We start from the raw sequence: 41,524 nt of genomic DNA, 5'->3' as shown, positions 1-41,524 counted from the left end.
ATACAAGTTATTTAATACACACACTTTTGGGGGTGGGTCAATTTAAACAAGAATAGGTGGGTCAGTTTAAATAGGATTTACTGGGTCAATATAATAGGAATAGGTGGGTCAGTTTGGCAAGAATTTCCAGGTATAATACTACTAAACCTTTTGGATTGTACTTAGTAGATAGTCCAAAAGTAGTGCAACCTCAAACGCCCATTGAATTTAACGTTGATGTTCCTAGTGAGCTGAAGGGATATTTGAAAGTATTTCTTGAAGGAATAAGCGTATACAATTTTTAATTCCCCTTAACCTTAAAGCTACCGCAAAAGATGCCCCCAAATCAATGCGGTAGCTTTTAAAATCAAATTAGCATATGAAAGATAATAAAGCATACACCACCCTATTAAAAACGGAACTCGTAGACCTTTTGGATAAGCGCGATTCAGAAATTGCAGGCTTACAAGAAAGGCAAGTTGCTGTACAACCTAATCAAGAGGAAAACGAAAACCGTATCGAAGATTTAAAAAACCAGTTACAAGCTTGTCAAGATAGCGAACCAAAAATCAAAACCGCAGAAGAACTTATAAAAGCGGTGTTATCATTGCCAGAAGATCAAGTGCAATTACTTCCTTCTTTGATACGAACTACCGATAAAGGAATTGAAGCCTATGCCGTATTTAATTATGGTGCATTACCGAACCTAATTTCAATTTAAAGCAATAAAAGATGATGAAAACAAAAATCCAATTGCTCGAAAAGCAAGTAGCAAAAAAAAACGAAGTGGTTAAGATCAATCAAGAGTTTGATTATGGGTATAAACATCTGAAAGGAGTTGCTGTGTTAAGCAGTATTGGAGAGGGGCATGTATTTCGATCTTTTAACATTTCAAATATGGAATTGTTCCCCAAAAATTTTGAGGTAGATTTTTTACAGTCCAATGCTTCTGTTACTCCTAATGAACGCTTTTTTAAGGTGGATGATATCGCAGATGGTAAAAAAATGGAGATCGATTTTATAGATAGCGGAAAAGCACCAATCTATCCCTATAAATTAAAGATTTACTTACTCCTTACTGATACTACCGATGAATCCTAAACTATACCTATTACCCATAGCAAAGGCAGAACTTGCCCCCAACAAAACAAAAACCTTTAGGTATCTACTGGATAAAGAAACCCAATATACAACGGGCTTACTTTGCACTAATGGCACACAACTAACGGTTAGTTTTCTGGATGGTAAGGAACTTGAAATCCACAGCCTTGAAACTTTAGTTACCGATAATGCCGTAGCACCTAACAAACGGGTGTTAACATGGCGACAAGACCTAAAAAATAGTCGCGTACTTATCGGCAGTATTACCAATATCAAACCTAAAACACAAAACGTAAGCCTGTATTTATTAACCTATAAAAATTCAATCAAATGAAAAGTAATGATGCCTTATTATCACACATGGTCAATAGAAATGAAAAGTACTTTCATAAACTTGCTAAGTTAATTACCGATGAGAGAATTGAGACACCAACAGAGATCAATGTCGGACCGAACGAAGTCGTTTATTTACACTTTTTTCATTCTAACGTGCCAGATTTTAGTATTGAGATTAAAACCGCAACAGATAGCATAACACTAGATCGTAAAAACACGTTTAATCAAGATAGTAATACGATTTTACGTGCGTTGTCTAATATCACTTTTACAGGTAGTTCCAGTACATTACCCCCAGACTTTTATATACAAATTCTAAGAATCCAATATTAAATATGAAAAAGGTTAAGAACTACATAGCACCAGACCTCGCCAAAAAGAAAATAGCGCGTTACAAATATTGGAATATCAAAGACGAAAGCGGTATAAGTATTACTTCTTCTGAAGATATAACCGATGGGCGAAGCTTCGGGGAAGTGCTGGATAGCATTATAGCCGATAACGTAGATGCAGAAGTACAGGTGAAGTTTGGAACTAACGAACAATCTTCAAGACAAAACGCACCTATTTTTATTCGTGTGAATGAGACTATCGAATGGGTAGAACCCGAAGAAGATGAAACCATCAAAATTAATGGTATTCCTCATAAAATGGATAAAAACGGTAACGTCAACATTAATCTAAATAATCCACAAGCTGAAACTCCTATCATAGAATCCCCTAACGATATAATGCGTCAGGAAATGGAAATACAATTGGAAGGGTTACGCAAAGAAAGTGAATTAAAAGAGCAACGCTATCAAGCAGATTTGCATAATAAACTGGCAGAACAGACTTTGAAGTTTAAAGAAATGATGTTAGCAGACCGCGAAGCCAGAATAGCAGAACGCGAACAGGATTTAGCGACCAAAGAAGCCATATTGGGAGAAAAAGAAGCAGAAATGGGCGAAGGACTGAAAGGATATGTAAAATTAATTCCCTCGACATTAGGCGGTGTGGTAACAGAATGGTTAAAGGGTAATCCTTTTGGAACTAAAGCCACAGGATTAGGAACTACGGAAAATAAGCCAAAACGCACCCCAAAACCTCAAAACCCTGTACAGTTTTCTATTGACAATGATACACCACCAGAACCAGAACTACAAGAGCCTACTGACTACGATATAAGCGATGATGATTTATTTGATATAGAGGTACATGATGCAGAGCAAGTAAGCGAGGTGCTACCAGAACCACAACAGCCAGAAATTGAGATACTACCCGAAGAAATTGAAAAAGAAGAACAAGAAATAATAGAAACACCAAATACAACAGATAATGAAGAACTTTAATATATCCCTTACCGTACAAGCAGAAAACGAAGAACAATTGCAAGAAAAACTACAAGCTTTTCAGGATTTGCAAGACCACTTAGAGCATGATGATTTTATTGCATCTACGACCATTATTGTAGAGCATCCCGACATTATAGACTTTATCAAAGAAGTGATACCAGAAGAAGGGGAAGAACTAACCATGACCGATTATATCAAAATTGCTAAAAAAGCCTTTGAACGTTTCGCGTAATTGTAGAGTAACGGCCACAAAATATAAACCCTAAAAAAAACATACTATGAACCCATTAGTTATAGCACAAGCGGTAAAAGGCGCAGGCTCTTTTTTCTCTAATCGAAAAGTACAAATCGCCTTACTTATTATCGTGCTGTATTTCATCTTTAAAAAAAAAATTAAGCAATTAATTCATAATTATAGACAAAGAAAGTTTAATAAAAATGAGGGGCGTGATGTTAACCAGATTGCACAACAATATCGCTCTGCTGCAAACCCTTCGGGTATCTCATGGATGATTAATGCTGATGGAACAGATGAGGAAGAAATCGAAAAATTAGGGTTTCAAACCAAAGGACAATTACAGCCTATCGCAGATGCCTACCGATTAAAGTTTGATGAATCATTAAGCGATAGACTGCGAAAAGAACTAAGTCCAAAAGAATTTCAGAACTGGCGAAATATTGTTGATTAAGGGGGCATTAGCTCCCTTTTAATTTTTAAAAGAATGACTGTTACCTATACACCCAATAGAACCGCTAAAATCATATTGTCAATTATGCTTGTCATTATCATTGTGATTGCCTACAAAAAACGAAAATCCTTAACCTCATTAGCTATGCGTAGTATCAACTTTCTTAAAGAGAAAACATGGGATATTATAACAGACCGAAGAATAGACACACTACACCCATTAGTTAGAGCAAAAACCAAAGAATTTATTATCCGCGCCCAAAATGATTTAGGCATCAAATTACGGGTAACATCTGCCCTTAGAACATGGGAAGAACAAACCCGATTATACAACAAAGGGAGATCCGCTTCTGGTAACAGAGTAACCAATGCCAAAGCAGGAGAAAGTTACCATAACTATGGGCTTGCATTTGATGTGGTAGAGATTAAAAACGGTAAGGCAATATGGAATAACCCGAATTGGGAAAAGATAGGACAATTAGGCAAGTCTTTAGGTTTTGAATGGGGCGGTGATTGGGTAGGTTTAGTCGATAAACCCCACTTTCAAATGAGATTTGGGAAACATCATACAGAACTGGCGCAGTTATACAGATCAGGGCAAAGAAACGGGGTATTTATAAAACTAGCTTAAAATCAAAGAAAACCTTACCAATAACTATTCAATTTCATTATTCATTAATGGTGTTTCAATATTCAAATCAACAACTTAAATTTTATGGTTTTCCGTAAATTATCGATAATTTTCAACCTATTCTTGTGTATTTTATCGAATTACGGTTTTGCCGTATTCGGATTAGCTCCCAAGCTATGTATCTTTATCGCAAAATAATTGTTGAACCCTAGATTTTAACACTTTTAAATACTAAAGAGTACCCCATAGAGTAACTAATTATTTCATTTATGATTGCTATTTTAGGATATTAAGCATATATTTTAAAATTAATCCTTAAATCAATTATAATGAAAAAGTTAGTTTTATTATCTACAGTATTGAGTTTGTTAATATTTTCAGCTTCTTGTGAGCAACAAGAAATAACAGACTATGATGAAAATATTGAAGTCCTACAAGTTGACCTTTCCGATGTTCAAAGACCAGGCACCAGAGAAACCCAATCCGTTGACTTATCAACCGTTGAAAGACCGGGTACGCGCAACGGCGGATAAGATATTAAAAAATGAATCCAAGTTTACAGCAACTAGAATATTAGGTAGTATAGCCATAGTTTTGTCTGGAGTGATACTTTATGTCGATAAGATTATGGCTTTATTTAATTATGAATTTGTAATACCTGAAAAATTTCTTCTTGCAGGAGTAAATTTTCAGACTTTTGTTTGGCTAATGTGCCAAACAATATCTCCTTTGGTTTTAGTTTCAGGCGCACTATTGCGTGCGTATTCTGTCGCGTACTTAGTTCCTATTTATTGTTATGTTCTTCAACTATTATTTTTACTTAAAGATTATAAGTTAATTGATGATGATTATTTGTATTGGTATACTTTTGGTATGACGATGTTAGTTGCTTTTGTTATTCAAGTTATAAAGTACCTTCAAGTCTATAATATTAAAAGGCAAATTAAAATAGCTAAGAAAAAAATTCTTGAAAGCAATGAGTAATAATGAGACAATGGTACTCTTGATTGCTGCTAAACAAGGGTATGACGAAGGCAAATTAAACGGAGATCAATATCTATCACTTTTAGATGATATTGAAAACGGAGTTATAGTTGCAGAGACTAAAAAAATTGAACAACAAGTAGAGTTCATAATCAAGCAATATGCAAATTTATAAACGCTAATCTGTTTTCTTCTTTTCTTTTTTGATAACACGTTTTTTCTCAACAGATACGAGGTCTTTAACTCTTTGAGTATCTATATACTCTTTGATCTCATTATTTTGTCGCATTATAATTTCTAAATATGATATAATTTCATCAAGTTTATTGCCAACTACCTTGCCTATCATGTCTTGAAAAACAATATCCAAAGAGTTTTTTTCTACTACCTCCCTTTCAACCTTCATATCGCCAGTTCCATTATCCAACCAAGACTTCGATATTTTATATTCCTTAGATAGTAAATCTTTTAAAGTATTGACTGTAGTTTCTCTGGGTTTGCTAGATGTTCTATTTAAAATCTTGTCAACTCCCACTTGCGACAGAGGTGTTTTTTCTCCTATTTCATAGCCTGTGAGCCCTAAAGACTTAATAGCTGTTATAATACGATCAAGTAATTGATCTTGCACAGAATCCATAATTTTTAGATAATTTGTTTATTATATTAAATAATAAGTTATATATTTGTTTTGCATTAGTGTTGTTGTGCGTCTAAAAATATGCAAACAATTCTAAATACAGCACTAAAAAGCGTTGAAAAAATATTTAAGGGTTATAGATTAACATAAATCAATGCTTTTTAGTAAAAAAAATCAAGGTATTGAATTTTATGTTTAACTGAAAAACCGCAATTATGTTTAGTACCATTATTGAAGTTAAAACAATGTCAAAAGATTACGATTCAGAATTTGAAAAAACAGTTTTTGATGATTTGCCTGTTAAACATAAAGACTTTGATGATTTTGTAAACCTATATGGTGGTTACGCGCAATTATTAAGAAATTGGATTTTTGATGCTTTTAAAAATGGTCAAACACCATATGAAGTTGCTAGAGAAATACAAAAGTCACCGCAGGCACAAGAACAAATAGAATTAATTATAGACCTATATAAAAAATAAACATGATGGAATCTATTATTAAATCCGTAGAAAAGAAAACCAAATCAGAGGTTTTTGAGCAAAAAGTATTAGAAAATCTATTTATCGATTCTAATGTTTTTGATGTATCCGTTGCATCAAACAGAGGGTATACTCTTATACTTCGCAACTGGATTAAAGAAGCCTATCTAAATGGAAGTACAGTAGAAGAAGTGGCAAGGACGATTAAGAACTCTAGCTTGCCTTTAAAGGAACTTTCAGAAGGTAAACCATTACATCTAAATAATCTAATAACACAATTACCCCGAACTAACGTGTCAACATTGTTGTTTTAATAGTGTGGAAGGATAACGGGAGTAGTGAAGTACTACAAGTTAAGTTGAGTTTATAAGTAGTCCCATTACTTTATAACTACTCTCGTTCCTTTTTAAAAAGAATAGTGAATATCCTATGATGCCAGACAGATTAGATGAATTACCACCAGATTTTCTTTATGGAGTATTGAAAATGTTAAATATTGATTATGGGGAATTTATGTGTCGCTTATTTAATGATAAACCCCATGAAATAATAATGTATACCAGAATATATATGCTGTACCATGACAACAAGCGATATGTTGATTCAGATAAGAATTAAAAATAGAGTTTTATTAATCCTAATGCTACTAGAGCAAAACCCACGATATCAAAAAATGAGTAAGAAGCAAAAAAGGGTTATTGAAAAAATGATTGATGAATTTGTAGACATGAATACTCCAGGAGAGCGGACAATGAAAATAGGCAAAAAACTCATATATCAATTATCCCCAAAAGAAGCAGTACAGCTTAACAATTACGACTTAAAACCAAAAGCAAATGTCATGCTACAGATTGAAACAAAAATCAAATATTACCTAGATAAGCTTAAAAAAATGCTGATACCAAAAATTTTTTTTTGATTCGTGAGTTCCTCCTTGTCCTACCCCTTCCATTGAACTAAGAACACCTACTTATGGCTATAGGCAACTAATTATAAATCAATTGTAATATGTATAATGTTATTAAACAACTTGAACGTATAGAGCGAGTAGATCAGTTAATTAGACTAGAAGCTACAGGAACACCATTAGAATTAGCTTCAAGACTTAGAATTTCCAGAACCCAATTGCACCGCATCATAAACATTATGAAGATGCTAAATGCTCCCATTGTATATGATGATAAAATACGAAGCTATAGATATAAAACAATAGTAGGTTGTCAATTTGGATTTTACACTAAAAAGCTAGAAACAAGAAAAATAAACACTCTTATCAAGGAAAATAGAGTGTAAAACATATCTGTCAAAAAGATGAAATATTAATGATTTTGTGTTACTAATCTATGATTCATTTCATCTTATCGAAAAGTTTAAAAATAAGGGAAAAACACCCCCCTGTCATCTTTGAAAAGTACAGTTTATAACGTTAAGTTTGTATGCTAATTTTATGAAACCGACCAACTTGAATAAATTAATATTTCTCCTAATATTTGGAGCCATGCAATCTATGGTTGCACAAGTAGGATTGCCAAATATAATGCCCAAAACTCCACAGGCAAGTACCTTTCAGCAATATGGTTCACAAAACATTATGAGTAATTCTCGTCCAAATCCTATGTATGGCATGTCTCAACAACAGCGCAATAAAGCTATTATGGCAGAGGTTGAAATGAGACAAAAGCAAGAAGCTGAATATAGAAAGCGTGTACAAGGATTACTTAATGAAGCTGTAAGCCATTTTTCAACTCCTTATAGTCTTCCTTCATACCATAATGAAAAAGGTGCGAGTAATTATCGTAAAGCCTTTAAAAGGCTGGAAGAAATGGAAAACAAACCTTTTTCAGTAAGGGAAGCAGTTTTCACGGTAGAAAATGCGTTTTACGAACAAGAAAGGGATTACGGAGAATTTGAAAAAGTGATTCAAGAAACGGGAAATTTTATCAAACAAAAAATGCAAGAGTTTGGTTATAATCCTAAAAGCAACGTTGCCAAAAACCTCATTTTATTTCAATTTTTTTCCGACACTTTAAGAACAAAAAACGGATTAAAGCATCTTCCTTTGAAATATGATTTTCAGGATATATACGGTAAAAAAGATTGGTCTAAAATGTTTGTTACTAAACTTTTAGAATCTAGTACAGGACAATGTCATTCTTTACCCTTACTATATTTGATGTTAGTAGAGGAAATTGAAGCTGTTGCGCATCTATCCAGATCGCCAAACCATACGTACATAAAGTTTCCTGACGATAACGGAATGAAATGGCACAATGTAGAACTTACAAGTCATATTCTAACAACAAACGCGCTTATCTTACAAAATGGGTATATAAAGGCAGAGGCTATACAAAACAAACTGTATATGCATCCTTTATCTAAACGAGAACTATTGGCGCACATGTATACCGACTTAGTAATGGGGTATGAAAAAAAGTTTGGTAGTGATAAATTTACAGAGGAAGTAACACAAAAAGCTTTACAATTACACCCTACCAGTATAACAGCACTTCTTAATAAGTCAAACTATTATACTGAAATGGTACAACATGTTTTTGAGCAATTAGGCATCAACAAAGAAAACGCAAGGCAAAAACTACCAAACCATCCAGAAGCATTAGAATTATACCGTACAATGGTAAAGCAATATAAAGCTATAGATGCTTTGGGGTATAAAAAAATGCCTGATGAAATGTATCAAGAATGGTTAAGAAATATGCAACAGCAAAGAAATAACCAAGAACAAAAAGAAATGAAAAAGCAACTCAATAAACTAACAAAACCAATTAGTAAATTATGAAAAAGACTTTAATTGTATTTCTATTGATCTGTATTACTTCTACAGCGCAAGATAGGGAAACACTGTATTTAGGAGCATTAACTTCACTTACAGAAATGCTACAAGATTCTACCAAAATTAGTTTTAAAAAGGCAGTAATGATTGTTGAGAATGCCTATTTACATGGCACTCTTGATACTCTGGCATTCAATGATGAAATAGAGCGTCTTAAAAAATTTACACAAGCTATTTATAAAAATAGATCATTACTATACAAAGAGCGTGATAGTCTTGAAGTAAAAAAACAGGCTGTTTTATTCTCTGTTATGAAAGATACCATACCATATTTTAATGCTACAGGAGAATATAAACACATTCCTTTTACTTATGATTTTGAGGATATTTGGGGTCATAAGAATTGGGAAAATATGTTCGTCTCAAAACTACTACAAACCAGAAAAGGCAATTGCCATTCATTACCATACTTGTACAAAATATTAGCGCAAGAAATAGGAACAGAAGCGCATTTAGCCCTAGCACCTAATCATGTATATATCAAAAGTCAAAACCATAAGGATGGTTGGTATAATACTGAACTTACAAGCGGTCAGTTTCCAAATGATGCATGGCTTATGGCATCTGGCTATGTTCATTTAGATGCCGTCGCCAATAAAATATATATGGAAGCTCTTAACGACAAACAAAGTATTGCCATGTGTATTATTGATCTGGCAGAAGGATATAATAAGGCGTTCCCTGCTAATGATGGAGCATTTCCAATGTTAGCTTGCGAAATTGCATTACGAGTATATCCGCATTATATCAATGGACGGATATTAAGAGCAGAAACTATAAAAAAAATACTTGAACAAAAAATAGAAAAGGAAGGGGGCGAATTTTCTGCTAAAATCCGAGAAAAAGAAGAATACAAAGAAACTTTTTTAGCAATGCAACATGAATATGCAGTTATCCATCATGCAGGGTATCGCAGAATGCCCGAAGAAATGTATTTAAAGTGGCTAAGTTCTTTAAATGCTGAACGAGAAAAGTATATCAACAAAGAAATCACTAACCGAAACAAATCAAATTAATATGAAAAAATTAGGGCTTTTATTTTTATTGCTATGGTGTGGTATTACCTATTCACAAAATCCTTTTGAAGATTACAATTATAATCCACAAATAGGAACATTATCAGATGGAGAGTTTATTGAAGATTTTGATAATGATAGCATTGTACGCATTGGCTCAATCATGTTAAATGTCAAAAACAATACTATTATAAGTTTTGTTGTTGAAACAGTCAAGTTTACAGAAGCAGGTGCAGAACCTTCTATAATGAGCCGATGGTTTCAGCCTGACCCATTGGCAAATTCTTTTCCAGAGGACTCGCCTTACGTCTTTGTAAAGAATAATCCAATGATGTATTCCGATCCTACAGGAATGGCACCAGAAACTATTTTTAAGAAAATCGGAACAAATGAGACTGTAGAAGTTGATGATGGTGTAAATAAGACAATAGAGGTTAGCGATTCAGATTTTGATATTGCTAAATTATTTGCAGCATTGACATCTATGACTCAAGAAATGGAAGATGGAACGATAACAGTTAACATTGGAGTTTCTCAAGAGGTTGCAGATGCTTATGGAGAATTTTATGATAGTGTAAATAGTTATGATGATGTTAATGTAGCGAACGTTAAAGATTATTTATTTAATAGACCGCAGTTATCCGTATTCCCAAAAGTTTTAGATGGAGTAAACCCTCTATTAGACTTTATTGGTACAGGAGGAGGAAGAAAGGTAGGTCAAATGGCTTTTAAAGCATTTACAAAATCAAACTATAGACATAATCTAAAAGTATTAACTGGAAAATTAGGAATTGGAAAAGATGCGCACCATATTTACCCTAAAGAATTTAGAGGTTTTTTTCAAAGCAAAAATATTAATATTGACCATGCAGAACACCTAACATGGTGGGGTAAATCTGCACATAGATCTGCATCAAGTGCAATAAACAAGGAATGGCGGCAATACATAGCCAATGAAGGAGCTAACGCGACCAGAGAGCAAGTAATGAAAAAAGGTGTTGAAATTACTAAAAAATATGGAGGATTATAATAAAATACAGTACAACGAAAAACTAGATTTTTATCGATTAAATGTGGCGCAAAGTCGATCTGCAATAGTTTTAGATACAACTTTTAAGGATGATTCGTTTATCGTAAGTTCTGGTATAGTCAATTATGCAAATGACGTAGTTAAAACCAAAAAAGATATGGGTAAACGCACCTATGATTTATTAGCTTTTAACGATGGAATGAATAAAGTAATATCTGATAAATTACTTAACCTACTAATAGAAAATGAGGTAATAGGTTTTAAAACTTATCCAGTAGACATAAAAGGAGTAAAAGAAAAATATCATGGCTTACAGGTAATTGGTAAATCTGGAAAATATATGAAGCCAGAAAAAAAAGAGGATAACGACGACTACTCTTTTAAGGGAGTTAAATTTGACCCTGAAACATGGGACGGTTCAGATATATTTTTTCCAGAAGGGACGACAGCATTAACAATTACACCGAGAATAAAAAAAATCTTAGAAGAAAATAATATCACAAATATTGAAATCGAACATATAAGCGATTGTTTAGGTTTCTATTAATTTTTTAGCTAAAATTTTGTTATCTGATACTATTTTAAGATTATGGCTTTTAGTCTTAGACTGAAAAATTATTTTTTGAATTTCTATATACTCTAAATAATAAATTTTATATCATTATACAAGTGAAAATATTGTCTTGATATATAAAATTATGTATTTAAAAAGAAGAAAAGTATATTTTATAGACATTCAAAAAGTATCTTTTTTGTCTTGGAAAAGACTAAAAAAATATTTCCAAGACAATATTTTCAACACACTTAATAACAGCCCACAAGGGGTATATATTCGTAATAGGAAAACGAATAAAAGTAAACTGTTATTAATGAAAGTATCAAAGGACAATAAAGAAGAAATAAGAGTACTTACCATTGAAGAATTAAAGGGATTTGATGGGCTTAGTGATTTGTCCGATGAACAGGCAAAGGAAATGATTATCATTTTGAAAGACCTATCATTAATGGCACATAAAATAGTAAGCAAGAATGAGTACATTAGAACAATTCCAAGACTTCGCAAAGAAGAATAAGCAACAGATTATAAGTAATAACAAAGCCGTAATCTACACAAGGGTTTCTGATATAAAACAAAAAGACAATACTAGCCTTGAAACTCAAAAGGAAATTTGCACCCAATTTGCATTAAGAAAAGGGTTAGATGTTTTACACTACTTTGGAGGGACAAATGAAAGCGCAAAAACTGACGAAAGGAAGCATTATAAAGCAATGCTAAAGTGGGTTAGACAAAAAAAGATAGGTCATATCATTGTATATAGCTTCGAGAGATATTCTCGCACAGGTGGAAATGCGATAAATACAATTGATTTATTAAAAGTAAAGGGGGTAAATGTATTGTCGGCAACGCAAGATATTGACCCAAATACACCTACAGGTTATTTTATGCAAAGTTTTCAATTACTCTATGGTAGATATGATAACGATATAAGAAGGCAAAAGACCGTACAGGGTATGCGAAAACGTTTGTTAGATGGTTATTATATGGGTGTTGCCCCATTAGGATATAAAAACACTCGTAATGAACAGAATATCCCTATTATCGTGCCAAATGAAGATGCTAAATTCATTCGCAAAGCATTTATGTGGAAAGCGCAAGAGAATATCCCTAATGCCGATATTGTAGAGCGCTTGGAAATGCAAGGTTTAAAAATATATAGGCAACGACTAACTGAAATATTTAGAAACCCTATTTACTGCGGTTTAATTTCACATGGTTTATTACAGGGTAAAGTAGTGCAAGGAAATCACGACCCTATAATATCAAAAAATATTTTTTTAAAAGTAAATGGAATACAATCTAAAAACCATCAAAATTATAGACATAATCCAGAAAATGAAAACTTACCGTTAAAGGGATTTGCAAAATGTACATCATGCAAAAGCCCATTAACAGGTTTTCTAGTTAAGAAAAAAGGGATTCATTATTATAAATGCAAGACAATAGGTTGTTCTTGTACTAAAAACACAAAACTGCTACATGAACAGTTTGAAAAAATATTAAGTCATTTCGAGATTGACAAAAAAATGATAGCACCATTAAAAAAACAATTACAATTTACATTTCAATATTATTTTAAGTCTAAAAAAGATGATACAGCAGCTTTAAAACATAATTTAAAGGGATTGTTAGAAAAGATAGAGAAGATAGAAGAACGTTACGTATTTGGAGAAATAGACACTCATTTATACCAGAAGTTCACAAAGAAATTAAATGTAGAAAAAGAACAAATAGAAGAAGAAATAAAAACAAACAGTTTAAAAAGTTCAAACCTTGATTTTTACATTGATATTTGTATGAAATTATTTTCTAACCTTAACAAATTGTGGAAGTTAAGTAGCTATAATGAAAAACAAAGACTACAAAAAATGCTATTCCCTAACGGGATTCTATATAGTAAGGAAAAAGACAAAGTTCAAACTTTAGAAATAAACCCAGTAATGGCATTATTAAGTTCTTTATCAATGAATTATACAAAAAACAAAAGCGGACAAAACTTAGCTTTAGCTAGTTTGTCCGCTGTAGTGACCTCGGCAGGATTCAAACCTGCAACCTCTTGAGCCGTAATCAAGTGCACTATTCAGTTATGCTACGAGGCCGTTTTGCGGGTGCAAATATAAATGTTTTTTATATAGTTGGCAACATTTATATGGACTTTTTAGAAACTAAAAAAACCAACTAGATATGATGAGATAAATGATATATATGAAGATGGAATTTAAGTGCCTTGATGTTAAATAGATAAGCTATACGTATTCATAGTCCTATGATTAGCTTTTGTTTCTTTTATTTGCTCTTTTTTTTATTTTCATTATTTTCGACCAATGAAGATAGATGATTTTATTAGAGATATTCCTGATTTTCCGAACCCCGGAATTATATTTAAAGATATTACTCCTTTACTAGCGAATCATAACGCTTTGGTGAGTTGTGCAGATCAATTAGCGGCGTTAAGTCCTAAAGGCGTTAACATCGATAAAGTAATAGGGGTTGAATCGAGAGGATTTATTATTGGAGGTATGATTGCTGAACGTTTAGGAGCGGGGTTTGTCCCAGTTCGCAAAAAGGGAAAACTTCCTTATAAGGTAAAATCCAAAAATTATAGCCTCGAATATGGAGAAGACACCCTTGAAATTCATATCGATGCTATACAACCAGGAGAACATGTATTGATTCATGATGATGTTCTGGCAACTGGAGGTACTGCCAAGGCAGTGTGTGATTTGGTTGTAGAGTTAGGTGGAGTAGTAGTGCAATGTAATTTCATAATGAAATTGGATTTCCTTAACGGGAAGGACAAACTTAATGTACCAATTTCTTCTCTTTTAACCTATTGAGCATAAAAAAGCCTTCATTTTACAGAAGGCTTTTATAAAATTCGGCATAAAAGTAATTTACTTTTTTGTTATTGCGATAATTGCGCCGTCCTTTGCTTTGTCACCGTAGATGCTGATTGCGGTTTGTGATTTAAGAAAATCTACTTCTGATAGTTGGTCTGATTTTGCAAGATGATCTAATGTATCAAAATCAGATTCTTTTCCATCGATTATGATAAGTTTTTCAATATCAGGGTTGTCAACAAAACTAAATTTCTGAGTATTTTTGTTTTGGAATGGATGCAATTGTTGTCCATTAAAAATAAAACTTCCGTCTTCACCTTCTTCAAAACTAAAAGATTGCATAATTTGATCTTTCAGTTTCTGTATATCAAAACTGCCATTAAAAAATAAAGAATCATTTTCTTCGTCAAAATTAAAATCAAAGGCAAAATTATGTTTCTTCATGATGCTATCCATATCCATATGAGACTGACTAAATCCAGATTGATTTCTCCATGCAGCAATATCAAACATCCCTGAATTTGTAATAAATAAACTATCATCTTTATACCCTAATTCTATTTTTGAAATAGGCTCGTTTGAAGAGGAGGAGTATTGGCTTTTTGAGTTCCCTTTTTTTAAGATCAGGCTTAGACTTGTAATTTCATTTTGATCATTAAATTGTATTTCTTTTATAATAAGTTCTATACCATTTTCTGAAAAGAATGTTTTTAGGTCTTCTAATTCTTGCTCTGAAGTATCTTTATTGATAATTGCAGTTATTTCATCAGACTGTGTCTTATATAGTTTGGTGTGCTGATTTATGGATGTTGTAAAAGCTGTTAAGGAAAGCGTACCTAGTATGCCCATTCCTAAAATGATCCATTTTTTCATACTAAATATTTTTTTGTTATGTTATTGAACAGATATTATTTCATCTTTAATTACGAAATATTTATAGGAGTGTTGCAAAATTTTTCTTGTTGGGAAAATAAAAGATATTACAATGCTCTTTTGGTTACATATAGTCGCCAACCAAATAGCAGTAATTGAAGTTTGGAAGCTTTGCTAAGATCTAACCTTTTCTTTGTAAAACTAGGAAGTAGTACCTTGTTTATTTTTGCGATAACAGAAAAGAATTGTTTTTGCATAGTTCTAAAATACAAAAAACTCACTTTCTTCAAGTGAGTTTTTTTAGATTTATATTTGGACTTGATTATTTCTTTTTGGTAATAATTTCTACAACTCCGTTTTTACCTTTGCTTCCATATTTTTTTTCTGCAGCTTTTCCTTTAAGTACATTAATAGTTTCTATATGATCAGAATCTATTTTTTCCATCTTTTCTTTAGTTGATTCTTTATCATCAATTATAAATAAAGGATCTTTTTTAGAATTCCCGGTGATATAAGCAAAGGTTCTTTTGTCATCTGTATGCATTTCAAAGTGTCCATCATCTTCATCAGAATGAATTTGGATAATTTGATTACTGCCTTTGGGTTTACCATTACTATTTACCCATACATATTCAGAATTTCCAGCAGATGATCCTCCGCCAATACTAATGCTACCTGTTTTACTATTGTATGAAATTATAATAGGATGGATGGGTTCATCATTTTTTAGTGCATAATTTCCGGTACTTTTTTTGGATGCAACATCTATCTTTATATTAATAATCTCATCTTTGTTATTGCGCTCAATACTAGAAAACTTAACTTCTACGTCATAATCGTTCTTTAGTATTTTTTTAACCTTATTAAGATCTTCTTTAGTAGAGTTTTTATCGATTATAAATTGTATCGTTTTTTTACCTGCATTTGGGGAGATAATATCTTTTGATATTCCATTTCTGGATTGTTTGCCAGATTTAATTTTGATAATTTCGGTAGTATTAAAACTCCATAAAAATAGACTTAGTAAAGGAAGAATGATGGTGATTTTCCATAATTTCTTGCTTTGGGATGTTTGCTTGTTTAACATAACTATTCGCTTTTTGATTAATGATTGATAAAAATTATTTGTGATGGCAGAGTAGTTGTTTGATGATACTCTAACCAACGTTAATTGATATTCTCTTTTAGAAGATAATTGATTGATTGCTTCGCGATCTGCAATGAATTCAAGGTTTTGTTCCAGACTTTTTTTGTATAACCAGACAAAAGGATTAATCCATTGAAAAATGATGATAAGGTTTATGATCAGGACATCTATAGTATGATATTGTTTTACATGCACTTTTTCATGCTTAAGAATCATGTCTAATTCTTTAGAAGAATGAAGCGCAGGGTTATATACAATAAGATTAAAAAAAGAAAATGGTGCAATCTCTTCTGCGACCTCTACATAATGAAACTCTTCATTTTTTATAACCTGATTATGGGCTACTAGCCTTTTTAAAGAAAGTAATTGAAAGCCAAAACGAATGAACAGGATAAGGACTCCAATACTATAGATCATACAGCCAATCATCCACCAATTTGTACTTTTACGTACCTCAGATGATGGTGCAGAGGAGTCTGTTCCTGTAGCATAAAAAAGAGGAGCTTCTATAAATTTGATCGTAGTAAACTCAACAAAAGGTAGAAGTATTGAAATAAAAACTCCTAATAGTAAAAAGTGGCGGTTTATGGTAAAAAATGTATCTTTTCTTAATAGTAGATAGTATACCCAATAGAATATAGAAAGCAATACACTTGATTTAAATATATAGATTAAAAATGTTTCCATGGTTTACTCTTTTTTTTCTATTACTTTTAAAATCTCTCTTAATTCCTCGGCGGTAATTTTTTCTTCCTTAGCAAAAAAGGAAACCATGTTTTTGTAAGAATTATTAAAATATTGTTTCATGGCCTTACTGATGAATGCACTTCGATAATCTTCTTTGGTAATAATAGGGTAATATTGATGTGTTTTTCCAAAAGCTTGATGTGCTATATATCCTTTATCTTCAAGATTTCTTATAATAGTAGAAACTGTATTATAGTGAACTGTATTATTGAGTTCAGCCTGAACTTCTTTTGCAAACGCTTTTTTTAATTTCCATAGCGCTTGCATTACAACTTCTTCTTTGTTTGTTAGTTTTTCCATGAGTCTATTATTAAGAATGATCAAAGCTAAAACTATAATTCTAGTTTTACAACTATTTTTATAGTTATTTAACTATAATTCTAGTTTTTAATATTTTATATCGTTCATTAGGAGAGAAAAAATCAGCTATAGAGCTATAAACTACGAGATACTTATTTTATATTCGCAAACAAATTTAGAATTTATGTTTGTTAGTGTACTGTATGTTATTATAGGACTTGTGCTTCTGGTAGTGGGAGGAGAGTTTTTAGTTAGATCTTCGGTAGCATTGTCTTTTAGGCTTAAGTTGTCTCGTATGGTTATTGGATTGACTGTAGTTTCTTTTGCTACATCTGCTCCAGAATTGCTTGTAAGTGTTCAGGCAGCAATGGATGGGCTTTCAGACATATCCTTAGGTAATGTTATTGGGTCTAATATCGCCAATATTGGTTTGGTATTAGGTATTACGGCAATCATTGGCCCTTTGGCAATTGATAAGGATTTTTATAAATTTAATTGGCCAGTAATGGTATTGTTGTCCTTAGCTCTTTATGTTTTACTGGATAATGATGGTGTAATAACACAGTTAGAAGGTTTAGGATTATTGTTATCCTTGTTTGTTTATCTTTTTGTATTGATTAGAAGGGCTCGAAAATTTTCTGATACGATGGTAGAAGAGGTAGATGATGCTCTTCAAAAAACGTCTAATTTTAAAATTGTAATTTGGCTACTTATTGGAGCTGGTGCTTTGTATTTTGGCTCTGAACTACTGGTTAACGGAGCTGAAGCCATCGCTTTAAAAATGGAAATTAGTGAAGGTGTGATTGCGGTTACACTTATTGCTGTAGGAACAAGTGTTCCAGAATTGGCAGCGTCTGTTATCGCAGCATTAAAGCAAGAAAAGGCAATTTCGTTAGGAAATCTTATAGGTTCTAATATTTTTAATATCGCTTCAGTGCTTGGTATTACTTCTTTGATTCAACCCATAGCAGTAAAAGATGAGACTCTGATGAGTGTAAATATATACTGGATGCTTGGATTTGCTATAATTTTACTTCCCTTAGCTTTTATTCCTAAAAAAATGATCCTGGGTCGTCCAAAGGGATTTCTAATTTTTGTAGCATATTGTATTTTTATTGCTTTGGTATTTATGAAGTAGAAAAAGTGGCTTGTCCTTTGTTTTATAGATAGTATAAAAAAACACCTCTGAAAGAATTTCAGAGGTGTTTTTAGCGTTTAACCAACATAATGTTAGTTACTATAATACATTATTAAGCTAGCATAGCGGTAACGTCTGCTGTTTTTACAGTCTTTACAATTCTTGCAGCAATTTTATAAGGATCACCATTAGAAGCAGGACGACGATCTTCTAACCAACCTTTCCATCCGTTTTCTACAGTAATAATAGGAATTCTTATCGAAGCTCCTCTATCCGATACTCCGAAAGAGAATTCATGGATAGATTGTGTTTCGTGATCTCCTGTTAATCTTTGGTCATTAAACTCACCATAAACAGCAATATGTTCTTTGGTAACAGGTCTAAATGCTTCACAAATAGTTTCGTATACTTCTTTAGAACCACATGTTCTTAATACTTCGTTAGAGAAGTTAGCGTGCATACCAGAACCGTTCCAGTCCCCTTTAATTGGTTTTGGATGGTATTCAATATAGTATCCGTATTGCTCAGTAAGACGATCTAATAAATATCTTGCAATCCATATTTCATCTCCTGCTTTTTTCGCTCCTTTAGCAAACAATTGAAACTCCCATTGTCCACTTGCAACTTCCTGATTGATTCCTTCAAAATTAAGACCAGCAGCTATACATAGATCAGCATGTTCTTCAACAAAATCTCTTCCGTGAGTGTTTTTTCCACCAACAGAACAGTAATACATACCTTGAGGTCCAGGGTAACCACCTACAGGGAATCCTAGAGGTAATTGTGTAGCAGAATCCATGATAAAGTACTCTTGCTCAAAACCAAACCAAAAATCATTATCATCATCATCGATTGTAGCTCTTGCATTAGATTCGTGAGGTGTTCCATCTGCATTTAACACTTCAGTCATTACTAAGTAACCATTGTTTCTTGAAGGGTCAGGGTAGATAGCTACAGGTTTTAACAAGCAATCAGAAGAACCACCTTCTGCTTGTTTTGTAGAACTACCATCAAAAGACCACATAGGGCAATCTTCAAGCTTACCGCTAAAATCTTCTTCAACTTTTGTTTTACTTCTTAGATTAGCAGTTGGCTTGTAACCATCTAGCCAGATATATTCTAATTTAGCTTTACTCATAATTAACACTTTATAAATTGAACTCTATATAGTTGACAAATTTAGCTTTCTTTTTTATAAACATAAAAAAACAGGGGGGTAAAGTTAGTTTTTAGTCCAAATTTTATTAATACCCTACTTTTTTATAGGGTATTTTCTATTTTTTTTAATTTTTAAACAGCATTATTTTAATATTAACAATAAAAACTTCTTCTATATTTGCAGTAAAATTTACTCAATTATGTCAACACTAAGATTTCAAGCGCTAAAAGAGACGTTAAATCGTAGTTCTGTGGTAGTTAAAGAAACTGAACGCAGATCTGTATTGTTTGGTGAACATGTATTTAATCAAACAACGATGCTTCAATACTTAACCAAAGATTCCTATAATAGTGTTATGGATGCTATAGAAAATGGTTCCAAGATTGATAGAAGAGTAGCGGATCAGATAGCATCAGCGATGAAAGAATGGTCATTGTCTAAAGGCGTAACGCACTATACACATTGGTTTCAGCCATTAACTGGCGCTACTGCAGAAAAACATGATGCCTTTTTTGAAACAATAGGTAACGGACAAGGAATGGAAAAATTTGGTGGAGGGCAATTAGTGCAACAAGAACCTGACGCTTCTTCTTTTCCAAATGGTGGTATTCGAAATACTTTTGAAGCTAGAGGGTATACTGCATGGGATCCAACCTCTCCAGCATTTATCTATGGTACCACATTGTGTATTCCTACAGTTTTTGTAGCCTATACAGGAGAAGCCCTTGATTATAAAACACCTTTATTGAGAGCTTTACATGCTGTTGATGTAGCTGCTACAGCTGTAGCTAAATACTTTGATAAAAATGTAAAAAAAGTAAATGCCTCACTTGGATGGGAACAAGAATATTTTTTAATCGATAGTGCATTAGCATATTCCAGACCTGATATTTTGATGACAGGAAGAACACTTCTTGGTCATTCCTCTGCAAAAGGACAACAATTAGATGATCATTATTTTGGAAGTATCCCTACAAGAGCCCTTGATTATATGAGGGATTTAGAAACAGAATGTATGCTTTTGGGAATTCCCGTAAAAACACGTCATAATGAGGTGGCTCCTAATCAATTCGAATTGGCGCCGATATATGAAGAAACTAATCTGGCAGTTGATCATAATTCTTTGGTAATGGATGTTATGGATAAGGTGGCTGCAAGACATCAATTAAAGGTGCTACTGCATGAAAAACCATTTGCAGGGGTTAATGGGTCTGGTAAACATAATAACTGGTCTTTGTCAACCAATACTGGCGTAAATCTATTAGGGCCGGGAAAAACACCAATGAGTAATCTTCAGTTTTTAACATTTTTTATTAATACCATAAAGGCAATTAATGAAAATGAAGAATTGATGAGGGCTGGAATTGCTTCAGCCAGTAATGATCATCGCTTAGGTGCTAACGAAGCTCCACCAGCTATTATGTCTGTATTCATAGGAGAACAATTAACATCTGTATTAAAAGAATTAGAAGGCGTTACAGATGGTAAATTATCTCCTCAGGAAAAAACAGATTTGAAGTTGAATGTAGTAGGGAAAATACCCGAGATATTACTGGATAATACAGATCGAAACAGAACCTCCCCTTTTGCATTTACTGGTAATAAGTTTGAATTTAGAGCGGTTGGGTCCAAAGCTAATTGCGCAAACCCAATGACGATTTTAAATACAATTGTAGCCAAACAGCTTTTAGATTTTAAAAAAGAAGTAGATGCTTTGGTTGATAAGAAAGGATTGAAAAAAGATGAAGCTATTTTTAATGTATTACGAGAATATATAAAGAAGTCTAAAAACATACTTTTTGAAGGAAATGGATATAGTGAAGAATGGGAAAAAGAAGCAAAAAAGAGAGGACTTAGTAATAATAAAACTACTCCCGAAGCATTAAAAGCAAAAGTTTCTAAAAAAAACCTGGAGCTTTTTGAAAAAATGGGGGTTATGAATAAGATCGAAGCAGAAGCTCGTTATGAAATTGAAGTAGAGGAATATGTAATGCGTATTCAAATTGAAGGACGTGTTCTAGGAGATATTGCTAGAAATCATGTAATTCCTACCGCAATACGTTATCAGAATATGTTGATCAATAATGTATCTGGTTTAAAAGAATTATATGGAAAAGACTTTAAAAAATATGCTAAGGAACAGATGGGGATAATAGAAGAAATTTCTGATTATATAGGTAAAATTAATACTAAGGTTAATGATATGACCGAAGAACGTAGAAAAGCAAACAACCTCGAAGATTTAGAGAAAAAAGCTTCTGATTATTGTAATATAGTAAAGCCAATTTTTGATGAGATTAGATATAGCTGTGATAAATTAGAGTTATTGGTTGATGACGAATTATGGCCTCTTACAAAGTATAGAGAACTCCTTTTTACACGGTAGGTAAGAATTATCTTACGAGTTGTTTTTTTAAGATAATTTTAATGAAAAGTTAACTTTTGTCAAACCCTTTAAAAGCCATAGAAAGCTGATTTTCTATGGTTTTTTAATATGTATTTCATCGAATAGTTAAAGAATCCGTAAAAATAGCCTTAATATTTTTCTAAATTTGTTGATATCGAAAATTACAGCAAATCGTTTGATTGTACCCCTTAGAGTCCCAAAATACACTTTTTACCGATAGCTTAATGGATTAGATTCTTCTAATCCCATCGGTCTTATGCTGTAATTTTTATAGAATAGAACACATTAATCATTTTAATATATATTACGTATGAAAAAAGTAGTTTTTAGTCTGGCAGCTTTATTAAGTGCCACAGCAATGGTTGCGCAATCAAACAATAGTAATGTCAGTCAAACGGGAGTAGACAATATTGCTACAATTACTCAAGTTGGAACTTCAAACTCTTCTCTAACGAACCAGGAAGGGTTAGCCAATAATGCAGAAGCTATCCAAGGTAGTGCAGATTTTAATTCAAGAAATGGTATCGTCGAACAATCTCAGAATGGAGATAAAAATTCTGCTTTTGCTCAACATGAAGAAGATGCAAACCAAGTAAGCCAAGTACAGGCTGGAAATGGTAACTCTGCAAGAGCTACTCAGAATTTAGCATTTACAGGAGGAGGTAATTTAGCTATTCAAATTCAGGAAGGTAATGCGAATACCGCTACTATATCTCAGGAAGGTATTACAAATTCTGCTTTTCAAGCCCAATTTGGTGACGATAACACTGGAACTTCTTCACAAGAAGGAATAGACAACTTTAGTGAACTTCAGCAAGAGGGAACTTTTAATACTGCGTCTATTGCTCAGGTTGGTAATGAAAATATTTCAATACAATCACAAATTGGAGATGCTAATATGGCAACTGCAGAACAATGGGGACCTGCTAATTCTGTTCGTCAGGATCAAGAAGGTGGTGGAAACACGGCAACATCATTACAAGGAAGTGCTACTTTTGATTCTAGAGGAGGAAGAGTAGAGCAAGTACAAATCGGAGACGAAAATAATGCATTTGCTAATCATGAAGAAGATAGTAATGTAATTCAGCAAGGTCAAGAAGGAGATTCTAATGATGCAAGTGCAGAGCAAAATTTAGGTTCTTTTGGAGGCGAAAATGTAGCAGTCCAAGTACAAACAGGAAACGGAAATAGCGCTGTTGGTTCTCAAAACGGAAGTAATAATAGTTTAAGTCAAACACAGACCGGTGATGAAAACCAAGCATCATCAACGCAATCTGGAACTGACAATATAGCTACTCAAACACAATTAGGTAATGGAAACAGTGCAGTTGCTGAGCAAGGAGGGCTTTTCTTTACATCAAGAGGAGGGGCGATAACTCAAACTCAAATTGGTAATGGTAACGAAGCATTTGGAAGACATGAAGAAGATAATAACTCTATCGTTCAAACTCAATTAGGAGATAGAAACAGTGCTTCTGCTACTCAGAACATAGCATTCTTTGGAGGTGAGAATAGAACAAGTCAGTTTCAATTAGGAAATGGTAATGTTGCAGAAGGTTCGCAAGAAGGAGTTACTGGTGTTGCTGGTGAATTAAATTCTATTATTCAATTTCAACTTGGAGATCAAAACTTTGCTGCTTCAGCTCAAAATGGAGCTAGTAATGTAAGTGATATTTTCCAAAGTGGAAATGAGAATGTTGCAGAAGATACTCAAATAGGAATTGGTAACAATACTTTTGTAACTCAAATAGGAGATGGTCACATGAGTACAATTCTTCAAAATGGAACTAATAATTCTGCTGTAGTCACTCAAAGTGGTTCAGGAGGAGGAGCTCGTTAATAAATAGAGATTATATTGTTTTAACGATCTTTATAGGAGTTATGCTTAATACCATATTAAGCATAACTCTTTATTGATTTTCTAAATTCTGAAAGATGAATAACACTAGTTTTATAAAAGTATTACTATTTTTTATTGTTCTTTCTTCTTCTGTGTCCTATGCACAGGATATAAAAGAAGAAGATCAGTTTTTTGGTAGTGACAAAGATAAATTTATTACGTTATCTCAAGTCAATAATACCTTGTCCCAAACTGAGGATAGGGCATCTGTTTCTAATGGAATAAATGCAGTCTTTATTCAACAAATAGGAGCTAGTAATGTAATACTGTCAAATATTAATGCAGAATCTTCGGATATAAAAATTATCCAAAATGGAGATGATAATAGAGTAGAAATAAATGAATCTTCAAGAGATATAAACAAGATAATTACTCAAACTGGAAATAATAATGCCGTGATCGATTTTTCCTTTAATCCTGATATATCAACAAACTTAGAACTCATTCAGGAAGGAAATAATTTAATTTTTGAAAGATTTGGTAGTAATGAATTGTCAAAGAACTTAAAATTTAGGATGTCTGGTGATGCCAGAACAGTAATCATAAGAAGTTTTTAAGCATTCCCAATATATGTAAAGTATGAAATCAAGATTAGTCATACTTCTATCTTTGTTTTTTCAGGTTTCGGTTGCTCAGTTTACAAATACAGATGTAGTTGCTAAGATTAAAACTGAAACTGTTGATGGTGTTATTTCAGTAATAAGTACTGTAACTAATACTACAGAAGTTTATAAAAGTTTAAGGTACTCAGTCACGGCTTTTAAAACAGATGCTAATAATTTAGTTACCAAAAATGATCAAGAAGATAGATTTACTTTAGAAGCAAACGAAAGTAAAGAACTATCAAGAGGCATTGTTAATATCACACAAAATGATAAGTTAGTAGTATTGTTACTAATTTATGAAGAAGATAAAATCATTGGTAAAGATAGGATAGGATTTAATGAAGAGGCGCATCAAAAAACTGAAAAAATTGAAGACGAATCATCAGATGATGGAATCGTATTAAAAGGGATTGTTGTAGAAGAAACAAAAACAAAACCAGGGAGAGATTTTTATGAATTTTTTTATACTACATATACCTTAGCACAAATAAATGGAAACAAAGTCGTTGGAGTCTTTGAAAAATTAAGTTTTGGACGTAGTACCATTATTCAGGTAAAAATAGAAGATAACGTTATTCATGAATTTTTGGGGAAACCAGATTTAGAGTATTTAGAACAAATGTCGAAAATTGCGATTCGTAAAGTGTATAAATATTTTAAAGACCTGAAAAAACAGAAAAACGATATTTTTCAATATTAAAATAGTCAGGATAGAATGAACATTAAAAAATTAATCTTTTCTTGTAAAAGCAAATGATTAAGATTTTTGAAGAGAGAATAAAACCTAGTAAAGTTGTATAGGCATTCTCAGTTTTTCAATTAAATATAAAATTTTAAACGTGTGAAATCAATTACAATAACAATATTTCTTGTTTTTTCGATATGTAGTTTTTCCTTTGGACAAGATTTGGTGTATAGACCTGTAAACCCTGCATTTGGAGGGGATACATTTAATTATCAATGGTTACTCAGTTCTGCAGAAGCTCAAAATAAATTTACAGATGATAATAATTCATCAAGGGACCAAAGATCTGATTTAGAGGGATTCACAGAAAATCTTAATGGTCAATTATTGAATCAAATATCCAGAACATTATTTAATGAACAATTTGGTGAAGATGGTCTTACAGAAGGGACTTTCAATTTTGGGACATTATTTGTTGAGATCTTTCCATCAGGTGAAGGTTTGGTTATCAATATTTTAGATACAAGTACAGGAGATCAGTCCCAAGTAATAATTCCTAATTAAATTTTAATGTACAATAAATTTTATAATGTAATTGTAGTATGTTCTTGTGCGCTTTTTTTATCTGGATGCGGAACTTATTTTAACCAACCCATTACCATAGAAAGTGCCAGAATAGGAGAAGATACAGAAGTTACTAAAACACTAAGAGATTTTCCCTCGCCAGTAGAACCTTTGGTTGTCGGGGTGTATAAATTTAGAGATCAAACAGGTCAATACAAACCCACAGAAAGTGGAAATACTTTTAGTACAGCTGTTACTCAGGGAGCGACAACAATTTTAATTAAGGCTTTAGAAGACTCTAAGTGGTTTGTACCTATTGAAAGAGAAAATCTAAGCAATTTACTTAATGAGCGCAATATTATACGCTCTACCAGAAAAGAATATAGAAAAAATAAAAACCCAAACGAACCTCAGTTACCCCCTTTATTATATGCAGGCATTATTCTAGAAGGAGGTATAGTTTCTTATGATTCTAATATCATTACAGGAGGATTAGGAGCAAGGTATTTTGGAGTCGGAGCTTCTACACAATATAGACAAGATAGAATTACAATCTATTTACGAGCTGTTTCTACATCTAGTGGTAAAATTCTTAAAACTGTATATGTATCCAAAACAATCTTATCACAAGCACTAGATGCAAATTTCTTTAGATATGTGAGATTTAGAAGATTATTAGAAGCCGAAACCGGATTTACCAAAAATGAACCTGCACAGATGGCAGTTTCAGAGGCTATTGAAAAAGCAGTAGAATCTCTGATTGTTGAAGGTGTAGAGGATAAGTTATGGGAAGTTAATGCCGAACCTGAAGTTGTTGAGAATCTAGTAGAAAAATATAAGGCAGAGAAGAATGAAGCTCAAAATACAGCCTTATACGATCGATACTTTAAAGAAAGAAGATCTAAAACGAGTGTTTTTCTTAAAGGAGGTACTGCGCTCATTGGAGGAGATCTTAATAATCCAGAACTTACATATTCTGTAAAAGCAGGAGCAAGATGGTATTTTAACCCGTACCTCAACGTAAATTCGAGTATTAATAAATTTGAATTGACAAATGAAAACTCGTTTTCAAAAGGTTTTAATGCTATTGATCTAAATGCTGAATTAAGCTTGTTGCCATTCGAAAAACTATCGCCATTTCTATACGGGGGAATGGGAATTGTAAATGATGATGATTTTGATAATACATTGTTTAAACTCCAATATGGTGGAGGAATAGAGTATTTAGTTTCGGATAAAGTGGGTATTTCTCTAAGTGCTACTCATAATTTGGTGTTAAGTGATGAATTAGATAATATAGTTCAAGGAAAACGAGATGATCAGTATTTTAATTTTTCTTTAGGACTTAATTGGTACTTTGGTAATCCTGTTAAAAGGAAGAAAATAGAATAAAAACAGATGAAAGAATATATCATAAAAATAATAAGTGCTTTTGTTATTATTGTTACCGTTTCATGTAGCGAAGATACTATTGATTTAGAAGGACTCGGATCTGTAAAAGGAACAGTAGTCAGGAAAGGAACTAATGAGCCATTAGAGAATGTAAAAATATCAACTAATCCAGCTTCAAGTACAGTTTTTACAAATGCAGAAGGCGTTTATCAAATAGATAATATACCCTCGGGAGATTATTCTCTTTCTGCTCAGAGAGAAGGATTACTGGCAGTTTTTGAAGGGATTACAGTTTTGGCAGGTAATGAGATAGAAATTGTTTTTGAAATGGATATAGAAACAGCCACAAATCGACCTCCTACTGCCGCAACATTAGTAACCCCTGTAGATAATGCAGTTGATCTTCCTCTAGAGGTAAAGCTGGTTTGGAGTGCCAGTGACCCCGATGATGATACCATTACGTATACGGTAAGTTTAAGAAATGAAGAAAATGCTACCATAGAAACTTTTGAAAATATAACAGATACTACGTATACAGTTTCTGGACTTACATATGGATTAAAATATTTCTGGCAAGTAAGTGCTAGTGATGGTATTAATGCTACCGTAAACAGTACCACATTTGCCTTTGAGACTGCAAATGCACCAAATAATAGAATCGTTTTTACCAAATTAGTAGGAGGTAATAGTGTTATTTATTCTGCTGATGAAAGTGGTGGAACGCAAATTCCACTTACATCAGTTTCTAAAAATAGCTTTAGACCAAGAAGAAATGTAACTACAGGGAAAATAGCCTTTTTACAATCTGTCGGTTCACAAACACATTTGTTTACTATGAACGAGGATGGCTCAGATGTAGAGCAAGTGACTTCAACAATAGGAGTATCTGGATTTAATCTAGAAGAGATTGATTTCTCATGGGATGCTAATGGAGCCAAATTATTATTTCCAAATCAAGATAAATTATATTCTATAAATATTGATGGGAGTGGTTTGGTCTTAATCTATCAGACAACAGGAGATTTAATTACAGAAGTTGATAAAAATGAAAGTACCGGTATCATCGCTTTAAAGACGAATGACCTGGATGGATACTCGGTTCAGATTTTTACAATTAATGAAGCAGGAGTAGTGCAAAATACTGTGCTTACAGGAGAAAATGGGGCAGCAGGAAGTATAAATCTATCAGTAGATGGAAATCAATTGTTGTATAGCAGGGATATATCAGGTTCTGAAACCCCAACAAATTATAGACAATTAGATTCTCACGTATTTGTTTATAATTTTACTGCAATGACAAGTACAGATTTATCCACTGATAAACCAGCAGGCACGAATGATCTTGATGCACGTTTTTCGCCTAATGAAGCTAGTGTAATTGTGGTGAACACTTCAAATGATGGTATTTCAGCAAAAAATATTGTTACATTTTTAATTTCTGATCTCGACGATAGAACAACTATCATAGAAAAAGCAGCTATGCCAGATTGGGAATAACAACAATTCTAGAGTATCATAGCAAATTCCAAATCCTAAAAAAATATAGTAGGGTTTGGAATTTTGTATTTTCAATTTAGTCTATGAATTAAATTGAATTATCTTTGCGCTTTAATTTCCAATACAATGAGTCAAGAAGTAAGTAAACGTTATGCGCAACGTGGAGTTTCAGCTTCCAAAGAAGATGTGCATAGTGCAATTAAGAATATAGATAAAGGACTTTTTCCAAAAGCATTTTGTAAAATAGTTCCTGATTCCTTAACCGGGGATGAAGAGTATTGTTTGATTATGCATGCCGATGGAGCAGGGACCAAATCTTCTCTGGCATATATGTATTGGAAAGAAACAGGAGATGTTTCCGTTTGGAAAGGAATTGCACAAGACGCGTTGATCATGAATATTGATGACTTATTATGCGTGGGTGCTACAGACAATATTATGTTATCTTCTACTATCGGAAGAAATAAAAATTTAATTCCGGGAGAAGTAATTTCTGCAATTATTAATGGTACCGAAGAGTTGTTGGATGAACTTAAAGGTTTCGGAGTAGAAATTCATTCTACAGGAGGAGAGACAGCAGATGTTGGGGATTTGGTAAGAACAATTATAGTAGATTCTACCGTAACTGCTCGAATGAGACGTAAAGATGTAATTGATAATGCAAATATAAAAGCAGGTGACGTTATTGTGGGATTAGCTTCTTTTGGTCAAGCCAGCTATGAAAAAGAATACAATGGCGGTATGGGAAGCAATGGTTTAACATCTGCACGTCATGATGTGTTTAGTAAGGTGTTAGCAGAAAAATACCCTGAAAGTTTTGATCCTTCAGTTCCTAATGATTTAGTGTATTCTGGAAAAACAAACTTGACTGATGAGGTTAAAGATGCTCCAATAGATGCCGGTAAATTGGTATTGTCACCTACCAGAACTTATGCTCCTATTATTAAGAAAATCTTATCTCAATTTGATAGTAAAACGATACATGGGATGGTGCATTGCAGTGGAGGAGCACAAACTAAAATTCTACATTTTGTAGATAATCTTCATATTGTAAAAGACAATTTATTTGATGTACCTCCTCTTTTTAAATTAATTCAGGAAAACTCAGGGACTGATTGGAAAGAAATGTATCAGGTATTTAATATGGGGCATAGAATGGAAATATATGTTGCTCCTGAAATAGCAGAGGAAATTATAGCAATTTCTAAAAGCTTTAATGTAGATGCTCGTATTGTTGGAAGAGTAGAAGCTTCTGAAGAAAAAAAACTTACTATACAGAGTGAGTTTGGAGCGTATATTTATAGTTAACTATCGAATAACTTTAGCGTATTTTTCCTTTAAGAAATCCAATTTAGGATTGATGTATTTTTTACAAAAAGGCCTTTCAGGGTCATTTGTATAATAATCAAGTAATGCCGCCCTGGAGGATTGAAATTCTTGAAATTTTAGAGGTTTAGTTACTAATTGGTGATCAAATTCTTCTTGAAGCTGATTAAGAATGTGCTCTACATTTTGTTTTTTACTTTCTTCTAGATAATATATAGCACTTCTGTATTTTTCTCTAAAACTATGATTGGATGTGCTTTTATGAGTATATAAATGAATTTCAATGATATCCTTGAGAAGGATTTGCCCGGGATCAAAATACACAAGTACAGCTTCAGAGAAATAGTCATTTTCTCCATAACTTCTAATGTATCCTTGTTCTACTTTTAGAATACCTTTTAAAGATTGAAAAACTGCTTCTGTACACCAGTGACAACCACCACCTAATCCTATTTTTTGAAAACTCTTCATTGTATATATTGTCGTAAAAACATATAATTACTTAAAAAAGATTTTTCATTTTTAGAAATTTAAGAAGATTTAAAAACCTGAATATGCTTATTTTGGAAGATATGTGTACATTAGACATCGATAATTAGACTTCACTATATGTCAGATATTACTGAATTTTATAGCCTAGCTCATATCTGTATCTCTTTGATAGGAGGGATATTGTTGTTAGCAATCTGGTATAATATAAGAAAACGTTTCAAGCAATTTTTGGAAGAAGATGATTCACAAAAAAGAATAGATAAAGGCCTACTGTATTTAAGTTTAGCTCTTTTTATTTGGGTGTTTTCTGGTACATGGATCTATCTAGGTAATCTTTTATCTTTTGACACCACAATTATATTTGATGTAGGGTATAGCTTTTTTTCCGTTTTAAATACGCTTGCTTTGTTATTAGCATTATTTTATTTCGATTTTGCACCACGATTTTTATATAAAAACAGAAAAAATACCATTGTTTTAACCATTTTAATAATTGCTGTTTCTACAGTAACTTTTTTTTTGATTCAGGGGTATAAAGATAATCCAGTTGTAAACGGAATTCGTATAAGCGGAATTCCCGATTTAATTCTTTCATGTTTCTTAATGTATTTGTTAATAGTATCTTTTTATAAGACATTCATGAACAGAGATTTAAAGTTGGTTGCAATAATTTCTGTACTTGCTTTTTTGTTAATGTTGGTATCGCAAATGCCAGATGTATTCGTAGTTATGGATGATATATTATATGGACATTTGATAAAGATTATAGCCAAAACGACATTTATTTCAATTTTTCTGGTGTTAGCGACAAGTTGGGTAATTCAATTGGCATTAACACCAAAACCAAGTGAAATGACTATTAAATTTATGGATTGGTCATTGGTGAAAATGACAATTCCGTCTAAAGAAATCTATGATAAAACCATAGATTTTGGTTCCAAAACCACACAGTATAAAAATCTGTTGAAATTTGCTGTAAAACGAAAATACGAAATAGGGGATGGGCAATATTTATTAGTGAACTCTGGGGGAGAAATAAAAAGTCAAACCTATCTAAGTAGAATTATCGAGAATATCAATTCAATACTTCAATTAGAATCAATATCGCAATTAGAGAGAAAGGATTTATTCACTTTTATGGGACAGGGAAAATATAGACTTAGAGTGATTCCTGAGAATATAAGTATAGATGAAACACTCTTAGAAGAATTTAATAAAACCTGTTAAAAATATGAATTGTGATTATTTGTAATCAATTGTTTCAGAATCACAATTTAATATAAATTACTATTTTTTAGAACTTCATTTTTAGTTATCCAAAAACTATCCATGCTTTGTGTTTAATAATAATGTAAACACATAACATGAATTTAGATCACACTGTTGTAGATAAACAAGAAGTATTTGGACATCCAAAGGGACTATTGTACCTGTTTTTTGCCGAACTATGGGAACGGTTTTCATTTTATGGTATGAAAGCACTTCTAGTGTTGTATATGACAAAACACCTTCTGTATTCTGATGATAAATCGTTTGGTGTTATGGCCGCATATATGTCCTTGGTGTATGTAACTCCTATGATTGGAGGTATTATAGCAGATAGATATATTGGGTATAGAAAATCTATTATACTTGGAGGAGTTTTGATGGCTGCAGGGCATTTTTTTCTAACCATTGAACAGCCTGTGTTTTTCTATGGTTCACTAGGGCTTATAATCGTTGGTAATGGTTTTTTTAAACCTAATATTTCTACAATGGTAGGGACATTATATGAAGAAGGAGATAGAAGGAGAGATTCAGGGTTTACAATATTTTATTTAGGAATTAATCTTGGAGGAGCAATAGCGCCTCTATTATGTGCTTGGCTTGCAGAGTTGTATGGGTGGCATTACGGATTTTTATTAGCAGGGATTGGAATGTTGATAGGGTTATTAGTTTTTAAAAGAGGAACTCAATTAACCATATTTGGAGATAAAGGGTTAGTGCCAGATAAAAAAAAATATGAAAAGAAAATATACGGACTTAATAAAGGAGGGCGAATTTGGTTGATAGCATGGTTATCAGTTCCTTTGTTTGCTTTGATCATAAGGTTTAACGAGTTTGAACATTATTTGGTTTGGATTGCTTCTTTATTTTTGATTGGATATATTACATATATATTAATTAAAGTAAGCCTCAAAGAACGAAAAAGGTTATTAGTAGCAGTTTATTTTACAACTTTATATGCTTTATTCGCAGCTGTATTCGAACAAGCAGGAAGTTCACTTACCTTATTTGCGGATAGAAATGTAAATCTGATAGGGATTAACGCAGCTCAGACCAATAGTGTAAACTCCATCTGGATCGTAGTTTTAGCAGTTCCTTTTGCCATATTATGGACATTTCTAAGTAAGAAAAAAGCAAATCCCAATTCTGCTATTAAATTTGGCCTGGGAATGCTGTTTCTCGGACTGGGTTTTGTAGTTTTTGGAATGTCTGCACAAGGGGTCGATGAATATGCCAGAACACCAATGTTTTATCTCATTTTTGGATATCTGATATTAACCATAGGAGAACTGTTTTTATCTCCAATAGGACTTTCTAAAATCACAGAGTTATCTCCTGTGAAATATGTAACTTTTATTATGGGAGTTTGGTTTTCTGCTAATTTCTATGGACACTTTTTTGCTGGTAAAATAGCAAAGCTTACCACAGTAAAAGAAGGAGAGACTAGCATTTTTTCAAAAGGGTTTTCTGGAAAGATAAGTGAAGTTATTACCGGTTTATCAGGTGCTGTAACAGAAAATGGCCATACAGAAGCATTTCAGCAACTGTATTCTTATGTTTCAGTATATGCCAATTTTGGTGTTATTACTATTGTAATCGGAATAATTGCACTCGTAATTTCACCAATAATCAAAAAATTAATGGTTGGTATACATTAGAAGATGTTCCAAAAACTAGGAGTTGAGTTCTTCTCCTAGTTTTTTGGTTTTGATCATTGTATCTTCCTGTTTTTGTTCTACCAATTCAATAGTATGTTCATCATTAAATTTACCTTCTTTTTTGGTGAAAAATATAGGAATAGGAAGTAATGAGGCCATGATGATGAGTAGTATTAAAGCGGATCGTCTTACTAATTTTTTAAATTTTTTCATTTTCAATTCATTGAATATGTAAAGACATTTATCCCTCTATATGAGAAGTAAATGGTATTACTTGGTTATTAAAAAGAGTGTAGGCGGATAATGAGTATTATCCGATGATTAAATTGAAATGAAAAGGTTCTTCCTCGCTAAGTGTATAAGAATGAAATGAAGAACGAATTATTTTTTGTTTGTTAAACAAAGGAATAAAAGAGTATTGTTTTTTCTCTTTGGTTAAGTTAGCTCTGCTATGAGATAGAGATAACATCCTTAGATTTTTGTGTGAGATATAAGAAAAAACGTTGCTTTTTTTCTGATTAGTAGAAGGTTGAAAAGAAACAATGTTTTTATATAAAGAGTTTTCTTCTTTAGAAGACAGTAGTTCAATGGTTTCCTCAAACCTAACAGGCTCATTATAATTTGTATACCCTCCAATAGTTAATGCAAGAGTAAAAACCCATAGCCATTTAGTGGTCAAGAAACTTGAATATATCTTTATATGATTTTTCATGCTAGAACAAAAATACAATTTTTATGGAATAATATGATACTTAGATTCTTAGGCTCTGTATGCATTTTGGACAAAAAAGCTTACTTTTGTATCTTCTACAGACAGGAATAATGTACTATGATTGATAAATTAAATATTGTAAAGCAACGATTTGATGAAGTGAGTGATTTAATCATTCAACCAGATATTATTGCAGATCAAAAAAGATATATACAGCTTAATAAAGAGTATAAAGATCTCAAAGCATTAATGGATGAACGGGATCGCTATATAGAATTAACTAATAATCTTAAGGAAGCAGAAGAGATTATAGCAGACGGTAGTGATGCAGAGATGGTGGATATGGCAAAGATGCAATTGGAAGAAGCAAAAGAAGAATTACCTTCCTTAGAGGAGAAAATTCGTTTTATGTTAGTTCCTAAAGATCCCGAAGATGCTAAAAACTGTGTGGTCGAAATTCGAGCAGGAACAGGAGGGGATGAGGCAAGTATTTTTGCGGGAGATTTGTTTCGTATGTATACAAAATACTGTGAAGGTAGAGGATGGAGCACCAGTGTTGTTGATCTAAATGAAGGGACTAGTGGAGGTTATAAAGAAATTATTTTTGAAGTCAATGGAGAAGATGTGTATGGAACTTTAAAATTTGAAGCTGGAGTACATCGAGTACAACGTGTACCTCAGACAGAAACTCAAGGTCGAGTTCATACCAGCGCCGCAACAGTCATGGTTCTTCCAGAAGCTGAAGAATTTGATGTCGAACTGGATATGCAAGAAGTACGTATTGAACGTACAACTTCTACAGGTCCAGGAGGTCAATCGGTAAATACGACCTATTCTGCAATCAAATTACATCACGAACCAACAGGAATGATTGTAAGTTGTCAGGATCAGAAATCATCACATAAAAACCTTGAAAAAGCATTGAAAGTATTGCGTTCTAGGTTATATGACCTTGAATTAGAAAAGAAACAAGCGGCTGACTCTGAGAAAAGAAAGAGTATGGTGTCGTCTGGAGATCGTTCTGCAAAAATTAGAACGTATAATTATCCACAAGGTAGAGTAACTGATCACCGAATTGGTCTTACCTTATATGATCTAGGGAATATTATTGATGGAGATATCCAGAAAATAGTCGATGAACTTCAGTTAGTAGCAAATACAGAAAAACTGAAAGAGTCAGACGAAGTATTTTAGAAAAAAAATATTAAGAAAATAAAAAGCCTCATAAATTCTAAATTTATGAGGCTTTTAGGTTTAGTAAACAATATATTAATCAGGGGTTTTTAGTTTTTATTTCTTCTCTTACCATTGTACCCGAAATGGTTATTTGATCTTCTGTCCAACCACCAGTGCCACTTGCATTAGGTTTGAGTGCTGCAGAGGCTTCTTCTTTATCTGCAATAGACCAATTACACCATGATATTTTGTTTTGATCCATAAAGTCCCACCATGCTCTTGCTTCATTAGTATCAATAAAACCATTGCCACTAGCTTCAGTAACTCCATACTCTGTAACAAAAAGAGGGATACCATTATCTAGAGCTTTTTGCGCTTTATCTCTTAGGAATTGTTTATGAGTAGCAGCATAATAATGTAATGTATAGGCTACGTTAATATCATTTATAGTATTTCCGATAACTTCATCAACATCTTGAGACCATGTGCGCGTACCACAAATAATTAAGTTATCAGGATCATGTTTTCTAATTTCGGCAATTACTTGTTCATGATATGGCTTTAATACATCTTTCCAGGAAACGTTGAGAGGTTCATTATAGATTTCATAAATGATATTTGGGGTGCTACCATACTTTTGAGCAACTTCAGAGAAAAATACCTTAGCTTCTTCAAGATGATCCTCCGCGTGATGACTATGCCAATCTACAATAACATATATACCTTCTTCAATTGCGGCGTCAATAACAGTGTATACTTTTTGTTTTTCTGTTTCTTTATTAGAAAGATAACCATCAGTGTCTTCTACGCCCATAGCTGCTCTAACAATATTACATTTCCAGTCTTTTTTTAACCAGCTAATCGCTTCTTTGGTATAATATTGTCCCATCCATTGACTCCAGAATAAGGACATTCCCCTTAGTTGAACAGGGTTATTGTTTTTATCTACAATTTTGTTTCCAGAAGCTTGCAATAAGCCAAAAGAATCAATTGTAGATGTTGTGTCTCCTGTACCTTCATCACCACCTGTTTCATCAACCTCTGATTGATCAATGTCCTCGGGCATGTCTGAATCTGATTCACAAGATGTTATTATCGATATAATTAAAAAAACAGCTATGATACCTGGTTATTACTCTCATGTTTATGATTTTAAATAATAGTTGTATACTCTTAATATATAACGAAGGAATCTTAATTTTTGGTCTATCTATAAATAACAAAAGCCAAGATTGTTTCAATACTAGAACAACCTTAGCTAATAAATTCCTTTAAAAAAAACATTATTTTAATATATGAATTCAATAAAAGCGTAAAAACTTAATACAATTGTAAGTGATGTACCTTTGTATATATGATGAAGAAATGGTGATAAGCGATTAAATACGTTATCAAAAACAAGTATTTTTTTATAAAGACCTCGCAGATTTTTAAAACCTATTAGTATTTGCTATAATTTATTATTAAATATTTGTTTTTCAAACACTTAATAACAAATTACTTTCTAAAGGTTAAACATAGGTGAAACAAATGTTATTTTCTATGGGGTCTACCTATATGGGATTCTTTAAAACATTAATAAGATAGCTGAATATTTTAATTACTCCAAACAGTTTTTATAAAAACAATCTTTACTGATTTCTATCCACCAACCATCTAAAAACTCTCTAAATCCTTATTGTTTTACAAAAGACTTATTTTTTGATCGATAATGCCTGCCTATTTTGTTCCTTCTATTATGATAAGGGCGTTTTTTTAAAATAATTTAGTTCAAAAATACCATCATCAAAAAAAGAAATGAGTCTAGATATAAAAGAAGTGAGATGCTTTGTATACCTTCATGTATTATCAAACACATAATATCGAGAAAGACATAGACAAATATGGCCGTATTGTTGCATTCGTATTTCTGGATGATGAATCGGAAGTAAATCGACATCTCATTGAGGGAAATTTTACCTCAGAATATTGTTACTTTTCTAAGGGGTTTTATGGGTATTATTAAAGGCGATTTTTTATTCAGTAAAAAGGCATTCATTTAGTCATGATTTATGGTAAAACCATAATGTTATTACGCTATTAATGTATTGTGAGTCAATATATTAATATTAAATATTCATCAAATGAAACAAGGTTTTTTACCAAACTAGAATTTTGTTGAAAATTTCCCCGTTAAATGTACTTGTACAAAGCCTTATTTTTCTAAAAAAAGGTGCAAAATAACCACAAAAAAACAGAAAAAGAAATTATTTTTTTCACAAAGATAAACCTAGTTTTGCTTGAAAATCAGAAACTTACATCTGGTATTTTTTATATTAACATTTAAAACTATGAAGCGATGAATTTTAAAAAACGTGTTTTCTCAATTTCTTTTTTACTTTTAGCAGCACTATTTATTTCCTCTTGCACGGCAGAAAACATTGAGGAAGAATTAAGCCTCGAAAATGAGAAAGAAATACCCACTTACAAAACCAGTAAAGACGAGTTGGAAGAAAGGTAAATATGTTATCATTGCGCTTCTATTTTGTGCAATTGCTTTTACCCCATTAATTCATACGTTTTTATCGAAAAAAATTGATAGGACATACTCTATAGCTGATACCGAACTACATGAAGGTTTAAACATACTTGATGATACTTACGAAATTGAAATTACTGACGGTAAGGTAACTTGCTTCAGAGAATATGACTCTACTATAATTAATCGCGTCTTTGGTTGGAGCAACTGGAGGCGTTTTTTATTGGGGGGGTCTGGATATTTCTGTTTATTTTTCCTAACCCTTTTCTGTGTATGGATATTTACCTATAAAGATCGTGATGATGTTTTATTTCAAAAAACAGTGATCGTCGTACTTTCCTTTTTTGGATTGGTCTCTGGTTGGTTCACCATATATTCACTTTATCCGAAGCCAGACATTCCTTATGAAGCTTACTATATACTGTTATTCATTGGCTCTGTGTTGATTAATACTGCACTCTTTCTATTCATACGATGGGCTTATAAAAGACAGGACAAATTATCTGCAAAATTGACAAATGCAACTCGTAAAATACAACGCTTAACTCATTTGATATCGTTCCGAATATACGGGCGCTATGTGCAAACCAATGATAAAAAAGATTATCTCGAAGAGACATTGACCGAATACCACGAATTAAAAACTGAAAATGCTGCGGAATGAACAGGAAGGAAGCCAAAAAGATTAATCAAGAAATCCGTGAGTCAGGCATTATATCCAATGAGATATATGAGTTTCTGGAAAAAGAAATCGATTTGCTATTGGAAGAAGAACTAAGGGAAGAGAAATCACGGGTAAGGCATAAGATATCCGCTTTGTTCAATGATAACTATTTTCAGGCGTCTGACTTTTTTAAACAGTCACTCCAAATTAGCTATTAAGAAATTTTTCTAAGGCTTCTTTGCTGGACACAACTTCAGCTAATCTTCTAGCAACCTCTTTGTCAAGTATCTTGCTTATTTTAGGGTCTTTAAAGGCCAATTCTCTGTATTTGGGTTTGGAAAGAAAATTTGAAAACTCTTGCAACTGCCTTTTGACAGAATGATTATCATCCAATTCATCAATAAATAAAGGTTCCAACGCTTGTTTCTGGAGATTACTTAAACTTTTTCGAGTAACCGCCATCCGAAATGCATCAGCAGACATATTGATATGGCTTCCGATATCACCATATGATAAGCTGTTGTCCTTTTTATATAATTTTAGTAGTTCATAGAAATCCATTCACGAATTTTCATTTAAAAAAGTCCCCTAATAATTTTGTTAAAGCGAACAAATGTTCTATATTAGCCAAACAAATGTTCGGATCATTAGAATGGTCGCTAGCAAATGTAATTAAAAAATGGTCAATTTTGATGGAATGAGGTTGTTAGAATTTCCCCAAAATGACCAAAACGTCAGTAAATACATCGTCATAATATTTTACGGAATTCCGTAACGCCTATTAAATGGCACGTTTGAAGATTACCCCACAAGCTTTTGAACGTCATTTTATTGTTTTACATAAACACAAAAAATGGACGAGAAAGAAAAAGAAATATTAAAGGTAAAAACCAGAAGACGAAAAGTCACACATTATCTCAGAAAGAAGACAACATCATTGGATGTGAAGAAATCAATCAATATCCGTTATATGGAGAGGGTTTTGGGATTTAGAAAAGGACGGCTCCAGAAATTTGCTTCGGGTGTTGGAAAGTTAACAGATGATGAAATACTTTCAGTACATGAGCATTTAAAGAAATTAACTCGGTATTAATTATTTGTAGATACGATTACAACCCAAAATAATATACTACTATGACAGAAAATGTAGAACTCAATAAGAAGCGTAACGAGTTTCTAGCTCCAATTATTGAATCTATTCAGCTTGAAATAGATGAGTTTATGATTCGTATAGCCAATAAAGAATGTCATGAAATGATGATATACCGTTGGGCCATTCGATTATTTGAAAGAGGCACTTCGTCTGACTATGCTATTGGCGTAATTCATAGAGCTAGGCGTTTTGTACTCATCAATAAAACGGATAAATATCCTCCCAAACAACCTTTACGAACACTGCAAAAAATCTCAGAGATATTGAATCATCACCCCAAGTATATAGCGTTGGATGATTATGCGAAGACCATTGTTCAAAATGACATTATTGAGGCCGTTTTAAACGATAATCCTAGGATAAAAGCTGTAGAGGAAGCACTTCAAACAAAAAATTTCAACCTAGATATAGAAGTAGAACATAAACCACTAACCATTATCCATGTGCTAGCTACTAAAGTGATGAATTTTGCCAGAAAATGCAGGCTAAAACAATCGTGGAGAAATACATTGAATCACTTATATACACCTTAATAAAAAACCACCATATGGACCCTATTTTATTTACCACGAAATCAAAAACACAACAGTTCTTCCAGTTTGAAAAATATGTTTGTTCTTACTTAGGTATCGACCAATGCCATTTTCAAATCTATACGCGACACCATAAAGGATATGCACTCTTGTTACGTAATTGGATACGAGAATCGCATGATAAAGGAATGACCGCCAAGGAAGTTGCCAAAACGATTAGAAGCTCCAAATTGATCAGAGATGAAATGATCTTATTTTGCGTAAAATAGTCTAGAAAAGCGTAATAATCAAAAGTGTTTGTGAAGTGAGTATGGAGACAATTAGATCAGATATTTTAATTTGAGTTTTATGTAGTCCCCAGAAGATATCAGGTACTTCATTTAAATTAAATATACACCCCAATGTAATGAGGTACCATGATGTCTTTGCTAAAATGACACATACAAAATACTCTACTCCAGGTAACATTTTTATTTTTTAAGACATACATAGTATCAACCATCAACAAATAACGAACAACCAATACATATGATCACCTATCAGGAAAAAATAGTACAACACATTACCAGGCAATTTGACGGGATGTCCAAAATAGAAGTATATGACATTTTACAAAAAATTGAAACTTTACTATTTGAGCATGAATCCCCACTAGAATTCAAAGCAATAGAAAAAACACTAGAAAAACAGTCCATAAAAAACATACTGCCTTTAGGCAGCAGTGCATATTGTTATTTAGTAGATCATAGCCCGTATCTCGATCTATATAAAATCAAATCATTAATTCCTGACTTTTTAGGAGGGGAGAAACTGTATTTTACCATTCCGGGACAATACGAGTTTATTCATTATGACAACAGAAATATAGAAGAAACTTTTTCTAATATGCACCTGGGGTCTATAGTATCGCATTTTTTAAAACATAATCATGCAAAAAAACGAAACCCTAAGACCAAACGACTCTTACTATTGGAGTTGTTTGACAAGATTGACCCAGGATAATTTTGTGTACTACCCCCCGATTTCAAATCTACAATGTTTAATTCGCCCCTTCTTACTTATGTCTATTGGCAATCACATTTTAAAACTCAATTAGTATCTAACCCTTTTATTCACAAGCTATGAATGCTGCACTAAAACAAAT

At 32.6% G+C, this 41,524-nt stretch carries 52 protein-coding genes and 1 tRNA gene; 41 read left to right on the top strand and 12 right to left on the bottom strand.

What is annotated here, in order from left to right:
* Positions 1 to 358 precede the first annotated feature (358 nt).
* The 11 genes from FOF46_RS23000 (at position 359) to FOF46_RS22955 (ending at position 5,228) form a co-directional block, all read left to right on the top strand.
* Complete coding sequence (locus FOF46_RS23000) at positions 359 to 700, top strand: hypothetical protein (protein ID WP_143918079.1); 342 nt, start codon at positions 359 to 361, stop codon at positions 698 to 700.
* 11 nt (positions 701 to 711) lie between these two features.
* Positions 712 to 1,080: a hypothetical protein gene (locus FOF46_RS22995; RefSeq protein ID WP_143918078.1), complete on the top strand. Its 369-nt coding sequence runs from the start codon at positions 712 to 714 to the stop codon at positions 1,078 to 1,080.
* Complete coding sequence (locus FOF46_RS22990; RefSeq protein ID WP_143918077.1) at positions 1,070 to 1,414, top strand: hypothetical protein; 345 nt, start codon at positions 1,070 to 1,072, stop codon at positions 1,412 to 1,414. Before FOF46_RS22995 ends, FOF46_RS22990 begins: the two co-directional genes overlap by 11 nt.
* Positions 1,411 to 1,749, top strand: coding sequence for a hypothetical protein (locus tag FOF46_RS22985; RefSeq protein ID WP_143918076.1), 339 nt, complete (start codon positions 1,411 to 1,413; stop codon positions 1,747 to 1,749). Before FOF46_RS22990 ends, FOF46_RS22985 begins: the two co-directional genes overlap by 4 nt.
* 2 nt (positions 1,750 to 1,751) lie before the next feature.
* Positions 1,752 to 2,747: a hypothetical protein gene (locus tag FOF46_RS22980; protein ID WP_143918075.1), complete on the top strand. Its 996-nt coding sequence runs from the start codon at positions 1,752 to 1,754 to the stop codon at positions 2,745 to 2,747.
* A complete protein-coding gene (locus FOF46_RS22975) occupies positions 2,734 to 2,982 on the top strand; it encodes a hypothetical protein (protein ID WP_143918074.1) in 249 nt (82 codons plus the stop codon). Before FOF46_RS22980 ends, FOF46_RS22975 begins: the two co-directional genes overlap by 14 nt.
* 46 nt (positions 2,983 to 3,028) lie before the next feature.
* Entirely contained in the window at positions 3,029 to 3,439 is a 411-nt protein-coding gene (locus FOF46_RS22970) for a hypothetical protein (protein WP_143918073.1), read from the top strand.
* Between the two features lie 33 nt (positions 3,440 to 3,472).
* Complete coding sequence (locus FOF46_RS22965) at positions 3,473 to 4,069, top strand: M15 family metallopeptidase (RefSeq protein ID WP_143918072.1); 597 nt, start codon at positions 3,473 to 3,475, stop codon at positions 4,067 to 4,069.
* 329 nt (positions 4,070 to 4,398) lie between these two features.
* The gene (locus FOF46_RS31720) at positions 4,399 to 4,602 is read left to right on the top strand and encodes a hypothetical protein (protein WP_167571918.1); all 204 of its coding nucleotides are present in this window, start codon (positions 4,399 to 4,401) and stop codon (positions 4,600 to 4,602) included.
* Positions 4,571 to 5,053 carry a hypothetical protein gene (locus FOF46_RS22960; RefSeq protein ID WP_167571917.1) on the top strand — a complete coding sequence of 161 codons (483 nt, stop codon included), beginning with the start codon at positions 4,571 to 4,573 and terminating at the stop codon, positions 5,051 to 5,053. The genes FOF46_RS31720 and FOF46_RS22960 overlap by 32 nt, the downstream gene beginning before the upstream one ends.
* Positions 5,046 to 5,228, top strand: a complete 183-nt coding sequence (locus FOF46_RS22955) for a hypothetical protein (protein ID WP_143918070.1) — start codon at positions 5,046 to 5,048, stop codon at positions 5,226 to 5,228. The genes FOF46_RS22960 and FOF46_RS22955 overlap by 8 nt, the downstream gene beginning before the upstream one ends.
* A 3-nt stretch (positions 5,229 to 5,231) precedes the next feature.
* Here FOF46_RS22955 and FOF46_RS22950 read toward each other — a convergent pair whose 3' ends face one another.
* Positions 5,232 to 5,690, bottom strand: coding sequence for a hypothetical protein (locus FOF46_RS22950; protein ID WP_143918069.1), 459 nt, complete (start codon positions 5,688 to 5,690; stop codon positions 5,232 to 5,234).
* A 215-nt stretch (positions 5,691 to 5,905) separates the two neighbouring features.
* Here FOF46_RS22950 and FOF46_RS22945 point away from each other — a divergent pair, with 215 nt between their 5' ends.
* From FOF46_RS22945 to FOF46_RS22900, 10 genes are all read left to right on the top strand, one after another.
* Entirely contained in the window at positions 5,906 to 6,172 is a 267-nt protein-coding gene (locus FOF46_RS22945) for a hypothetical protein (protein ID WP_143918068.1), read from the top strand.
* A 5-nt stretch (positions 6,173 to 6,177) separates the two neighbouring features.
* Complete coding sequence (locus FOF46_RS22940; RefSeq protein ID WP_143918067.1) at positions 6,178 to 6,486, top strand: hypothetical protein; 309 nt, start codon at positions 6,178 to 6,180, stop codon at positions 6,484 to 6,486.
* Positions 6,487 to 6,752: 266 nt separating this feature from the next.
* Positions 6,753 to 7,091: a hypothetical protein gene (locus FOF46_RS22935; RefSeq protein WP_143918066.1), complete on the top strand. Its 339-nt coding sequence runs from the start codon at positions 6,753 to 6,755 to the stop codon at positions 7,089 to 7,091.
* An 89-nt stretch (positions 7,092 to 7,180) separates the two neighbouring features.
* On the top strand, positions 7,181 to 7,465 hold the full coding sequence (locus FOF46_RS22930) for a DNA-binding protein (protein ID WP_143918065.1): 285 nt from the start codon (positions 7,181 to 7,183) through the stop codon (positions 7,463 to 7,465).
* A 169-nt stretch (positions 7,466 to 7,634) separates the two neighbouring features.
* A complete protein-coding gene (locus tag FOF46_RS22925) occupies positions 7,635 to 8,969 on the top strand; it encodes a hypothetical protein (RefSeq protein ID WP_143918064.1) in 1,335 nt (444 codons plus the stop codon).
* On the top strand, positions 8,966 to 10,039 hold the full coding sequence (locus FOF46_RS22920) for a hypothetical protein (protein ID WP_143918063.1): 1,074 nt from the start codon (positions 8,966 to 8,968) through the stop codon (positions 10,037 to 10,039). The genes FOF46_RS22925 and FOF46_RS22920 overlap by 4 nt, the downstream gene beginning before the upstream one ends.
* Before the next feature lies 1 nt (position 10,040).
* Positions 10,041 to 11,069, top strand: coding sequence for a DUF2380 domain-containing protein (locus tag FOF46_RS22915; protein ID WP_143918062.1), 1,029 nt, complete (start codon positions 10,041 to 10,043; stop codon positions 11,067 to 11,069).
* Positions 11,056 to 11,616: a hypothetical protein gene (locus tag FOF46_RS22910; RefSeq protein WP_143918061.1), complete on the top strand. Its 561-nt coding sequence runs from the start codon at positions 11,056 to 11,058 to the stop codon at positions 11,614 to 11,616. The genes FOF46_RS22915 and FOF46_RS22910 overlap by 14 nt, the downstream gene beginning before the upstream one ends.
* Before the next feature lie 322 nt (positions 11,617 to 11,938).
* Complete coding sequence (locus FOF46_RS22905) at positions 11,939 to 12,142, top strand: hypothetical protein (RefSeq protein WP_143918060.1); 204 nt, start codon at positions 11,939 to 11,941, stop codon at positions 12,140 to 12,142.
* Positions 12,099 to 13,688: a recombinase family protein gene (locus FOF46_RS22900; RefSeq protein WP_143918059.1), complete on the top strand. Its 1,590-nt coding sequence runs from the start codon at positions 12,099 to 12,101 to the stop codon at positions 13,686 to 13,688. Before FOF46_RS22905 ends, FOF46_RS22900 begins: the two co-directional genes overlap by 44 nt.
* On the opposite strand, the gene FOF46_RS22895 is transcribed toward FOF46_RS22900, so the two are convergent.
* A tRNA-Arg gene (locus tag FOF46_RS22895) sits at positions 13,654 to 13,727 on the bottom strand. The genes FOF46_RS22900 and FOF46_RS22895 overlap by 35 nt on opposite strands.
* A gap of 225 nt (positions 13,728 to 13,952) precedes the next feature.
* On the opposite strand from FOF46_RS22895, the gene FOF46_RS22890 reads away from it, so the two are divergent.
* Positions 13,953 to 14,465: an adenine phosphoribosyltransferase gene (locus FOF46_RS22890; RefSeq protein ID WP_143918058.1), complete on the top strand. Its 513-nt coding sequence runs from the start codon at positions 13,953 to 13,955 to the stop codon at positions 14,463 to 14,465.
* A gap of 57 nt (positions 14,466 to 14,522) precedes the next feature.
* Here the strand turns inward: FOF46_RS22890 and FOF46_RS22885 are convergent, their stop codons facing one another.
* From FOF46_RS22885 to FOF46_RS22870, 4 genes are all read right to left on the bottom strand, one after another.
* Positions 14,523 to 15,341 carry a hypothetical protein gene (locus FOF46_RS22885; RefSeq protein WP_143918057.1) on the bottom strand — a complete coding sequence of 273 codons (819 nt, stop codon included), beginning with the start codon at positions 15,339 to 15,341 and terminating at the stop codon, positions 14,523 to 14,525.
* A gap of 107 nt (positions 15,342 to 15,448) precedes the next feature.
* Positions 15,449 to 15,598, bottom strand: coding sequence for an SsrA-binding protein (locus FOF46_RS33115; RefSeq protein WP_109439020.1), 150 nt, complete (start codon positions 15,596 to 15,598; stop codon positions 15,449 to 15,451).
* A gap of 65 nt (positions 15,599 to 15,663) precedes the next feature.
* Entirely contained in the window at positions 15,664 to 17,175 is a 1,512-nt protein-coding gene (locus FOF46_RS22875; protein ID WP_143918056.1) for a M56 family metallopeptidase, read from the bottom strand.
* A 3-nt stretch (positions 17,176 to 17,178) separates the two neighbouring features.
* On the bottom strand, positions 17,179 to 17,535 hold the full coding sequence (locus tag FOF46_RS22870) for a BlaI/MecI/CopY family transcriptional regulator (RefSeq protein ID WP_143918055.1): 357 nt from the start codon (positions 17,533 to 17,535) through the stop codon (positions 17,179 to 17,181).
* 184 nt (positions 17,536 to 17,719) lie between these two features.
* Between FOF46_RS22870 and FOF46_RS22865 the strand changes: the two genes are divergently transcribed.
* On the top strand, positions 17,720 to 18,673 hold the full coding sequence (locus FOF46_RS22865; RefSeq protein ID WP_143918054.1) for a calcium/sodium antiporter: 954 nt from the start codon (positions 17,720 to 17,722) through the stop codon (positions 18,671 to 18,673).
* Positions 18,674 to 18,785: 112 nt separating this feature from the next.
* Here FOF46_RS22865 and FOF46_RS22860 read toward each other — a convergent pair whose 3' ends face one another.
* The gene (locus FOF46_RS22860; RefSeq protein ID WP_109439016.1) at positions 18,786 to 19,811 is read right to left on the bottom strand and encodes a glutamine synthetase beta-grasp domain-containing protein; all 1,026 of its coding nucleotides are present in this window, start codon (positions 19,809 to 19,811) and stop codon (positions 18,786 to 18,788) included.
* 220 nt (positions 19,812 to 20,031) lie between these two features.
* Between FOF46_RS22860 and FOF46_RS22855 the strand changes: the two genes are divergently transcribed.
* The 8 genes from FOF46_RS22855 (at position 20,032) to FOF46_RS22820 (ending at position 30,190) form a co-directional block, all read left to right on the top strand.
* Complete coding sequence (locus FOF46_RS22855; protein WP_143918053.1) at positions 20,032 to 22,218, top strand: glutamine synthetase III family protein; 2,187 nt, start codon at positions 20,032 to 20,034, stop codon at positions 22,216 to 22,218.
* A gap of 331 nt (positions 22,219 to 22,549) precedes the next feature.
* A complete protein-coding gene (locus FOF46_RS22850; RefSeq protein WP_143918052.1) occupies positions 22,550 to 24,079 on the top strand; it encodes a hypothetical protein in 1,530 nt (509 codons plus the stop codon).
* A gap of 95 nt (positions 24,080 to 24,174) precedes the next feature.
* Positions 24,175 to 24,696 carry a hypothetical protein gene (locus tag FOF46_RS22845; RefSeq protein ID WP_143918051.1) on the top strand — a complete coding sequence of 174 codons (522 nt, stop codon included), beginning with the start codon at positions 24,175 to 24,177 and terminating at the stop codon, positions 24,694 to 24,696.
* A gap of 22 nt (positions 24,697 to 24,718) precedes the next feature.
* Entirely contained in the window at positions 24,719 to 25,444 is a 726-nt protein-coding gene (locus FOF46_RS22840; protein WP_109439012.1) for a CsgE family curli-type amyloid fiber assembly protein, read from the top strand.
* Positions 25,445 to 25,585: 141 nt separating this feature from the next.
* Complete coding sequence (locus tag FOF46_RS22835) at positions 25,586 to 25,993, top strand: curli production assembly/transport component CsgF (RefSeq protein WP_143918050.1); 408 nt, start codon at positions 25,586 to 25,588, stop codon at positions 25,991 to 25,993.
* Between the two features lie 6 nt (positions 25,994 to 25,999).
* A complete protein-coding gene (locus FOF46_RS22830) occupies positions 26,000 to 27,385 on the top strand; it encodes a CsgG/HfaB family protein (RefSeq protein ID WP_109439010.1) in 1,386 nt (461 codons plus the stop codon).
* A 6-nt stretch (positions 27,386 to 27,391) separates the two neighbouring features.
* On the top strand, positions 27,392 to 28,882 hold the full coding sequence (locus tag FOF46_RS22825) for a carboxypeptidase-like regulatory domain-containing protein (protein ID WP_143918049.1): 1,491 nt from the start codon (positions 27,392 to 27,394) through the stop codon (positions 28,880 to 28,882).
* A gap of 126 nt (positions 28,883 to 29,008) precedes the next feature.
* The gene (locus FOF46_RS22820; protein ID WP_109439008.1) at positions 29,009 to 30,190 is read left to right on the top strand and encodes an AIR synthase related protein; all 1,182 of its coding nucleotides are present in this window, start codon (positions 29,009 to 29,011) and stop codon (positions 30,188 to 30,190) included.
* On the opposite strand, the gene FOF46_RS22815 is transcribed toward FOF46_RS22820, so the two are convergent.
* Positions 30,191 to 30,679 (bottom strand): peptide-methionine (S)-S-oxide reductase, encoded by a 489-nt coding sequence (locus tag FOF46_RS22815; RefSeq protein ID WP_143918048.1) that lies wholly within the window; start codon positions 30,677 to 30,679, stop codon positions 30,191 to 30,193. It abuts the gene before it with no gap.
* A 138-nt stretch (positions 30,680 to 30,817) separates the two neighbouring features.
* Here FOF46_RS22815 and FOF46_RS22810 point away from each other — a divergent pair, with 138 nt between their 5' ends.
* Together FOF46_RS22810 and FOF46_RS22805 are read left to right on the top strand one after the other, a co-directional pair.
* A complete protein-coding gene (locus tag FOF46_RS22810; RefSeq protein ID WP_109439006.1) occupies positions 30,818 to 31,927 on the top strand; it encodes a hypothetical protein in 1,110 nt (369 codons plus the stop codon).
* A gap of 137 nt (positions 31,928 to 32,064) precedes the next feature.
* Positions 32,065 to 33,624 (top strand): peptide MFS transporter, encoded by a 1,560-nt coding sequence (locus FOF46_RS22805; protein WP_143918047.1) that lies wholly within the window; start codon positions 32,065 to 32,067, stop codon positions 33,622 to 33,624.
* A 15-nt stretch (positions 33,625 to 33,639) separates the two neighbouring features.
* Here the strand turns inward: FOF46_RS22805 and FOF46_RS22800 are convergent, their stop codons facing one another.
* Together FOF46_RS22800 and FOF46_RS22795 are read right to left on the bottom strand one after the other, a co-directional pair.
* Positions 33,640 to 33,837, bottom strand: a complete 198-nt coding sequence (locus FOF46_RS22800; RefSeq protein ID WP_143918046.1) for a hypothetical protein — start codon at positions 33,835 to 33,837, stop codon at positions 33,640 to 33,642.
* Between the two features lie 97 nt (positions 33,838 to 33,934).
* Positions 33,935 to 34,336 (bottom strand): hypothetical protein, encoded by a 402-nt coding sequence (locus FOF46_RS22795; protein ID WP_143918045.1) that lies wholly within the window; start codon positions 34,334 to 34,336, stop codon positions 33,935 to 33,937.
* 117 nt (positions 34,337 to 34,453) lie between these two features.
* On the opposite strand from FOF46_RS22795, the gene prfA reads away from it, so the two are divergent.
* A complete protein-coding gene (gene prfA, locus FOF46_RS22790) occupies positions 34,454 to 35,530 on the top strand; it encodes a peptide chain release factor 1 (RefSeq protein ID WP_109439003.1) in 1,077 nt (358 codons plus the stop codon).
* Between the two features lie 79 nt (positions 35,531 to 35,609).
* On the opposite strand, the gene FOF46_RS22785 is transcribed toward prfA, so the two are convergent.
* Entirely contained in the window at positions 35,610 to 36,578 is a 969-nt protein-coding gene (locus FOF46_RS22785) for a glycoside hydrolase family 5 protein (RefSeq protein WP_143918044.1), read from the bottom strand.
* Positions 36,579 to 37,352: 774 nt separating this feature from the next.
* On the opposite strand from FOF46_RS22785, the gene FOF46_RS33110 reads away from it, so the two are divergent.
* The 3 genes from FOF46_RS33110 to FOF46_RS22775 all read left to right on the top strand — a co-directional run bounded on the left by FOF46_RS33110 (position 37,353) and on the right by FOF46_RS22775 (position 38,912).
* Positions 37,353 to 37,517, top strand: coding sequence for a thermonuclease family protein (locus FOF46_RS33110; protein WP_420885152.1), 165 nt, complete (start codon positions 37,353 to 37,355; stop codon positions 37,515 to 37,517).
* Between the two features lie 439 nt (positions 37,518 to 37,956).
* Positions 37,957 to 38,694: a hypothetical protein gene (locus FOF46_RS22780; RefSeq protein ID WP_143918043.1), complete on the top strand. Its 738-nt coding sequence runs from the start codon at positions 37,957 to 37,959 to the stop codon at positions 38,692 to 38,694.
* The gene (locus FOF46_RS22775) at positions 38,691 to 38,912 is read left to right on the top strand and encodes a hypothetical protein (RefSeq protein ID WP_143918042.1); all 222 of its coding nucleotides are present in this window, start codon (positions 38,691 to 38,693) and stop codon (positions 38,910 to 38,912) included. The genes FOF46_RS22780 and FOF46_RS22775 overlap by 4 nt, the downstream gene beginning before the upstream one ends.
* Here the strand turns inward: FOF46_RS22775 and FOF46_RS22770 are convergent.
* Positions 38,902 to 39,255, bottom strand: a complete 354-nt coding sequence (locus tag FOF46_RS22770; protein WP_143918041.1) for a hypothetical protein — start codon at positions 39,253 to 39,255, stop codon at positions 38,902 to 38,904. The two genes, FOF46_RS22775 and FOF46_RS22770, sit on opposite strands and share 11 nt — an antisense overlap.
* Positions 39,256 to 39,547: 292 nt before the next feature.
* Between FOF46_RS22770 and FOF46_RS22765 the strand changes: the two genes are divergently transcribed.
* The 4 genes from FOF46_RS22765 (at position 39,548) to FOF46_RS22750 (ending at position 41,382) form a co-directional block, all read left to right on the top strand.
* Entirely contained in the window at positions 39,548 to 39,787 is a 240-nt protein-coding gene (locus tag FOF46_RS22765) for a hypothetical protein (RefSeq protein ID WP_143918040.1), read from the top strand.
* 41 nt (positions 39,788 to 39,828) lie between these two features.
* On the top strand, positions 39,829 to 40,380 hold the full coding sequence (locus FOF46_RS22760) for a hypothetical protein (RefSeq protein ID WP_143918039.1): 552 nt from the start codon (positions 39,829 to 39,831) through the stop codon (positions 40,378 to 40,380).
* A 14-nt stretch (positions 40,381 to 40,394) separates the two neighbouring features.
* Positions 40,395 to 40,649, top strand: coding sequence for a hypothetical protein (locus tag FOF46_RS22755; protein WP_143918038.1), 255 nt, complete (start codon positions 40,395 to 40,397; stop codon positions 40,647 to 40,649).
* Positions 40,650 to 40,908: 259 nt separating this feature from the next.
* Positions 40,909 to 41,382 carry a hypothetical protein gene (locus tag FOF46_RS22750; protein ID WP_143918037.1) on the top strand — a complete coding sequence of 158 codons (474 nt, stop codon included), beginning with the start codon at positions 40,909 to 40,911 and terminating at the stop codon, positions 41,380 to 41,382.
* Positions 41,383 to 41,524: the final 142 nt, after the last annotated feature.

It is taken from the genome of Aquimarina algiphila (assembly GCF_007489275.1).
In the GTDB taxonomy this organism is placed as follows: Bacteria; Bacteroidota; Bacteroidia; order Flavobacteriales; family Flavobacteriaceae; genus Aquimarina; species Aquimarina algiphila.
This window is presented reverse-complemented; position numbering and strand designations above follow the sequence as displayed.

Coding starts and splice junctions, on each gene's coding strand:
- FOF46_RS23000 (WP_143918079.1), top strand. CDS start 359: ATGAAAGATAATAAAGCATACACCACCCTATTAAAAACGGAACTCGTA.
- FOF46_RS22995 (WP_143918078.1), top strand. CDS start 712: ATGATGAAAACAAAAATCCAATTGCTCGAAAAGCAAGTAGCAAAAAAA.
- FOF46_RS22990 (WP_143918077.1), top strand. CDS start 1,070: ATGAATCCTAAACTATACCTATTACCCATAGCAAAGGCAGAACTTGCC.
- FOF46_RS22985 (WP_143918076.1), top strand. CDS start 1,411: ATGAAAAGTAATGATGCCTTATTATCACACATGGTCAATAGAAATGAA.
- FOF46_RS22980 (WP_143918075.1), top strand. CDS start 1,752: ATGAAAAAGGTTAAGAACTACATAGCACCAGACCTCGCCAAAAAGAAA.
- FOF46_RS22975 (WP_143918074.1), top strand. CDS start 2,734: ATGAAGAACTTTAATATATCCCTTACCGTACAAGCAGAAAACGAAGAA.
- FOF46_RS22970 (WP_143918073.1), top strand. CDS start 3,029: ATGAACCCATTAGTTATAGCACAAGCGGTAAAAGGCGCAGGCTCTTTT.
- FOF46_RS22965 (WP_143918072.1), top strand. CDS start 3,473: ATGACTGTTACCTATACACCCAATAGAACCGCTAAAATCATATTGTCA.
- FOF46_RS31720 (WP_167571918.1), top strand. CDS start 4,399: ATGAAAAAGTTAGTTTTATTATCTACAGTATTGAGTTTGTTAATATTT.
- FOF46_RS22955 (WP_143918070.1), top strand. CDS start 5,046: ATGAGTAATAATGAGACAATGGTACTCTTGATTGCTGCTAAACAAGGG.
- FOF46_RS22950 (WP_143918069.1), bottom strand. CDS start 5,690: ATGGATTCTGTGCAAGATCAATTACTTGATCGTATTATAACAGCTATT.
- FOF46_RS22945 (WP_143918068.1), top strand. CDS start 5,906: ATGTTTAGTACCATTATTGAAGTTAAAACAATGTCAAAAGATTACGAT.
- FOF46_RS22940 (WP_143918067.1), top strand. CDS start 6,178: ATGGAATCTATTATTAAATCCGTAGAAAAGAAAACCAAATCAGAGGTT.
- FOF46_RS22935 (WP_143918066.1), top strand. CDS start 6,753: ATGACAACAAGCGATATGTTGATTCAGATAAGAATTAAAAATAGAGTT.
- FOF46_RS22930 (WP_143918065.1), top strand. CDS start 7,181: ATGTATAATGTTATTAAACAACTTGAACGTATAGAGCGAGTAGATCAG.
- FOF46_RS22920 (WP_143918063.1), top strand. CDS start 8,966: ATGAAAAAGACTTTAATTGTATTTCTATTGATCTGTATTACTTCTACA.
- FOF46_RS22915 (WP_143918062.1), top strand. CDS start 10,041: ATGAAAAAATTAGGGCTTTTATTTTTATTGCTATGGTGTGGTATTACC.
- FOF46_RS22910 (WP_143918061.1), top strand. CDS start 11,056: ATGGAGGATTATAATAAAATACAGTACAACGAAAAACTAGATTTTTAT.
- FOF46_RS22905 (WP_143918060.1), top strand. CDS start 11,939: ATGAAAGTATCAAAGGACAATAAAGAAGAAATAAGAGTACTTACCATT.
- FOF46_RS22900 (WP_143918059.1), top strand. CDS start 12,099: ATGAGTACATTAGAACAATTCCAAGACTTCGCAAAGAAGAATAAGCAA.
- FOF46_RS22890 (WP_143918058.1), top strand. CDS start 13,953: ATGAAGATAGATGATTTTATTAGAGATATTCCTGATTTTCCGAACCCC.
- FOF46_RS22885 (WP_143918057.1), bottom strand. CDS start 15,341: ATGAAAAAATGGATCATTTTAGGAATGGGCATACTAGGTACGCTTTCC.
- FOF46_RS33115 (WP_109439020.1), bottom strand. CDS start 15,598: ATGCAAAAACAATTCTTTTCTGTTATCGCAAAAATAAACAAGGTACTA.
- FOF46_RS22875 (WP_143918056.1), bottom strand. CDS start 17,175: ATGGAAACATTTTTAATCTATATATTTAAATCAAGTGTATTGCTTTCT.
- FOF46_RS22870 (WP_143918055.1), bottom strand. CDS start 17,535: ATGGAAAAACTAACAAACAAAGAAGAAGTTGTAATGCAAGCGCTATGG.
- FOF46_RS22865 (WP_143918054.1), top strand. CDS start 17,720: ATGTTTGTTAGTGTACTGTATGTTATTATAGGACTTGTGCTTCTGGTA.
- FOF46_RS22860 (WP_109439016.1), bottom strand. CDS start 19,811: ATGAGTAAAGCTAAATTAGAATATATCTGGCTAGATGGTTACAAGCCA.
- FOF46_RS22855 (WP_143918053.1), top strand. CDS start 20,032: ATGTCAACACTAAGATTTCAAGCGCTAAAAGAGACGTTAAATCGTAGT.
- FOF46_RS22850 (WP_143918052.1), top strand. CDS start 22,550: ATGAAAAAAGTAGTTTTTAGTCTGGCAGCTTTATTAAGTGCCACAGCA.
- FOF46_RS22845 (WP_143918051.1), top strand. CDS start 24,175: ATGAATAACACTAGTTTTATAAAAGTATTACTATTTTTTATTGTTCTT.
- FOF46_RS22840 (WP_109439012.1), top strand. CDS start 24,719: ATGAAATCAAGATTAGTCATACTTCTATCTTTGTTTTTTCAGGTTTCG.
- FOF46_RS22830 (WP_109439010.1), top strand. CDS start 26,000: ATGTACAATAAATTTTATAATGTAATTGTAGTATGTTCTTGTGCGCTT.
- FOF46_RS22825 (WP_143918049.1), top strand. CDS start 27,392: ATGAAAGAATATATCATAAAAATAATAAGTGCTTTTGTTATTATTGTT.
- FOF46_RS22820 (WP_109439008.1), top strand. CDS start 29,009: ATGAGTCAAGAAGTAAGTAAACGTTATGCGCAACGTGGAGTTTCAGCT.
- FOF46_RS22815 (WP_143918048.1), bottom strand. CDS start 30,679: ATGAAGAGTTTTCAAAAAATAGGATTAGGTGGTGGTTGTCACTGGTGT.
- FOF46_RS22810 (WP_109439006.1), top strand. CDS start 30,818: ATGTCAGATATTACTGAATTTTATAGCCTAGCTCATATCTGTATCTCT.
- FOF46_RS22805 (WP_143918047.1), top strand. CDS start 32,065: ATGAATTTAGATCACACTGTTGTAGATAAACAAGAAGTATTTGGACAT.
- FOF46_RS22800 (WP_143918046.1), bottom strand. CDS start 33,837: ATGAAAAAATTTAAAAAATTAGTAAGACGATCCGCTTTAATACTACTC.
- FOF46_RS22795 (WP_143918045.1), bottom strand. CDS start 34,336: ATGAAAAATCATATAAAGATATATTCAAGTTTCTTGACCACTAAATGG.
- prfA (WP_109439003.1), top strand. CDS start 34,454: ATGATTGATAAATTAAATATTGTAAAGCAACGATTTGATGAAGTGAGT.
- FOF46_RS22785 (WP_143918044.1), bottom strand. CDS start 36,578: ATGCCCGAGGACATTGATCAATCAGAGGTTGATGAAACAGGTGGTGAT.
- FOF46_RS33110 (WP_420885152.1), top strand. CDS start 37,353: ATGTATTATCAAACACATAATATCGAGAAAGACATAGACAAATATGGC.
- FOF46_RS22780 (WP_143918043.1), top strand. CDS start 37,957: ATGAGAAAGAAATACCCACTTACAAAACCAGTAAAGACGAGTTGGAAG.
- FOF46_RS22775 (WP_143918042.1), top strand. CDS start 38,691: ATGAACAGGAAGGAAGCCAAAAAGATTAATCAAGAAATCCGTGAGTCA.
- FOF46_RS22770 (WP_143918041.1), bottom strand. CDS start 39,255: ATGGATTTCTATGAACTACTAAAATTATATAAAAAGGACAACAGCTTA.
- FOF46_RS22765 (WP_143918040.1), top strand. CDS start 39,548: ATGGACGAGAAAGAAAAAGAAATATTAAAGGTAAAAACCAGAAGACGA.
- FOF46_RS22760 (WP_143918039.1), top strand. CDS start 39,829: ATGACAGAAAATGTAGAACTCAATAAGAAGCGTAACGAGTTTCTAGCT.
- FOF46_RS22755 (WP_143918038.1), top strand. CDS start 40,395: ATGGACCCTATTTTATTTACCACGAAATCAAAAACACAACAGTTCTTC.
- FOF46_RS22750 (WP_143918037.1), top strand. CDS start 40,909: ATGATCACCTATCAGGAAAAAATAGTACAACACATTACCAGGCAATTT.